Annotated in this window: 47 protein-coding genes (2 of these 47 cut by a window edge); 25 read left to right on the top strand and 22 right to left on the bottom strand. The window is 65.2% G+C overall.

Annotation, left to right across the window (positions count from 1 at the left end; translation table 11 throughout):
- The 3 genes from FHY18_RS18975 to FHY18_RS18965 form a co-directional block, all read left to right on the top strand.
- Positions 1-3,209 carry the end of a glucoamylase family protein gene (locus FHY18_RS18975; protein WP_259159310.1) on the top strand. 5,329 nt of this gene lie to the left of the window's left edge, so 3,209 of the gene's 8,538 nt are visible here — the last part of the coding sequence; its start codon lies beyond the left edge, outside the window; its stop codon occupies positions 3,207-3,209.
- Positions 3,206-3,427, top strand: a complete 222-nt coding sequence (locus tag FHY18_RS18970; RefSeq protein WP_259159070.1) for a hypothetical protein — start codon at positions 3,206-3,208, stop codon at positions 3,425-3,427. Before FHY18_RS18975 ends, FHY18_RS18970 begins: the two co-directional genes overlap by 4 nt.
- A 697-nt stretch (positions 3,428-4,124) precedes the next feature.
- Positions 4,125-5,072, top strand: coding sequence for a LysR family transcriptional regulator (locus FHY18_RS18965; protein WP_259159068.1), 948 nt, complete (start codon positions 4,125-4,127; stop codon positions 5,070-5,072).
- A gap of 252 nt (positions 5,073-5,324) precedes the next feature.
- On the opposite strand, the gene FHY18_RS18960 is transcribed toward FHY18_RS18965, so the two are convergent.
- Positions 5,325-5,939, bottom strand: a complete 615-nt coding sequence (locus tag FHY18_RS18960; RefSeq protein WP_259159066.1) for an NAD(P)H-dependent oxidoreductase — start codon at positions 5,937-5,939, stop codon at positions 5,325-5,327.
- Between the two features lie 233 nt (positions 5,940-6,172).
- Positions 6,173-7,054 carry a pirin family protein gene (locus tag FHY18_RS18955; RefSeq protein ID WP_259159065.1) on the bottom strand — a complete coding sequence of 294 codons (882 nt, stop codon included), beginning with the start codon at positions 7,052-7,054 and terminating at the stop codon, positions 6,173-6,175.
- A 353-nt stretch (positions 7,055-7,407) separates the two neighbouring features.
- On the opposite strand from FHY18_RS18955, the gene FHY18_RS18950 reads away from it, so the two are divergent.
- The 3 genes from FHY18_RS18950 (at position 7,408) to FHY18_RS18940 (ending at position 9,216) form a co-directional block, all read left to right on the top strand.
- Positions 7,408-7,752 (top strand): hypothetical protein, encoded by a 345-nt coding sequence (locus tag FHY18_RS18950; protein ID WP_259159061.1) that lies wholly within the window; start codon positions 7,408-7,410, stop codon positions 7,750-7,752.
- Between the two features lie 186 nt (positions 7,753-7,938).
- Positions 7,939-8,091, top strand: coding sequence for a hypothetical protein (locus FHY18_RS18945; protein WP_259159058.1), 153 nt, complete (start codon positions 7,939-7,941; stop codon positions 8,089-8,091).
- Between the two features lie 561 nt (positions 8,092-8,652).
- Positions 8,653-9,216, top strand: a complete 564-nt coding sequence (locus tag FHY18_RS18940) for a methyltransferase domain-containing protein (RefSeq protein WP_259159057.1) — start codon at positions 8,653-8,655, stop codon at positions 9,214-9,216.
- A 2-nt stretch (positions 9,217-9,218) separates the two neighbouring features.
- Here the strand turns inward: FHY18_RS18940 and FHY18_RS18935 are convergent, their stop codons facing one another.
- Complete coding sequence (locus tag FHY18_RS18935; protein ID WP_259159308.1) at positions 9,219-10,517, bottom strand: DNA topoisomerase IB; 1,299 nt, start codon at positions 10,515-10,517, stop codon at positions 9,219-9,221.
- Between the two features lie 56 nt (positions 10,518-10,573).
- Here FHY18_RS18935 and FHY18_RS18930 point away from each other — a divergent pair, with 56 nt between their 5' ends.
- The 5 genes from FHY18_RS18930 to FHY18_RS18910 all read left to right on the top strand — a co-directional run bounded on the left by FHY18_RS18930 (position 10,574) and on the right by FHY18_RS18910 (position 18,260).
- Positions 10,574-10,954, top strand: a complete 381-nt coding sequence (locus FHY18_RS18930) for an I78 family peptidase inhibitor (protein ID WP_046962772.1) — start codon at positions 10,574-10,576, stop codon at positions 10,952-10,954.
- A 202-nt stretch (positions 10,955-11,156) separates the two neighbouring features.
- Positions 11,157-15,629, top strand: a complete 4,473-nt coding sequence (gene gltB / locus FHY18_RS18925; RefSeq protein WP_259159043.1) for a glutamate synthase large subunit — start codon at positions 11,157-11,159, stop codon at positions 15,627-15,629.
- Positions 15,630-15,759: 130 nt separating this feature from the next.
- Complete coding sequence (locus FHY18_RS18920; protein WP_259159036.1) at positions 15,760-17,241, top strand: FAD-dependent oxidoreductase; 1,482 nt, start codon at positions 15,760-15,762, stop codon at positions 17,239-17,241.
- Positions 17,242-17,253: 12 nt separating this feature from the next.
- On the top strand, positions 17,254-17,607 hold the full coding sequence (locus FHY18_RS18915; protein ID WP_259159028.1) for a hypothetical protein: 354 nt from the start codon (positions 17,254-17,256) through the stop codon (positions 17,605-17,607).
- Positions 17,608-17,687: 80 nt separating this feature from the next.
- Positions 17,688-18,260: a hypothetical protein gene (locus FHY18_RS18910; RefSeq protein ID WP_259159026.1), complete on the top strand. Its 573-nt coding sequence runs from the start codon at positions 17,688-17,690 to the stop codon at positions 18,258-18,260.
- 106 nt (positions 18,261-18,366) lie between these two features.
- Here FHY18_RS18910 and FHY18_RS18905 read toward each other — a convergent pair whose 3' ends face one another.
- Complete coding sequence (locus FHY18_RS18905) at positions 18,367-19,425, bottom strand: NAD(P)-dependent alcohol dehydrogenase (protein WP_259159025.1); 1,059 nt, start codon at positions 19,423-19,425, stop codon at positions 18,367-18,369.
- Between the two features lie 308 nt (positions 19,426-19,733).
- On the opposite strand from FHY18_RS18905, the gene FHY18_RS18900 reads away from it, so the two are divergent.
- The 4 genes from FHY18_RS18900 to FHY18_RS18885 all read left to right on the top strand — a co-directional run bounded on the left by FHY18_RS18900 (position 19,734) and on the right by FHY18_RS18885 (position 24,832).
- A complete protein-coding gene (locus FHY18_RS18900) occupies positions 19,734-20,810 on the top strand; it encodes a glycoside hydrolase family 5 protein (protein WP_259159024.1) in 1,077 nt (358 codons plus the stop codon).
- A 758-nt stretch (positions 20,811-21,568) separates the two neighbouring features.
- Positions 21,569-22,561 carry a glycoside hydrolase family 5 protein gene (locus FHY18_RS18895; RefSeq protein WP_259159307.1) on the top strand — a complete coding sequence of 331 codons (993 nt, stop codon included), beginning with the start codon at positions 21,569-21,571 and terminating at the stop codon, positions 22,559-22,561.
- Between the two features lie 497 nt (positions 22,562-23,058).
- Positions 23,059-24,165 carry a glycoside hydrolase family 5 protein gene (locus tag FHY18_RS18890; protein WP_259159023.1) on the top strand — a complete coding sequence of 369 codons (1,107 nt, stop codon included), beginning with the start codon at positions 23,059-23,061 and terminating at the stop codon, positions 24,163-24,165.
- Between the two features lie 223 nt (positions 24,166-24,388).
- Entirely contained in the window at positions 24,389-24,832 is a 444-nt protein-coding gene (locus FHY18_RS18885; RefSeq protein ID WP_259159018.1) for a PepSY domain-containing protein, read from the top strand.
- 269 nt (positions 24,833-25,101) lie between these two features.
- On the opposite strand, the gene FHY18_RS18880 is transcribed toward FHY18_RS18885, so the two are convergent.
- Together FHY18_RS18880 and FHY18_RS18875 are read right to left on the bottom strand one after the other, a co-directional pair.
- Positions 25,102-26,928, bottom strand: a complete 1,827-nt coding sequence (locus FHY18_RS18880; RefSeq protein ID WP_259159016.1) for a M28 family metallopeptidase — start codon at positions 26,926-26,928, stop codon at positions 25,102-25,104.
- A gap of 55 nt (positions 26,929-26,983) precedes the next feature.
- Entirely contained in the window at positions 26,984-27,640 is a 657-nt protein-coding gene (locus FHY18_RS18875) for a hypothetical protein (RefSeq protein ID WP_259159014.1), read from the bottom strand.
- Between the two features lie 97 nt (positions 27,641-27,737).
- Here FHY18_RS18875 and FHY18_RS18870 point away from each other — a divergent pair, with 97 nt between their 5' ends.
- Together FHY18_RS18870 and FHY18_RS18865 are read left to right on the top strand one after the other, a co-directional pair.
- On the top strand, positions 27,738-29,036 hold the full coding sequence (locus tag FHY18_RS18870) for a peptidoglycan DD-metalloendopeptidase family protein (protein WP_259159011.1): 1,299 nt from the start codon (positions 27,738-27,740) through the stop codon (positions 29,034-29,036).
- A 500-nt stretch (positions 29,037-29,536) separates the two neighbouring features.
- A complete protein-coding gene (locus FHY18_RS18865) occupies positions 29,537-31,066 on the top strand; it encodes a S41 family peptidase (protein ID WP_259159009.1) in 1,530 nt (509 codons plus the stop codon).
- A 551-nt stretch (positions 31,067-31,617) separates the two neighbouring features.
- Here the strand turns inward: FHY18_RS18865 and FHY18_RS18860 are convergent.
- From FHY18_RS18860 to FHY18_RS18850, 3 genes are all read right to left on the bottom strand, one after another.
- On the bottom strand, positions 31,618-32,604 hold the full coding sequence (locus FHY18_RS18860) for a D-2-hydroxyacid dehydrogenase family protein (protein ID WP_259159006.1): 987 nt from the start codon (positions 32,602-32,604) through the stop codon (positions 31,618-31,620).
- On the bottom strand, positions 32,604-32,921 hold the full coding sequence (locus FHY18_RS18855) for a DUF1820 family protein (RefSeq protein ID WP_259159004.1): 318 nt from the start codon (positions 32,919-32,921) through the stop codon (positions 32,604-32,606). Before FHY18_RS18855 ends, FHY18_RS18860 begins: the two co-directional genes overlap by 1 nt.
- Before the next feature lie 86 nt (positions 32,922-33,007).
- Positions 33,008-33,700 carry a rhomboid family intramembrane serine protease gene (locus FHY18_RS18850; RefSeq protein WP_046962787.1) on the bottom strand — a complete coding sequence of 231 codons (693 nt, stop codon included), beginning with the start codon at positions 33,698-33,700 and terminating at the stop codon, positions 33,008-33,010.
- Positions 33,701-33,918: 218 nt separating this feature from the next.
- On the opposite strand from FHY18_RS18850, the gene FHY18_RS18845 reads away from it, so the two are divergent.
- Both FHY18_RS18845 and FHY18_RS18840 read left to right on the top strand, forming a co-directional pair.
- Complete coding sequence (locus FHY18_RS18845) at positions 33,919-35,259, top strand: outer membrane protein transport protein (RefSeq protein ID WP_259159000.1); 1,341 nt, start codon at positions 33,919-33,921, stop codon at positions 35,257-35,259.
- Positions 35,260-35,543: 284 nt separating this feature from the next.
- Entirely contained in the window at positions 35,544-36,245 is a 702-nt protein-coding gene (locus tag FHY18_RS18840) for a 2OG-Fe(II) oxygenase (RefSeq protein WP_259158998.1), read from the top strand.
- Positions 36,246-36,497: 252 nt separating this feature from the next.
- Here the strand turns inward: FHY18_RS18840 and FHY18_RS18835 are convergent, their stop codons facing one another.
- Positions 36,498-37,592 (bottom strand): PA0069 family radical SAM protein, encoded by a 1,095-nt coding sequence (locus FHY18_RS18835; protein WP_259158996.1) that lies wholly within the window; start codon positions 37,590-37,592, stop codon positions 36,498-36,500.
- Between the two features lie 139 nt (positions 37,593-37,731).
- Between FHY18_RS18835 and cls the strand changes: the two genes are divergently transcribed.
- From cls to FHY18_RS18820, 3 genes are all read left to right on the top strand, one after another.
- On the top strand, positions 37,732-39,192 hold the full coding sequence (cls, locus tag FHY18_RS18830) for a cardiolipin synthase (RefSeq protein ID WP_259158995.1): 1,461 nt from the start codon (positions 37,732-37,734) through the stop codon (positions 39,190-39,192).
- A 73-nt stretch (positions 39,193-39,265) separates the two neighbouring features.
- Positions 39,266-39,535, top strand: coding sequence for a hypothetical protein (locus tag FHY18_RS18825; protein WP_046962808.1), 270 nt, complete (start codon positions 39,266-39,268; stop codon positions 39,533-39,535).
- An 11-nt stretch (positions 39,536-39,546) separates the two neighbouring features.
- Positions 39,547-40,314: a pyridoxine 5'-phosphate synthase gene (locus FHY18_RS18820; protein WP_259159305.1), complete on the top strand. Its 768-nt coding sequence runs from the start codon at positions 39,547-39,549 to the stop codon at positions 40,312-40,314.
- A gap of 538 nt (positions 40,315-40,852) precedes the next feature.
- Here FHY18_RS18820 and FHY18_RS18815 read toward each other — a convergent pair.
- The 12 genes from FHY18_RS18815 to dnaA form a co-directional block, all read right to left on the bottom strand.
- Positions 40,853-41,260: a biopolymer transporter ExbD gene (locus FHY18_RS18815; protein ID WP_259158984.1), complete on the bottom strand. Its 408-nt coding sequence runs from the start codon at positions 41,258-41,260 to the stop codon at positions 40,853-40,855.
- Positions 41,261-41,927: 667 nt separating this feature from the next.
- The gene (locus FHY18_RS18810; RefSeq protein ID WP_039411682.1) at positions 41,928-42,341 is read right to left on the bottom strand and encodes a biopolymer transporter ExbD; all 414 of its coding nucleotides are present in this window, start codon (positions 42,339-42,341) and stop codon (positions 41,928-41,930) included.
- Positions 42,342-42,344: 3 nt separating this feature from the next.
- Positions 42,345-42,767 carry a biopolymer transporter ExbD gene (locus FHY18_RS18805; protein WP_005912447.1) on the bottom strand — a complete coding sequence of 141 codons (423 nt, stop codon included), beginning with the start codon at positions 42,765-42,767 and terminating at the stop codon, positions 42,345-42,347.
- A 46-nt stretch (positions 42,768-42,813) separates the two neighbouring features.
- On the bottom strand, positions 42,814-43,575 hold the full coding sequence (exbB, locus tag FHY18_RS18800) for a TonB-system energizer ExbB (RefSeq protein ID WP_029218134.1): 762 nt from the start codon (positions 43,573-43,575) through the stop codon (positions 42,814-42,816).
- A gap of 85 nt (positions 43,576-43,660) precedes the next feature.
- Positions 43,661-44,218 (bottom strand): energy transducer TonB, encoded by a 558-nt coding sequence (locus tag FHY18_RS18795; RefSeq protein WP_029218135.1) that lies wholly within the window; start codon positions 44,216-44,218, stop codon positions 43,661-43,663.
- Between the two features lie 266 nt (positions 44,219-44,484).
- Complete coding sequence (locus FHY18_RS18790) at positions 44,485-45,681, bottom strand: tetratricopeptide repeat protein (protein WP_259158919.1); 1,197 nt, start codon at positions 45,679-45,681, stop codon at positions 44,485-44,487.
- A gap of 279 nt (positions 45,682-45,960) precedes the next feature.
- Positions 45,961-46,767: a M48 family metallopeptidase gene (locus tag FHY18_RS18785; RefSeq protein WP_259158917.1), complete on the bottom strand. Its 807-nt coding sequence runs from the start codon at positions 46,765-46,767 to the stop codon at positions 45,961-45,963.
- A 203-nt stretch (positions 46,768-46,970) separates the two neighbouring features.
- Positions 46,971-47,807 carry a CPBP family intramembrane glutamic endopeptidase gene (locus FHY18_RS18780; protein ID WP_259158915.1) on the bottom strand — a complete coding sequence of 279 codons (837 nt, stop codon included), beginning with the start codon at positions 47,805-47,807 and terminating at the stop codon, positions 46,971-46,973.
- Positions 47,808-47,874: 67 nt separating this feature from the next.
- Positions 47,875-50,319, bottom strand: coding sequence for a DNA topoisomerase (ATP-hydrolyzing) subunit B (gene gyrB, locus FHY18_RS18775; RefSeq protein ID WP_259158914.1), 2,445 nt, complete (start codon positions 50,317-50,319; stop codon positions 47,875-47,877).
- A gap of 256 nt (positions 50,320-50,575) precedes the next feature.
- Positions 50,576-51,682: a DNA replication/repair protein RecF gene (gene recF / locus FHY18_RS18770; RefSeq protein WP_259158909.1), complete on the bottom strand. Its 1,107-nt coding sequence runs from the start codon at positions 51,680-51,682 to the stop codon at positions 50,576-50,578.
- Between the two features lie 1,058 nt (positions 51,683-52,740).
- Complete coding sequence (dnaN, locus tag FHY18_RS18765; RefSeq protein WP_005991691.1) at positions 52,741-53,841, bottom strand: DNA polymerase III subunit beta; 1,101 nt, start codon at positions 53,839-53,841, stop codon at positions 52,741-52,743.
- Positions 53,842-54,118: 277 nt separating this feature from the next.
- Positions 54,119-55,450, bottom strand: a complete 1,332-nt coding sequence (dnaA, locus tag FHY18_RS18760; protein ID WP_259158903.1) for a chromosomal replication initiator protein DnaA — start codon at positions 55,448-55,450, stop codon at positions 54,119-54,121.
- A 242-nt stretch (positions 55,451-55,692) separates the two neighbouring features.
- On the opposite strand from dnaA, the gene rpmH reads away from it, so the two are divergent.
- The 3 genes in view from rpmH to yidC are tightly spaced (at most 38 nt apart) and all read left to right on the top strand, a layout consistent with a single transcriptional unit that may run on beyond the window.
- On the top strand, positions 55,693-55,833 hold the full coding sequence (gene rpmH, locus FHY18_RS18755; RefSeq protein ID WP_002805908.1) for a 50S ribosomal protein L34: 141 nt from the start codon (positions 55,693-55,695) through the stop codon (positions 55,831-55,833).
- A 38-nt stretch (positions 55,834-55,871) separates the two neighbouring features.
- The gene (rnpA, locus tag FHY18_RS18750) at positions 55,872-56,309 is read left to right on the top strand and encodes a ribonuclease P protein component (protein WP_055852557.1); all 438 of its coding nucleotides are present in this window, start codon (positions 55,872-55,874) and stop codon (positions 56,307-56,309) included.
- 25 nt (positions 56,310-56,334) lie between these two features.
- Positions 56,335-57,671, top strand: partial view of a membrane protein insertase YidC gene (gene yidC, locus FHY18_RS18745; protein WP_259158831.1) — the 5' portion only. Its footprint extends 388 nt past the window's final position; 1,337 of the gene's 1,725 nt are visible here — the first part of the coding sequence; the start codon lies at positions 56,335-56,337; its stop codon lies beyond the right edge, outside the window.

The raw sequence follows: 57,671 nt of genomic DNA, 5'->3' as shown, positions 1-57,671 counted from the left end.
CGGTGCTGGACCCGATCGTGGCGATCCGCTGCCGTATTTCGCTGGCGCCCGACCAGCAGGCGCAGGTGGACATGGTCTATGGCGTCGGGACCCAACGCGAGGCCTGCACCGCGCTGATCGACAAATACCGCGACCGCCGTCTGGCCGATCGGGTGTTCGACCTGGCGCTGACCCAGAGCCAGGTCACGCGCCGGCAGATCGACGCCTCGCTGGAAGATGCGATGCTCTACGAGCGGCTGGCCGCGCGCGTGCTGTTCGTCGACCCGCAATTGCGCGCCGATAACGAAGTACTGCTGCACAACCATCGTGGCCAGTCGGCGCTGTGGAGTCATGCCATCTCCGGCGATCTGCCGATCGTGCTGTTGCGCATCACCGACCCGGACAATCTCGACCTGGCGCGCCAGCTGGTGCAGGCACACGCGTACTGGCGCCTGAAGGGCCTGCGCGCGGATCTGGTGATCTGGAACGAAAGCCAGGCCGGCTATCGCCAACAGTTGCAGGACGCCATCCTGGGCCTGATCGCCGCCGATCCCGAAGCCAATGTCCTCGACCGTCCCGGCGGCATCTTCGTGCGCGCCATCGAACACATTTCGCAGGAAGACCGCGTGCTGCTGCAGACCGTGGCGCGCGCGATCCTGTGCGATGCCAACGGCACGCTGGACGCGCAACTGCAGCGCCACCCCAGCGCACGCGCGCAGCCGCCGCTGCTGGAGCCGATCCAGCAGCTGGACAGCGCCGACGCGTTGGCCAGCACCCACGCCGCCTATCTGGACCGCACCCTGCAGGCCGCATCCGACGAAGCGGTGCTGTTCGACAATGGCCTGGGCGCGTTCGCCGCCGACGGCCGCGAGTACCGCATCACCCTGGACGAGGGCATGCCCACGCCGGCACCGTGGTGCAACGTGCTGGCCAACGCCCAGTTCGGCAGCGTGGTCAGCGACAGCAGCGCCGGCTACAGCTGGGCCGAGAACGCGCACGAGTTCCGGCTGACGCCATGGCATAACGATCCGGTCGGCGATACCTCCGGCGAAGCGTTCTATCTGCGCGACGAAGACACCGGGCAAGTGTGGTCGCCCATGGCGCTGCCGTGCCGCGGCAGCGGCCGCTACACGGTGCGCCATGGCTTCGGCTACAGCGTCTACAGCCATACCGAACACGGCATCGGCAGCGAGTTGTGGGTGTTCGTGGATGCGCAACGGCCGATCAAGTTCAGCCATCTGCGGTTGAAGAACCTGTCCGGGCGCCCACGCCGTCTCAGCGTGACCGGCTATGTGGAATGGGTGCTAGGTGACATCCGCACGCGCTCGCAGCTGCATGTGGTCAGCGAGGTCGACCTGGGCAGCAGCGTGCTGACCGCACGCAACCCGTACAACACCGAGTTCGACGGGCGCGTGGCGTTCTTCGATGCCGATGCGCCCAGCCGCAGCATCACCGCCGACCGCAGCGAGTTCATCGGCCGCAACGGCAGCCTGGCCGCACCGGCCGCGCTCGCCCGGCAGCGGTTGTCCGGGCGCGTGGGTGCCGGCCTGGACCCATGCGCGGCGATCCAGATCCCGCTGACGCTGGCGGCCGAACAGAGCTTTGAGACGGTGTTCCGGCTGGGTGCGGCCAGCAACCGCGACGCTGCGCTGGAACTGGCGCGCAGCAGCCGCGGCGTGGCCACCGCGCAGGCCGCATTGCTGGACGTGCGCAGGCACTGGGAACAGGTGCTCGGCAGCGTGCAGGTGCGCACGCCCGACCCTGCCGTGGATCTGCTGGCCAATGGCTGGCTGCTCTACCAGACCATCGCCTGCCGCTTCCTGGCGCGCAGCGGCTATTACCAGTCCGGTGGCGCGTTCGGCTTCCGCGATCAATTGCAGGACAGCATGGCGATGGTGCACGCGCAACCGGCGCTCAGCCGCGCCCATCTGTTGCGCAGCGCCGCGCATCAATTCGTGCAGGGCGATGTGCAGCATTGGTGGCACCCGCCACAAGATCGCGGCGTACGCACGCAGTGCTCGGACGACTTCCTGTGGTTGCCGCAGGCGCTATGCCGCTATCTGGACACCACCGCCGACGCCAGCGTGCTCGACGAGCCTGTCGGCTTCATCGACGGGCGCGCGCTCAAGCCCGACGAGGAATCGTATTACGACCTGCCGCAGCTCACCGGCAACGTGCAGTCGCTGTACGCACATGGTGTGCTCGCCCTGCAGCGCGGCATGACGCGACTGGGCGAGCGCGGCCTGCCGCTGATCGGCAGCGGCGACTGGAACGACGGCATGAACCGGGTCGGCAAGGACGGCAAGGGCGAAAGCGTCTGGCTGGGCTTCTTCCTCTACGACACCCTGCTGCGCTTTTCGGCCGTGGCCACGCAACGCGACGATGCGGTCTTCGCCGCCAGCTGCCACACCCATGCGCAGGCCTTGCGCGTAGCGCTGGAACAACACGCCTGGGATGGGCAGTGGTACCGGCGCGCCTGGTTCGACGACGGCACCGTGCTGGGCTCGCACAGTTCCGACGAATGCCGCATCGATTCGTTGTCGCAGAGCTGGTCGGTGCTGTCCGGAGCGATGGATCCGGCGCGCAGCGCGCAGGCGATGCAGGCCATGTACCAGCACCTGGTCGATGCCGATGCGGGCATCGTCAAACTGCTGATGCCGCCGTTCGATCGTACCGGCCACGACCCGGGCTATATCCGGGGCTACGTGCCCGGCGTGCGCGAGAACGGCGGCCAGTACACGCATGCGGCGGTGTGGGCGGCGATGGCCTTCGCCCATCTCGGCGACAGCGCGCGCGCCTGGCAACTGGCCGGGATGATCAACCCGATCCACCACGCCCTGGATGCCGACGCCGCGCAGCGTTACAAGGCCGAACCCTATGTGCTGGCGGCCGATGTCTACGCAGTGGCGCCGCACGCCGGCCGCGGCGGCTGGAGTTGGTACACCGGCGCGGCCGGCTGGATGTACCGGCTGCTGACCGAATCGCTGCTTGGTCTGCAACGGCATGGCACCCGCATGCATATCGTGCCGTGCATCCCGGCCGGCTGGCCGGGCTATCAGCTGCGTTATCGCTTCGGCAGCAGCACCTACGTCGTCGACGTCACCCAGCGCCCGGGGGTCCAGCCACGGCTGGAAATCGACGGAGTGACGCAAGCCGAGCTTGCTTTCACCCTGGTCGACGACGGCGAGGTCCACGCTGTCGCCCTGGACTGGCCGGGAGAGGCGACATGAGCATGCGCACACGCACCCACACCAATCACCAGCTTTCCGACCTGGGCAGGATGTTGTCGGTGTGGCCGCAACGGGTACGTGACCCCAGCCAGTTCTGGCCGCAATTCGATGCCTTGGCCAAAGGCATCCTGGATGAGGCGGCCGAAGCCGATCTGCAACGCGTGCAGCGTCGCTTGCGGCAGTTGCTGCACCACCATGGGCTGACGCGTGCGCAGTGAGCGTGCAGGCCGTCTCCACCGTCTCGTCGTCTGGTAAACAGGCTTCGGAGCGGGCAAGGCGCTGTCGCCAAGCCGTAGCTTCGCTCAGCTGCAACCAACCCATCGCAGCGGTCATCACCGCTGAGCCGGCGAGAGGTGCGGCTTGGTGTCGTTTTGGTGCAGCGTCAACTGCTCAGTCGGTCGAGCGCGCGGTGCCCTCGCCGCTCGCGGGACACGCCGCAAGTACGTCCCTGTAGGTTCGGTGGCGGCATCCATGCCGCCACACGGTCCCGCAAGCGGCGAGGACACCGCACCAGAGAGGTATTCGGTTGCTCTCTTAAAAAGCTTGTCCGTTGCTCGGCTTGCATTGGCACACTGATCGGATGCGTCGTCATTCAGTGGGGCACGTCATGCATTGCTTGCACCCTGCATACCGACCCTCTCCACCGGTCCTTGCCCGCCCACCGTCGCGGGACCTTACGCGGCATGGATGCCGCGTAAGAGCCTCCATGGACGGATTCACGGCGTGTCCCGCGATGGTGGGCGGGCAAGGGCCCTGCAGCCAAACCGCAGCGTCCATGCTCTGCGCCTGACCCCTCCGCGCTGTTTCGCCACTTCTGAGTGGCCGAGTTACCGCATACAGCCCTCCACAGCACAATGATCGACGACGCGCAGGCGCCACGCTTAGACTCCGCGTTTACACGCGCCAAGGCCGCTGGTGATCGATCTCAATGACATCGCGCTATACGTGCAGGTGGTGCGCAGCGGCAGCTTTGCCGAGGCCGCACGCCGGCTAGGCACCGCGCCCAACAGCGTGAGCCGGCGCGTGCAGCAGCTGGAAGCGCAGCTGGACACACGCCTGATGCAACGCTCCACTCGCAAGCTCACCCTCACCGACGCCGGCCAAGCCTTTTACGAGCGTTGCGCCGATGCGGTGGACGGGCTGACCTCGGCCGGGCAGAGCCTGGTGGCCGGTGGCGATGAAGCCGCCGGTCTGGTGCGGGTGGCGGCGCCTGCGGATTTCCTGGATTTTTTCCGCGTCGAATGGGTGGGCGAGTTTCTCGCCGCGCATCCGCGCGTGCGCCTGGAATTCGTGCTCAGCGATGGCAAGGCCGACCTGATCGCCGAGCGCATCGATGTGGCCTTCCGCGGCGGTGTGGTGACGGACCTGGGCTATGTCGGCCGCCAGATCCTGGCCGACACCAACGATGTGCTGGTGGCCAGCCCCGGCTACCTGCAGGCACGCGGCAGGCCGCTGCGGCTGGACGAATTGCCGCAGCACGACTGCCTCAGTTTCCCGCATCCGAGCGGGTACGCCACCTGGACGCTGGTCGGCCCGTCCGGGCTTGCCGAAGACGTCCAGGTGCAGGCGCGCATGGCCGCCACTACTGCGCGCGCGCTGCGGCTTGCGGCGGTGGCCGGGCTCGGCATCGCATTGTTGCCGCAGGCGCTCACCTGGCCCGATATCCACGAAGGTCGCCTGGCCGTGGTGTTGCCGGATTTTCAACGCAAGGGCCAGAGCCTGTACGCGCTGTATCCGAGCCGGCACCATCTGCCGCGTGCGGTGTCGGCGTTTATCCAGGCCGTGGCGACGCGATTGAATGCGGCTGAATGCAAAAAGGTGGCTGGCTTGGCCAACAGCGCCGCCATGCCGGGCGTGCGGTGATCGTGGCGCTGCGGAGTGCGGCGGTTTCAACGCCTTGATTCGATCCAGTCTGCGCACCTGGCGCGCACAACATCGCGCCGACCTTGCTTGAAAGCGGTTGACGCCCTGCCGCGCGGGCAACGCGTTGCATCGAGCGGCACGTTGTCCGCTCGATGCAGGGTCGGCACGTTTGAACCATCGGCACCGTGCAAACGGATGACATGATCGCCAGCGCACGCGATGCCCCTGGACGGGCATCGCGTGCTGCATCACTCAGGCTGCAAGCCCTTCGATCTGCTGCTGGGCGCTGGCAATCCCCGCCTGGCGGGCGTCTGCGCCAGTGGCCAGGCCTTCGGCCACGATGACCTCGGGGGCGTGCACGCCGACAAAGCCCAGCGCGGTGCGCATGTAGGTCTCTGCATGTTCAAGCGATGCCATCGGCGAGCCGGCGCCATAGAAGCCGCCACGCGCCACCAGCAGAATCACCCGCTTGTTGCCGGCCAGCCCTTCGGGCAGGCCTTGCGCGTTGTAGCGGAAGGTCCTGCCGGCCACCAGCACACGATCGATCCATGCCTTGAGCTGAGTCGGGATGGTGAAGTTGTAAAGCGCCACACCGATCACCACAGTGTCGGCCTCCAGAAATTCCTGCAGCACGGCTGCACTGGTGGCCAGTTCGGCTGCCAGTTCCGGGCTCTGGTCGCCGGTGGGATTCTGCTGGGCCGCCAGGTGCGCGCCGGAGAGGTGCGCCAGCGGCGTGGCGGCCAGATCGCGGTAGGTCACTGCGATATCGCGGTTGCCGGACTGCAACCTGGCAACCGTGGCCGCCGACAGCTGACGGCTGACCGAGTAAGCGCCGAGGATGCTGGAATCGAGATGGAGCAGTTTCATTGGAATGCCTTTGGAAACGTAGGGGGTGTGAGGGTTCGACGATGCGTGGCGGTAGCGCCCACGCATCGACACGGTGGTGATGGACGTGGTTGAAGCTCTGACGCGCGCAGGGCGCGCTTTTCTAAAAGCGCACGGCTCTCAGCAACATCGGCAGTGCGCTGGTTTGCTGGGCAACGCATGTACCGTGAGCCGGCCACGCCGCCGCCCTGCATCCGCTGCCCGCGGCGGTTGCATCAGGCCAGGCGGCCCCTGGCGCGCAACTGCTCGCCGATGCGGCGGATCTCCGCCTCGCCCTGGGCCAGTGCCGCCGCGCTGGTGTGCACCGAGTAGTGGCCCATCACCAGCTCGTGGGGATGCTTGACCGCCGAGCCGAGCACGAACGATGTCGCGCCCACCGACACCACCTCGATGGCCTGCTCGGCATCCTTGAACACCGCCATCTGGCCGGCGCCGATGCTTTCAGCCGCTTCCAGCTGGCCGCCGTGCACCGCGATCCAGGCCACGCTGTGGCCGGCCGGCGGCACGTAGCGCCAGGTCTCGCCGTCGCGCAACTGCACGCTCAGGTAGGTCATGTCGGCCGGTGCCGGGATCCTGCTTTCCAGCGTGCCGTAGCGACCCAGCAGCACGCGCACCGGGCCGGCCACCGGCACATCCTCCGGCGACAGGTACAGGCTCTGCGCCGGCGCATTTTCCTCGGCCGCCGGCAGTGCGACCCACAGCTGGAAGCCCTTGGCCGACGCCTGGCCCACCGGCACGCCGTCGTGCCAGACGCCATTGCCGGCACGCATCCATTCCACCCCGCCGGTGGGCAGCGTGCCCTGCTGGCCGGTGCTGTCCTCATAGCCGACCTCGCCCTCCATCAGGTAGGTGAGCGTGGCAATGCCCGAATGCGGATGCATGCCCATCGGTGCCGCTCCCGCGGACGGTTTGACGGTGAACAGGTCCAGGAACACGAACGGCTTGACCAGCTGGCCCAGATCGCCCGGGCTCATCAGCCGGGTGATCGGTCCGCGGGTGGTGCCGCGGGTGCGAAACACCACTGGGCGCGGTGGGACCTGCACGCTTGGCGCGCGCTGCAGCTGATCGGCATAGACGGGGGCCAGTTGTGCGTTCATGACAGATCTCTTTGCGGTGGTGGAGCAAGCTGCTCCGGTGATGCAAAGCGTAGAGACGCGCCGATTGATCGACTAGCCGGGACATTTGGAGTGCAGTCGTCCAGAAATTGAGATAATCGATGCCGCATGATCTCGGCACGCGCCACTGAAACAGTGGCCGCGCACCGCTACGCGCGCGCTCGGGACGGGAGCGCTGCCGGGGACGTTCGCCCGGTGATCCAGATGCTGGTCGCTCCCGGCCACCAATCCAGCGCGAACAGCTCGGCGTTGCCGTGCGCCCCGGCGGGCAGCCTTCATGCCGCGCCAACAACGGATTCTTCACGCTTGCGCCATTCTTCCGCTGGAGATCTCCGATGATCCGTACCCTCGCCCCGCTCGCTGCCGTCCTGTTGCTCTCGGCCTGTGCCTCCAACCAGGTGGCACAGGTACAGCCCATCGATGGCGCGATCACCGGCCAGTGCCATATCGAAAAGGTCCGCGGCATCGTGGGTCTGGCCGCAGCGGCGCAGACGGTGGAGCGTGCACGCGTCGATAGCGACAGCCTGCAGGTCAGCGTGCGGCGCGGCGAACGCGCCACCGGCGGCACCACCGCCAGCGGCCTGGCCGACCCGGCCCAGGGCGCCAGCGAGAGCGGTGGCGATCACCTGAGCATCGAAACCGGCCCGCACAACAACATCACTGCGGTGTATTGCGGCTGAGAGTCGCTGTCGGTATCGGCGTCGCCGTACCTCGGGCGGCGACGTAGTGCGCAGGTGTCACGTTGCCTGCGACCGCGGAACCATGCCCAGACCGCACGCTGGCAGACCGACCAGCCCCATCGCTGAGCGCTTTCCCAAGGCCTGACGACGCTGGCGTTGATCCCAGCGGCCGATGCAGGCGGCAGCATGTTGCTCATCGTTGCCACAGTGCTGATGACGCTTGAGTGGATCAGCGACACGTTCGACGACAGCGGCTGGATGCAGGCAACCGCCTTGGTCAGCGCCATGGCACGCCCTCAGGAATCAGCGCTCAGCGCGACATCGCGCTGCCGGTCGTAGCGGCTGATGTCGCCCGGCCTGTTTCCCATCGTCAACACCACACGCCGGATGACGACGCCAGACCATCGTGCAATGGCACGCGTCAATTGGGCAGTGCGTGCAGATCGCCTGGCTGCGCTCGTGCCTGCACACACCAAGCACGATCTGCCGGTTTTCCGGCGTGCGCAGTGCATGCGACGGTGCGCCACTGCCGCCGCTATCGGTGCGCAGCGCCTGCAAGATTGACGCGCTGCGCCCAATGCGAACTTTGCCTGTCGCCGCCTGTGCGATGCAGGCGTTCGTGCAAGCGCGGCGCGCTTTATTGGGCCATCGCCTGCAGCGACGATCGCCCAGACACCTTGTCTTCAATGGCGCCATCAGTGCAGTACCAACGTGGTCATGCCAAGGCGCCAATGCTGATAAGAACCTGAACTCTCGTGGCTGATTCGTAGTCAGGACAGACTGCGGACATCGTCTTGCTTTAGCCTTGTTTTTCGCACGATCGCGCATTTGCATCGATGTGCGCAGATACAGCTTGAACGAACTCTTTCAATGTTGTGAGGATAGATGGCTCGTTCGTATATGACGTCGTTTTTTCGCGAATGGCTCACCGCACCCTGCTCCGTTGCCGCGATACTTCCCTCCGGACGCGCACTCGCCGCCATCATCACTTCCGAGCTGTCCGAACGTACTGGCCGTGTTCTCGAACTCGGGCCGGGTACCGGTGTGTTCACCCAGGCGATGATCGACAAGGGCGTGCGGGAAAAGAACCTCATTCTGCTCGAGTACAACGCCACCTTCTCCGCGTTGCTCAGGCAGCGCTTTCCACACGCACGCTTGCTGCAGATGGATGTTGCCGATCTCGAGTCGGTACCCCACATCGATGGCGCCTGCGTCGATGCCGTGGTTTGCGGCCTTGGCTTGTTGAACATGCCGGCGCATCAGGTGGCTGCGATCCTGCGTGGCGCCTTCCTGCAGTTGAAGCCCGGCGGCCGGCTGTATTTGTTTACCTACGGATTCAAGTGCTCGGTTCCGGCACAGATCCTCGACGCGCTCGATCTGGAGGCCGTCAGGATCGGGCGCACCTACCGTAACGTGCCGCCTGCGACGACCTACCGCATCCAGCATCGCGCCTGTCGGCGATAGCCTCAGGCCGATGTCGCACGGCGCAGGCGCGGCCCGGCCGCCTTGCGGGCTGTGCTGCTGGCCTTGCGTTGCTTGCTGCGCGAGTCGGTCAAAAAGCGCAGCGTGGCCGCCTCCCACTGCCGCTCGCCACGCACCCCGGTGGCCATCGCCTGCAAGTGGCCGGCGCGCCAGCCTTCGAATACGCAGGGGTCGATGTAGGCCTTGCGGCACACCGATGGCGTGTTGCCCAGCGCATCGGCCACTTCGCGGATGACATCGTTCTGCACCTGCGTCAACGCACGTTCGCTCATGCGTTCGGGCAGCGGCAGCCGTGCCAGGCGTTGCAGCGCCGCCAGCGTGCCGCCCCAGGTGCGGAAGTCCTTGGCGGTGAAGTCCTCGCCCATCGCCTCGCGCAGGTAATCGTTGACCTCGCCCGAATCCACCGGTTGCAGCTGGCCATCGTCGTCGCGGTACTGAAACAGCGATTGCCCCGGCAATTGCTGACATTGCCGGATCAGTTTGACCAGCTGCTTGTCGTCCACTTCGATGTCGTGATCCTGGCCGCTCTTGCCGCGGAATTTGAGCCGCGCGCGTCCACCTTTCAAGAACTCCATATGCCGGTTGCGCAAGGTGGTCAGCCCATAGGAGCGGTTGCTGCGCGCATATTCGGCATTGCCCACGCGCACCAGCGTGTCGGCCAACAACGCCACCACGATCGCCAGGACCTTCTCGCGCGGAAATCCCGGCAACACCAGATCGCGGCGCAGTCGGCGGCGCAACTTGGGCAGCGCCTGGCCGAAGGCGATCACCCGTTCGAACTTGCCTTCGCCACGCACCTGCGCCCAATCGGCGTGGTAGCGGTACTGCTTGCGCCGCCGCGCGTCGCGCCCGGTGGCCTGCAGATGGCCATTGGGTTTGGCGCAGATCCATACCTCGGTATAGGCCGGTGGAATGGCCAGCGAGCGGATACGCTGCAAGGTGTCCGCATCGGCGACACGCTGCCCGTCCGCACTGCGGTAGCTGAAGCTCTTGCCGGCCTTGCGGCGGCTGATGCCGGGCTGCTGATCGTTGACGTAGGTGAGCCCGGCCGCGCGCGCAGTGGCCTTGGCCTGAGCGACGGCGGCCACGGTGGCGGCGGCCGTGGCGACCACCGCACCGGTGGCGGCGGCGGCAAGCTTGCCGGCGGTGCTGGCCGTGGTTGCGGCATTGCGAAGAACACGTTTGGCTTTCATTGCGCACGGATCGAAGGACTGGCGCCGATTGTTGGGCCGCGCAGCGCTAGGCCGCGTCAACGCAACGACAACGCCGTGTGGGCAAGCGATGCCCGCAGCGCAACTTTGTGCTTATGCTTGGGCATCCCCCTTTGCTGGAGTCATCGATGCGCGCTGTCCTGCCTATTGCCCGCCTGGCTTGCACCTTGGTCGTGCTGACTGCATTGACTGCCTGCAACAAACCGCAACCCGATGAACAGGAAGCCGTTGCGGCCAACGCACAACAGGCGGCCGAGCAAGCGTCCGCGCCGGTGCCGGATGCAGCCCCGGAAGCGCCGCCAATCGGCAGCTGCGATGCCACCCAGGTGCAGTCGCTGGTTGGCCAGCCCATCACCGATGCAGTCGGCGAGCAGGCTCGCAGCGATGCCGGCGCCAAGTCGGTACGCGTGCTCAAGCCCGGCCAGATGGTGACGATGGAATTCAACGGCGAACGGCTCAATCTGGAAGTGGATGCCAAGAACGTCATCACCGCGGTGCGCTGCGGCTGATCCTGCGCTGGCGCCTGTCGTTGGACAGGCGCCAAGCCTGCTGGCACAAGGGATTGCAGCGGGTCTCGTTGCAGCTGTAACGGTGTATTGCGGCACCGCATCAACTGTGGTCTAGTCGATCATCCGGTGACCTCTTCGAAACGCTCCACGGATCGAGCGCTGCAACGTCGTCGCCGCTCTCCCAGATCGCAAAGAGGCAGACATGGCCCCCCGCACTCGCCAAGGGCTCAACGACTACGGTCTCTACGACAGCGCGCGCGACGAACGCGATGCCTGTGGTTTTGGCATGGTCGCCCAGTTGGACGACCAACCTTCCCGCTCGCTGGTGGACACCGCGATTGCGGCGCTCTCGCGCATGACCCACCGCGGCGGCGTGGCGGCCGACGGCCTCACCGGCGATGGCTGCGGCCTGCTGATCCGCAAACCCGATGCATTCCTGCGCGGGCTGGCGCGCGATGCCGGCATCACCGTGGGCACGCGCTATGCGGCCGGCGTGGTGTTCCTGCCGCTGGACGAAGCCGATGCCGCCCGATGTCGTGCCGAACTGGAAACCCAGCTGCACAGCGCCGGCGTGCAGTTCCGCGGCTGGCGCGTGGTGCCTACCGACGACAGCGTCTGCGGCCAGCTGGCGCGCGACACCTTGCCGCGCATCGAACAGGTGTTTGTCGATGCCGGTGCCGAGCAGAGCGAGGACGGCTTCACCCTGGCGCTGTTCCTGGCGCGCCGCCGCGCCGAGCAGCAGCTGCGCGAGGTGGCGGACTTCTACGTCACCACGCTCTCGCCCAACGGCATCAGCTACAAGGGCATGGTGCTGCCGGACAAGCTGAGCACGTTCTACCCGGACCTGCAGCGCAGCGATCTGTCTTCCAGCGCGATTGTCTTTCACCAGCGTTTTTCCACCAATACGCTGCCGCGCTGGCCGCTGGCGCATCCGTTCCGCCTGCTCGCCCACAACGGCGAGATCAACACCATCGAAGGCAACCGCCGCTGGGCGCAGGCGCGCAGCAAGGTGTGGCAGACCCCGCGCTTCGACATCGCCGAGTTTGACCCGGTGATCTCCATGCACGGCTCCGATTCGCAGAGCCTGGACAACATGCTCGAGCTGCTGATCGCCGGTGGCATGGACCTGCTGCAGGCGCTGCGCATCCTGGTGCCGCCGGCGACCCAGTCGCTGGAGTTCAAGGACGCCGACCTGGCCGCGTTCTACGAGTTCTACGGCCTCAACACCGAGCCGTGGGACGGCCCGGCCGGCATCGTCGCCTGCGACGGCCGCTATGCCGCCTGCATGCTCGACCGCAACGGCCTGCGCCCGGCGCGCTGGATGCTGACCTCCGACCGCCATTTCCTGGTGGCCTCCGAGGCCGGCGTGTGGGAACTGCCGGCCGAGCGCATCACCCGCAAGGGCAAGCTGGGCCCGGGCGAGATGATGGCGATCGATCTCAAGCGCGGCGACCTGCTGGACTCGGACGCCATCGACCGCATCAACCGCGCGCGCGCGCCGTACAAGCAATGGCTGCAGCAGGGCGTGACCTATCTGCAGACCGAACTGATCGACCCCTCGCTGGTGGAAGAACCCTTCAGCGAGCAGACCCTGCGCAGCTACCACAAGCTGTTCCAGCTCAGCACCGAGGAAGTGGAGCAGATCCTGCGCCCGCTGGCCGAGACCGAGCAGGAAGCCACCGGCTCGATGGGCGACGACACCCCGATGGCGGTGCTCAGCCGCCAGACCCGGCCGCTGTACGACTACTTCCGCCAGGCCTTCGCGCAGGTCACCAATCCGCCGATCGACCCACTGCGCGAAGGCATCGCGATGTCGCTCACCACCCAGCTCGGCAAGGAGACCAACATCTTCCATGCCGGGGCGGAGACGGTGAACCACGTCATCCTCAACTCGCCGGTGCTCAGCCAGCGCAAGCTGCGCCAGCTGCTGAAGATGGAGCAGTACGTCGAGCGCAACCGCCTGATCGACCTGTCCTACAGTGTGGAGGAAGGCCTCGAGGCCGGCCTGGAACGCATCTGCCAGGAAGTGGAAGCGGCCGCGCGCGCCGGTGCGGTGATGCTGCTGCTGTCGGATCGCTACCCGGTGCCGGACCGGCCGATGGCGCATGCGCTGCTGGCCACCGGCGCGGTGCACCACCACCTGTGCAAGGTGGGCCTGCGCTGCGATGTCAACCTGATCATCGAAACCGGCACCGCGCGCGATGCGCACCACATGGCCTGCCTGCTCGGCTTCGGCGCCACCGCGGTGTATCCGTACCTGGCCTACCAGACGCTGTTCGACCTGGGCCGGCGCGGCATCCTGCAGCTGAGCAAGGGCGGCGAGCAGTCGCAGATCGGCCGCCGCTACCGCAAGGGCATCTACAAGGGCCTGTCCAAGATCATCTCCAAGATGGGCATCTGCACCATTGCCAGCTACCGCGGCGCGCAGTTGTTCGAGATCGTCGGGCTGGACCCGGACGTGGTGGAGCTGTGCTTTGCCGAAACGCCCGCCCGCATTGGCGGCGTGGGCCTGGCGCGGCTGGATACCGAGGCGCGCGAGCTCACCGCACGCGCCTGGAACGACCAGCTCAAGCCGGAAGTGGGCGGCCTGCTCAAGTACGTGCACGGCGGCGAGTACCACATGTACAACCCCGACGTGGTTATGACGCTGCAGCGCGCCACCCGCACCGGCGATGCCGGCGACTGGCAGAAGTACGTCGACGCGGTGCATGCGCGCCCGGCCTCCACGCTGCGCGATCTGGTGCAGCTCAAGCGTGCCGATATCCCGACCCCGCTGGACGAGGTCGCCCCGGCCAGCGATGTGCTGCGCCGTTTCGATACCGCCGCAATCAGCCTGGGCGCGTTGTCGCCCGAGGCGCACGAGGCGCTGGCCATTGCGATGAACCGCCTGGGCGGGCGCAGCAATTCCGGCGAAGGCGGCGAAGACCCGGCCCGCTACGGCACCGAGAAGCGCTCCAAGATCAAGCAGGTGGCCTCGGGCCGTTTCGGCGTGACCCCGGAATACCTGGTCAATGCCGAGGTGCTGCAGATCAAGGTCGCCCAGGGCGCCAAGCCCGGCGAAGGCGGCCAGCTGCCCGGCCACAAGGTCAACGAACTGATCGCGCGGCTGCGCTACGCCAAGCCCGGCATCGGCCTGATCAGCCCGCCGCCGCACCACGACATCTATTCCATCGAAGACCTGGCCCAGCTGATCTACGACCTCAAGCAGGTCAACCCCACCGCACTGGTGTCGGTGAAGCTGGTCGCGCATGCCGGCGTCGGCACGATTGCCGCCGGCGTGGTCAAGGCCGGCGCCGACCTGATCACCGTGTCCGGCCACGACGGCGGCACCGGCGCCAGCCCGGTCAGCTCGATCCGTTATGCCGGCGTGCCGTGGGAACTGGGCGTGGCCGAGTCGCACCAGGCGCTGGTGGCCAACGACCTGCGGGCACGCACCATCCTGCAGACCGACGGCGGCCTGAAGACCGGCCTGGACGTGGTCAAGGCCGCGCTGCTGGGCGCCGACAGCTTCGGCTTCGGCACCGCGCCGATGATCGTGCTGGGCTGCAAGTACCTGCGCATCTGCCACCTCAACAACTGCGCCACCGGCGTGGCCACCCAGGACGAGCGCCTGCGCGCGAACTACTTCACCGGCCTGCCCGAGCGCGTGGAGCATTTCTTCCGCCTGCTGGCCGAGGAAGTGCGCCAGTGGTTGTCCTACCTGGGCGTGCGCTCGCTGGACGAGATCGTGGGCCGCACCGACCTGCTGGAGCAGCTGGACGTCGCTCCGCGCGCCGGGGTCAAGGTCGACCTGTCGCGCCTGTTGACGCATGCCCGCTACGACGGCAGCCACTGCGCCGCCCAGCGCCTGTACGAATCGCCCGACAGCCTGGCCACGCAGATGGACGGCCTGCTCGCCGACGCCATCGCCAACAAGACCGGCGGTGACCATCGCTTTTTGATCCACAACACCGACCGCTCGATCGGCGCGCGCCTGTCCGGCGCCATCGCGCGCGTCCACGGCAACCACGGCATGAGCGATGCGCCGTTGAACCTGCGCTTCCGCGGCACCGCCGGGCAGAGCTTTGGCGCGTTCAACGCCGGTGGCCTGCAGCTGGAGCTGGAAGGCGAGGCCAACGACTACGTCGGCAAGGGCATGGCCGGCGGGCGGCTGGTGGTGCGTCCGCCGCGCGGTGCGCGCTTCGAGGCGCGCAGCACGCCGATCGTGGGCAACACCTGCCTGTACGGCGCGACCGGCGGCGAGCTGTTCGCCGCCGGTCGCGCTGGCGAGCGCTTTGCGGTGCGCAACTCCGGCGCGCTGGCGGTGGTGGAAGGCGCAGGCGACCACTGCTGCGAATACATGACCGACGGCGTGGTGCTGGTGCTTGGCAAGGTCGGTCTGAACTTCGGCGCCGGCTTCACCGGCGGGCTGGCCTACGTGCTGGATATCGAGCGTGACTTCGTGGACCGCTACAACCACGAACTGATCGACATCCACCGCGTCTCCGCCGAGGGCTTCGAGAACCATCGCCAGCATCTGCACACCCTGATCAGCCGCCACCGCGAGCTGACCGGCAGCATCTGGGCGCAGCAGATCCTGGACGAGTTCCGCGACTACATCGGCAAGTTCTGGCTGGTCAAACCCAAGGCCGCCAGCATCGAGTCGCTGACCGAGTCACTGCGCCGCGCCGCCTGAGTTGTGCTCCCCTCTCCCGCTGGCGGGAGAGGGGTCGGGGGTGAGGGCACAGGCCCCGCCGCCCCTTTTCCGCCCCTTCGGGGCACCTTTTTCCGCACGCGGGAGAAGGGAATCAGCCACGGATTTCTCTATGAGCCGCAAGCAAGCCTTCCAATTCCTCGACCTGCCCCGGACCATGCCCACGCGCATTCCGGTGGAGCTGCGTACCTCCGGCGACTGGGGCGAGCTGTACGGCAAGTTCGACAAGGCCGACGCGCAGTACCAGTCCGGCCGTTGCCTGGATTGCGGCAATCCGTATTGCAGCTGGAAATGCCCGGTGCACAACGCGATCCCGCAATGGCTGCAGCTGGTGCAGGAAAACCGCATCGAGGAAGCCGCCGCGCTATGCCATTCCACCAATCCGCTGCCGGAAGTGTGCGGGCGGGTGTGTCCGCAGGACCGCCTGTGCGAAGGCAGCTGCACGCTGGAGGAATTCGGCGCGGTCACCATCGGCGCGGTGGAAAAATACATCGTCGATACCGCCTTCAAGATGGGCTGGCGGCCGGACCTGGGCAACGTGCAGCCGAGCGGCTGGCGGGTGGCGGTGATCGGCGCCGGCCCGGCCGGCCTGTCCTGCGCAGACCGCCTGGTGCGTGCCGGGATCGAAGCAGTGGTCTACGACCGCTACGAGCAGATCGGCGGGCTGCTGCAGTTCGGCATCCCCAGCTTCAAGCTGGACAAGTCGGTGATCGGCAAGCGCCGCGAGATCCTCGAAGGCATGGGCGTGCAGTTCCGCCTGGGCGTGGAAGTGGGCCGCGACATCAGCATCGAGCAGTTGCTGGGCGAGTACGACGCGGTGTTCCTGGGCACCGGTGCCTACCGCTATACCGATGGCGGGCTGCCCGGGCAGGACCTGAAGAACGTGCTGCCGGCGCTGCCGTTCCTGGTGCAGAACAGCCGCATCGTCAGCGGCAACGACCCGCATGGCCGGCCGATCGCCGGCTGGGAAGACCAGATGGCGCTGCCCGACCTCAACGGCAAGCGCGTAGTGGTGCTGGGCGGCGGCGACACCGGCATGGACTGCGTGCGCAGCGCGATCCGCCTGGGTGCGGCCAAGGTCACCTGTGCGTACCGCCGCGACGAGGCCAGCATGCCGGGCTCGGCGCGCGAGGTGGCCAACGCGCGCGAGGAAGGCGTACGCTTTTTGTTCAACCGTCAGCCGCTGTCGATCGAATCCGGCGCCGACGACGAAGCCATCGGCGTCACCGTGGTGGAAACCAGGCTCGGCGAACCCGATGCCAGCGGCCGCCGCAACGCGGTGCCGGTGGAAGGCAGCGAATCGCTGCTGGAAGCGGACGTGGTGATCATCGCCTTCGGCTTCTCGCCGACCCTGCCGGACTGGCTGGCCTCGCAAGGCGTGGAAGCCGGCAGCAACGGCCGCATCGTCGCACCGTCCGACGACAACGGCCGCCTGCCCTACCAGACCAGCAACCCGCGCCTGTTCGCCGGTGGCGACTGCGTGCGCGGCGCCGACCTGGTGGTCACTGCCGTGGCCGAAGGCCGCGATGCGGCGGGCAGCATCGTGCAGCTGCTTGGGGTCAAAGCGCAGGTCAAGGAGCCGGCTGCTGCTTAAGGGATGCTAGGCATGCTCAGGTCACTCGTTACCGGTCTGCTGATCTTTACTGCCGGTAGCGTGGCTGCGGCGCAGACCACAACATGCCAGGAGTCGGACAATCTGCGTCTTGATGGCCTGCCTCTTTCCATCGTGCAGATGGAAGAGATTGGTCTCAAGTACGCGGCAACAAGTACGAAGGCGCCTCAGGTGCCGTTTGCTTATGGCAACAAAGATTGGCTGTGGCTCAAGAAGCAGTACCGCTCCGGCGATTACTTCGTGGCTTATGAGCAGCTTTGGCCTGCAAGTGGGAAGCCATTCGCCTGGGGTTATGCGCTTGTTCGAGGAAAATGTGTCCTTGGCGTGCTGAGCATTCGAACTTCGTAGGCTAAGTCAGTAACGCTATTCAATAGGCTTGCACAGCTCGAATGCTGCAGGTGCCAATGCCCCCATGAAAGGCTCATGACATGACCAATGCTGTTTACATCGACAGCTGCGCGTGGAACTACCTTCATGAGAAAGCGATAGATCTCCTACGTGAGCTCCCCCCTGACACGTATGCGCCATACCTAACCCGAGAGGTGGCAATCGAACTTGAGGCAATCCCAGACGGCGAAAAAAAGCAAACGCTCAAGGCTTACATCAAATCTAGTATCGATAGGTCGTCCATAAAGACAACTTCGGTATTCGGCTTTCAAACCCATGGAATTGATGGCGTACCTTCAACGGTCCAGGTTTATGGGGGATTTGGCCAGGGAACGTTTCAGTCTGCTACAGATCGCGCATTTTATGCGTCACCTGAGATCAAATCCCAGTTGGTTGGCAAAAAACCACGTAAGAGCGGACTGTGTGCCAATCAAGCTGATGCATCTCTGGCCGCCCGCTCATTTGGAGCCTTCGTACTGACCACTGATAAAAATAAGAGGCCCTTAAAAACGGCTTCAGAACTTGATGGAACGATTGTCTATCTCACTGCCGAAGTAGAAAAAAGTGGGCTCACGCTAGGCCAATACTTGGCATCGCTGCAGCAGGCCATATGAGTAGATTTAACGTGTAGCCCATCCTTAAAGCGGCGCTATGTTCATATGCCACCGCCTGCGTCCGACGGACGCAAGCAGTGGCATCACACCCTGCTGCTATCGCGACTTAGGCCGCCTTATCCAGCGTCGCCATGTCGATCACGAAGCGGTACTTCACGTCGCTCTTGAGCATGCGCTCGTAGGCGGCGTTGATTTCGTCGGCGCGGATGGTTTCGATGTCCGAGACAATGTTGTGCTTGGCGCAGAAGTCCAGCATTTCCTGGGTCTGGCGGATGCCGCCGATCAGCGAGCCGGCCAGGGTGCGGCGCTTCATCACCAGGTTGAACACTGCCGGCGACGGGTGCGACTCCTCGGGCACGCCCACCAGCACCATCGCGCCGTCGCGCTTGAGCGCGTTGAGGAACGGGTCCAGGTTGTGCGGGGCGGCCACGGTGTTGAGGATGAAATCCAGGGTGTTGTACTGCGCCGCCATCTGCGCCTCGTCCTTGGAGATCACCACCTCGCTGGCGCCCAGGCGCATTGCATCGGCGCGCTTGCTCTCGGAGGTGGTGAACAGCACCACGGTGGCGCCCATCGCCTTGGCGATCTTCACGCCCATATGGCCCAGGCCGCCCAGGCCGACCACGCCCACCTTCTGCCCCGGGCCCACCTTCCAGTGCGCCAGCGGCGAGTAGGTGGTGATGCCGGCGCACAGCAGCGGCGCCACGGCGGCCAGATTGTCGGTGTGGGAGATGCGTAGCACGTACTTCTGGTCGACCACGATATGGTCGGAGTAACCGCCGTAGGTGTTCTCGCCGCCGCCGAACATCGGCCCGTTATAGGTGCCGGTGAAGCCGGCTTCGCAGTACTGCTCCTCGCCTTCCTGACAGGAGGCGCAGCTGCGGCAGCTGTCGACCATGCAGCCGACGCCGGCCAGGTCGCCAACCTTGAAGCCGGTGACGGCGTCACCGACGGCAGTCACACGGCCGACGATCTCGTGGCCCGGCACGGACGGATACCGTGTGTTATGCCATTCGTTGCGGGCGGTATGCAGGTCCGAGTGACACACGCCGCAGTAGGCGATTTCGATCTGGACATCGTCGGGACCGGGCGCGCGGCGTTCGAACACGAACGGGGCAAGCGGCTGGTCGGCGGCTTGGGCGGCAAAGGCATGGGCTTGGCTCATGGGAGACTCCGGGGGGCATTGGGCCGTGCGCACGAGGTGCGAACGACGGGAAAACAGGCCTGGTAGCTTAAGACAGCGACGCGTCGCGCTCGTGCGACAGTGCGTCTTACCTGTCCTCTTGCGAACGCTACCGTTGGCACAGCATGCGCCGTGCAGGTGTTTTTGCGCGATCAAATCGGTGTTGCACGCGTGAATGGCACGCTAACGCGCGAGCTTCTAGTCTCGTCGGGTCACCTGTCGCCCTGCACCATCCCACCTGGCCGTGCCCTCCCCCTGCGGCCACCACGTCGATGCCGAAGGAGGCTTCCATGTTCCGCGCTCCCCCGAAATTCCCGAGTCTGCGTCGCGTCGCACTCGCACTGACCTTGCTGGCTGCGATGCCGTTGGCGCACGCCAAAGAGCCCGATGGTCCGAAGAAGCAGTCCGCCGGCCTGAAATATGTCGGCGTCAATCTATCCGGCGCCGAGTTCAACTCGCGCAAGAAGCCCGGCACCTTGTTCAAGGACTACACCTATCCGGCCGCGTCGGATTTCGCCTATTTCGCCGGCAAGGGCATGAATACGATCCGCCTGCCGTTCCTGTGGGAGCGCCTGCAACCCGAACTCAACGGCGAGCTGGATACCGCGCAGCTCGGGCTGATCAAGAAGTCGCTCGAAGCGGCCAAGGCGAACAAGCAGTTCCTGATCCTGGATCTGCACAACTATGCCAAATACAACGGCAAGCGCCTTGGCACCGACGAGGTGTCCGCTGCCGCATTGGCCGACCTGTGGCGCCGGCTCGCGCTGGAATTCAAGGACGACAAGGCCGTGATCTTCGGGCTGATGAACGAGCCCAACGGCATCTCCGCAACCGAGTGGGCCGGAGCCGCGCAAGGCGCGATCAACGCGATCCGCAAGACCGGCGCCCGCAATCTGATCCTGGTGCCGGGCACGGCGTACACCGGCGCGCACAGTTGGCGCAGCAATAGTTATGGCGGCTCCAACGCCAAGGCGCTGGCCATCCTCAAGGACCCCGGCAACAACCTGGCCTTCGAAGCGCACCAGTACCTGGACAACGACTACAGCGGCACCAAGCCGCAGTGCACCAGCGACAGCGTCGGCGAAGAAAAGCTGCGCGGCTTTACCGACTGGCTGCGCGAAAACAAGCAGAAAGGCTTTCTGGGCGAGTTCGGCACCGCCAACAACCCGGTCTGCGACAAGGCGCTGGAAGGCATGCTGACCTACATGGAAAACAACAGCGACGTGTGGCTGGGCTGGACCTGGTGGGCTGCGGGCGCCTGGTGGAAGCCGGATTACTTCTTCACCGTACAACCGGGCAAGGACGGCAGCGACAAGCCGCAGATCAGGATTCTGAGCAAGTACGCACGCCGCGCCGGCAAGCACTGAGGGCAGCGGTCCAAGCGGCAGGACGCGGGCGATGCTGTGCAGGTCGCCCGCTTTTTTTTGCGCCGCGTTGGAGTGTCCACGGCTGGCACTGGTTGTTGGGCGGCGCAGCAGCAGATCGATGGCATCCAGGCGGTGGACGAAGGTCGGCGCGATGGGGGTCTCGGTGCATCGATGATGCACGTCTGGCTTCGGTGGGGGTCTCGGTGCATCGATGCTGCACGTCTGGCTTCGGTGGATGCAGCTGTCGTTGTCACCGGGGGCGCTGACTCTTGAAGATGGACGCACCGCGATCGAACACGATCATTGCAGTGCATCGCGCGCTACACCCGCAACGCACGCTCACCCCACTGCGTGCGCCGTGGTTGCAGTGCTAGGCGCATCCGTGCAGGAACGTGTCATGCGTGTAGCTGCATGCGGTCGTTGGCGCAGCTCCTGTCATCGCATCAACGCCGATGCATTGATGCGACCAATACCATTGCGAAGTTGCAGCAGCGCTGCGGATTCAAGGCATTCTCGCGACGCGCGCGATGCATCGAGAAAACAGCTCGCAACTGCGAAGCACTGCACAGCTTGATGCAGTGATACCTCGCATCCGTAGTTGCGCGCCGCAGATGCGCATAGGCTGGTGATCGATGCGTTGTGCTTGCGAGCAACTGCGATGCAACGCATCTCCCCCCCGTAGATGCTTCAGGAGTTCCCCCATGTCCCTCTCCCCCACCTGGCCGCGCCAGCTGCTGTGCTGTGCGCTGGCCGCGCTATTGCTGGCCGCGCTTCCACGCGCGCAGGCGCAAAGCGGTGCACTGCGTTATGCAGGCATCAATCTCTCCGGTGCCGAAATCGCCTCGGCAAGACGTCCCGGCATCGTCAATGTCGACTATCGCTATCCAACTCCGGGCGAATACCAGCACTTCGCCGACACCGGCATGAATGTGGTGCGCCTGCCCGTGTTGTGGGAGCGACTACAACCCAAGAACCAGGGCGCGCTGGACCCCGCACAGCTCGCGCTGATTCGACAGGCCGTGGCCAATGCCAAGGCAGCGCACATGGTATTGATCGTGGATATCCACAATTACGCCAAGTATTACGGGCAGAAGATCGGTGCCCAGCGCGTGCCGATCGCCACCTTCACCGACCTGTGGCGGCGGTTGGCCGTGGCGTTCAAGAACGATGACGCGGTGATCTTCGGGCTGATGAACGAGCCCTACGACATTGCGCCGCAGAACTGGGCTGCCGCCGCACAGGCAGCGATCGACGGCATCCGCGCCACCGGCGCCAACAACCTGATCCTGGTGCCTGGCGCGCTGTGGTCCGGAGCGCACAGTTGGTATTCCACCATCGCCGGGCAATCCAACGCAGTTGCGCTGGCCAGTATTCGCGACCCGCTCAACCGTTACGCCATCGAGGTACACCAGTATCTGGATACCGATTCCAGCGGCACCAGCGCCAGTTGCGTGAGCGCTACCATCGGTGCGGAGCGCCTGCGCAGTTTCACCGGTTGGCTGCGCAGCCAGCGCAAGCGCGGATTCTTGGGCGAGTTTGGGTCATCCAGCAATCGCACCTGCATGCTCGCGCTGGACGGCATGCTGCGTTATCTGGAAACCAACCGCGATGTCTGGTTGGGCTCCAGCGTCTGGGCCGCTGGCGCATGGTGGCGCGCCGATTACCCGTTCACGCTGCAGCCGGATGGCAACGGACGCGACAAACCGCAGCTTCCCATCCTGAGCGCGCATGCGCGTCGCATCGCGCGCTGATTCACCCAAGCTCGCCTGGAGCGATCAGGAAAACCTGGTGAGAGGCTGCCAGGCCGTTGCCGGCACTCGGGAACCGGCGTGTAGAGGTGCTACACGCCGGTTCCGGCCGCAGGCCGCAGCGTCTTGCAGGCGCATCGCCACTAGGTGAATTGCCCTGTTCAGCGGTGCCCTCCCAGCGACGGCACCGCATTGATTGCGATGCGTCATGGCTGCGCCACTGCGATGGCGCCACGCAAATGACGCATCGCTCAATAACGCCGGTATCTCGGCACATACCGGTACGTATCCGGTAAACCCAACAGTTTATTGATAACCGGTATGCACGCATAAACGCGCGCTTCCTTATTAAGTGCGCATTGGTTCGCACTTTTCGGCTAAATCGCTGGGATACCGCGCTTTGGCACACGTGATGCATTGCAACACACAGATGCAGCGCAACTTGCGCCGATCGCACGCCATCGGGGCGGCGACGCATCTTCCCCGTCAGGAGTTGCTTCATGTCACGTCCGTCCTTCTCACTACGCCATCTTTCCCTGTGCGCCCTGTGTTTCATGTTGCTGGCCGGATTGTCGTCGGCGCATGCGCAAACACGCGCGCTGACTTACGCCGGCGTCAATTTATCCGGTGCAGAATTCGCATCCTCCAAAAAACCCGGCGTGCTCAACAAGGATTACATGTACGCCTCGGCCAGCGATTACACGTATTTCGCCGGGGTCGGAATGAATACGATCCGCTTGCCCATTTTGTGGGAACGTCTGCAGCCCAGCGCGCGCGGCGAGCTGGATCCGGCGCAGCTGGCGCTGGTGCAGCAGGCAGTGGCGCGTGCCAAGGCTGCAGGCATGTATCTGGTGATCGATATCCACAATTACGCCAAGTACTACGGTTACAAGATTGGCGGGCCGGAAGTGCCGGTGGCCACCTTTAGCGACCTGTGGCGCCGTCTCGCATTGGCATTCAATGGCGATAATGCGGTGATCTTCGGGTTGATGAACGAACCCAATAATATTTCCTCCAGCCAATGGGCTGGTGCCGCGCAAGCCGCCATCGATGCAATTCGCAGAACCGGTGCCAATAATCTGATCCTGGTACCGGGCGCCTCGTGGACCGGGGCGCACAGCTGGTACTCGCCCACCAGCGATGGCTATTCCAACGCCGTTGCGCTGGCGTCCATCTACGACCCGCTCAACCGTTACGCGTTCGAAGTGCATCAATACCTGGACGCCGATTCCAGCGGCACCAGCAGCGTCTGCGTCAGTTCCACTGTTGGCGCCGAGCGTTTGCGCAATTTCACCGAATGGCTGCGCACCAATGGCAAGCGCGGTTTTCTGGCCGAGTTCGGTACCGCCAATAATCAGGTCTGCAACGAAGCGCTGCAGGGCATGCTCGGCTACATGGAGAGCAATGCAGACGTGTGGTTGGGTTGGACGTGGTGGGCGGCCGGTTCGTGGTGGAACCTGTCCTACGCCTACAACGTGCATCCGAACAAGGACGGCACCGACAAACCGCAGATGACCATCCTCTCGCCGCAGGCCGCACGCGCAACCCATGCACCCGGCACCACCGCCGCACGTCTACCTGCCTCCACGGCACGCACCAAGCGCTGAACATGCGCCACGAGATGACAAGCCGCCGCAAGGCGGCTTTTTCGTTGGGCTGCGGGCAGTGCCGACTTGCTGGAATTGAAATGTAAATCCGCAGTGCAGAAGCGATGAAGGGCGACACCACGTTTCAGTTAACTGAATTTCCCTGACCGAATCGTCCCTGTTTTCACCCGGCTACGATCCCGAGGCAGCCAGCATGGCGGCACTTCACAGCAGGAGCCTACCCATGGCACGTCGCATGATGACCACCGCGCTGATCGGCGCATTGACGCTTGTTTCGCAGGGCGCGTTCGCGCAGGACGCCGCCAAGCCGGCCAAGGCCCTCACCTCCAATGAGGTGACCAGCATGTTGACCGCCAAGGGCTACACCAAGGTGCACGACGTCAAGTTCGAGCACGGCGTGTGGACCGCCGATGCCCGCAGCGGCGATGGCAAGGATGTGGATGTCCACATCGATCCGGTGACTGGCCGCGTCTATGGCGACCAGACCACCTCGCGGCTGAGCGAAGCCGACGTCCGTGCGGCATTGTCCACCGGCGGTTACGCGGACGTGCACGATCTCAAGTTCAAGGATGGCCTGTGGAAGGCCGATGCAAAGCGCAACGGGCAAAAGGTCGAGCTGCACGTGGATCCCGACGATGGGCACGTGGTCAGTGTCGACAACGATTGAGTGCCTGAGGGCGCGCGTCTTCGGGCGGCTAGGGCAACGCGCTGGTTGAGCGGCGCGCCGAACAGCGGTTGCGGCCCGTACCGACCCTGATCTGGATCCCGGCGATGCCGCGAGTGTTTCAGCCAGCCCGCTACCGTTCCGCCTGAAGCATGGATGAAAAGCAAAGGGCCTCCAATCGGAGGCCCTTTGTCATGCAGGCAGTCGCCTAGGCTGCGACCGCTCGCACAGCGGCGCGATCTGCATTGCCCGCCGCCGCAGCGGCAAGCGCCTCACCGCGCAGGCGCGGCGTTGTTTGCGTCCGCATCCTTGGCCTTGTTCGGCTTGGCATTGTTCGGAGCGTTCTCGGCTGCGCCCGGCTGCGCTGCCGCCGCGCCGGTGCCCGGCTTGCCGGCCAGCATACGGTCGCGTGCAGCCTTGAACGGGTTGCCGGGGTACCAGTTCGGCCAGCGGTCGCCGGCGGCGACTTCCTTGCCCACGCCGTACACCGCCTGCAGGTCTTCGATGGTGCCGTCGAGTTTCCATGTGGCCGCATCGTACTCATCGCCGGGGGCGTGGTAGCGATGGCGCCCGTAGTCCTCGGCTGCCGCACGCCCGGCAGCAGTACCGCCCTCGCGCAGGTCTTCGCCGCCATCGGCATACAGCGCCGGCACACCGGCCTTGGCGAAGTTGAAATGATCCGAGCGGAAATACGAGCCGCTCTGCGGCGTGGCTTCGGCATGCAGGGTACGGCCCTGCATCGCGGCGATCGGCTTGAGGATGTCTTCCAGCTCCGAACTGCCCATGCCCACCACGGTCACATCGCGTGCGCGCCCGGCCACCGACATCGCATCCAGGTTGATCACCGCCGCGATCTTGTCCAGCGGAAAGCTCGGGTTGGCCACGTAATACTTGGAGCCGAGCAGGCCGGATTCTTCCAGCGTCACCGCCACGAACACCACCGAGCGGGCCGGCTTGGGGTCCTGATGCGCGAACGCATCGGCGATTTCGAGGATGCCGGCCACGCCGGTGGCGTTGTCCACCGCGCCGTTGTAGATGTTGTCGCCACTCTCGCCCGGATGCTTGCCCAGGTGATCCCAGTGCGCCATGTACAGCACCGCCTCGTCGGCATGGCTGCTGCCTGGCAGCACGCCGACCACGTTGCGCGAGGTCTTCTCGGCAATGCTGCTCTTCAGGTCCACCGACCAGCTGGCCTTCAACGGCACCGGCTTGAAGCCGCGCTTGCTGGCGTCCTTGTAGGCCTGGGCCAGATCCAGCCCGGCATTGGCGAACAGCTGCTTGGCGGTGTCGGCGCTGATCCAGCCCTGCACCGGCAGGCGCGGATCGGGGTCGTCCTTGGCCGGCAGATCGTATTGCGGGCCGGACCAGGAGTTCTTGACCACATCCCAGCCGTAGCTGGCGCCGAGTGTGTCGTGCACGATCAATGCTGCCGCTGCGCCCTTGCGCGCGGCCTCTTCGAACTTGTAGGTCCAGCGCCCGTAGTAGGTCATGCGCTTGCCGTCGAACAACTTGGCATCGTTGGTATGGAAGCCGGGGTCGTTGACGAACATCACCACCGTCTTGCCTTTCCAGTCCTGGCCGGCGTAATCGTTCCACTGCTGCTCGGGCGCATCCACGCCATAGCCCACGAAGACCAGCTCGCTGTTGTCCAGCTTGACCTCGGCCTGGCCGGTGCGCGTGCCCACCACGATGTCGGTGCCGAAGGCGAGGGTGCGGGTCTGCTCGCCGCTGCGCAGGCTGGGCGCGGTGGCCGCATCGGCGGTGGTTTCCACCATCGGCACGTCCTGGAACCAGCTGTCGCCATTGCCCGGCTGCAGCCCGATGCGCTGCATCTGGTCGCGGATATAGGTCACGGTCTTTTCTTCGCCAGGCGTGCCCGGTCCGCGTCCTTCGAAGTCGTCCGAGGCCAGCGTCTTGACCAGTTCGGCAAAGTCGCCGCCGGTCAGCTCGGGCGAGAACGCGTGCCGGCTGACCGGTGCGCTGGGCGTGGCATCGGCCGGCGTCTGCTCGGCCGGTGCGGACGGCGTGTCGGCCGATTCGCGTTTGCAACCGGCCAGGGCCAGGGTCGCGGCCAGGCACAACAGGATCTTGCGGGGCATCGGAACTCCTCGTGCGACGGAGTTCCGATCTTAGAACGTGCGTGTGGTGAGCGCGTCAGTCCTTGGGTGCCACGTCCGAATCGAAGCTACGTGCGGTGGCACCGGTGACCGCGCCGACCTTGGCGGTGCGATGCACATACAGATCCACCTCACGCTCGAAGTGGAGCGGGCCATCGACCACTGCCTTGGGGCCGATCACCACGCGGGGTTTGCGCGAGGGCTTGAAGGAAAAGCCGAAGTTCGGCTTGGTCACCTCGATGCCGCCGCGCACATGCGAGCCCACCCCAACGGTGATGTCGCCATTGACCGTCTCGATGCCCTTGCCGAGGTCGGTTCCGACCAGCCCGATACTGCCGTTGACCGTTTCCACGCCGCCGCTGACCTGGCTGCCGCGCTCCACCAGCACGCTGCCGTTGACCGTTTCCAGCCCACCGGACACGATGACCTTCTGGCCCAGGGAAATCGCGCCGTTGACCGTGGACACATCGCCGGTGCGGGCGCCATCGCCGATCTTGATGCCACCGTTGACCGTTTCCACATCCTTGGTCTGCGCACCGGCGCCGATCTCGATGGAGCCGTTGACCGTTTCCAGGCCGCCGTAGGTCTTGCCGGCCTCGGCGCTGATGCGGCCGTTGACCTTGCTGATGTCATCATCGGCCCAGGCGGTCGAGCAGGCCAGGGACAATGCCAGGAGGAGAGACTGGGGCTTCATGCTGAACCTCGCGCGGTGGCGGCTGTCTTGGGCGTGGCGGCGATCACACCATGCTTGGCTACAATCGCGCACCTGCCTGAAGTCACTGGATCGTTCGTTGGCCCCTTCGCCCGCACCGCTGTCGCGTCCGCCGCTCGTCTCCGCCACCGGCGTGGGACGCAGGTGGCTGGCTGCGAGCGTGCTGGCCTGCATGCTGCTCGGCAGCGTCGGCGCGGGCGCGCAGAACCAGCGCGAGACCGAGCGCAAGCTGCAGCAGCTGCGCGATGAGCTCAAGACCATCAGCGCCGACCGGCGCGAGCTGGAAGGCAAGCGCGGCACCGCGGCCCAGCAACTGCGCCAGGCCGACGAAAAGGTCGCCAAGACCGCGCGTGCCCTGAGCGAAACCGAAGCGGCGATGCGCGCACAGGAACACCATCTGTCCACGCTCCAGCAGGACCGTGCGCAATTGCAGCGCGGCCTGCAGAACCAGCGCACGCAGCTGGCCGCATTGCTGCGCGCCGCCGACCAGGTGGGCCGCAACGCACCGTTGAAGGTGTTGCTGTCGCAGGACACGGTCGGCGATGCCAACCGCATGCTCGCCGATCACCGCTATGTGCAGAACGCACGCGCGCAGCGGATCCATGCGCTGACCACGCAACTGGATGCCCTGGCCAAGGTGGAACAGGACATCGCCACCCGGCGCCAGGCGCTGGATGCCGCGCGCGCGCAGCAGAAGGCGCAGGCCGCCACCTTGCAGAAGGACCGTTCGCAGCAGGCGGCCACCGTGGCGCAGCTGGACGATCGCTACAAACAACGCGCCGAGCGCGAAAAGGCGCTGGGCCAGGATGCCAAGTCGCTGGAGCAACTGCTCGCCAATCTGCGTGCGGCCGCGGCCAAGGCCGAAGCCGAACGCCGCGCGGCCGCAAAGCGCGCCGCCGCCGAGGCCGCGGCGCAGGCCAAACGCGGCAAGACCGATCGCCCGGAGCGCCCCGGCAAAACCCCGCCCAAGGTCATCGCCAGCGCACCTGCACCCAAGGTCGGTGGGCTCAGCTGGCCGGTGTCGGGCAATCTGCTGGCACGCTTCAATGCCACCTTGCCCGATGGCCACACCAGCAAGGGCGTCTTGATCGGCGCGCCCAAGGGCAGCACGGTCACTGCGGTGGCCGACGGCACGGTGGTGTTCTCCGACTGGATGACCGGCTACGGCATGATCCTGATCGTGGACCACGGCAACGGCTACATGAGCCTGTACGCGCACAACGACACCTTGCTGCGCGATGCCGGCGCGGCGATCAAACGCGGCGAGGCAGTGGCCAAGGTCGGCAGCTCGGGCGGGCAGGGCGTGCCGGCGCTGTACTTCGAGTTGCGGCGCAATGGGCAGCCCGTCGACCCATCGAGCTGGTTGCAGCGGCGTTGACGGTGGCGTGTGGTGCGCACGTGCAGACGCTGCGCATCGCACCGAGCGCAAACGTGCTGCAGAGCGTTGCCGAAGTGGTTGATCAGCGTGGATTGGTTCTGGCCCAGCGCCTGGTCATTGCATCGACCAGGCTTTGCCGGCCAGTGCGTGGCAGCGGTATTGCGCGGATGCGGCCTGTCTGGCCGCTGCGACAGGCCGACCGATCCCGGTGATCCGGCAGCGCCATGGTGTTCGCAGACATCGCGGAGCGTGCGTACACCGCGGTCGGTCGCTGACGCGCGGATGCGGAGTCAGACGCCATGGCGCTGGCCACACGCCAATGGCAGATGCCTGCCGGCGCCAGGGCGCCGCATGTTCACCTTTCAAGTCGGCTGCCAGCTGGCCGCCACCGACCTGCCTCTGCAGCCGGCGTGCAATTCAACGCGGATTTACCGCTGCTTCGCGCATAATCCGGTCAGCTCCGTCGTGCGGGGCGTCTTGTCTCTTTGCCGGAGTGCTTCATGCGCGTAGCCGTTCTGTCCGTTGCCCTGTCGCTGGCGTTGTTCGCCTCACCCGGTTGGGCGCAGAAAGCCAGTCCCGCCGCCGCCCAGGCCACTGCGGACGATCCGGAAGCCAACGAAGCCGCCGTCTCCAAGGTACCGCTGGACGAAATCCGCCGCTTCGTGGCGGTGTACAACGCAGTCAAGCAGGCCTACGTCGACCCGGTCGAAGACAAGAAACTGATGCACGCGGCCGTGCGCGGCCTGCTCTCGGACCTGGACCCGCACAGCACCTATTTCGACAAGGAAGATGCCGAAGCCTTCGACGAACAGGCCACCGGCGCCTACGACGGCATCGGCGTGGAGCTGCTGCAGCAACAGGACAACACGCTCAAGGTGATCGCGCCGATCGACGACACGCCGGCGGCGCGCGCCGGCATTCGCGCAGGCGATGTGATCGTGGCCATCGACGGCAAGCCGATCGATGCCAGCAAGGCGATGGAACCGCTGCGCGGGGAATCCGGCAGCAAGGTCACCTTGACCATCGTGCGCGACAAGGCGCCCAAGCCCTTCGATGTGACCCTGCAGCGCCAGACCATCCGGGTGGCCAGCGTGCGCAGCAAGTTGCTGGAGCCGGGCTATGGCTACATCCGCATCAGCACCTTCCAGGCCGACACCGGCGCCGACTTCCAGAAGAACCTCAAGCAGCTGCAGGCCGGCGGCAAGTTGCGCGGCCTGGTGCTGGACCTGCGCAGCAACCCGGGCGGGCTGCTGACGTCGGCGGTGCAGGTGGCCGACGACCTGCTGGACAAGGGCAACATCGTCAGCACCCGCGGGCGCATCTCGATCAGCGACGCCAAGTTCGATGCCACCCCGGGCGACCTGCTCGGCGGCGCACCGGTGGTGGTGCTGGTGGACGCCGGCTCGGCCAGCGCTTCGGAAGTACTGGCCGGCGCGCTGCGCGACAACCAGCGCGCGCGCATCATCGGCAGCCGCACCTTCGGCAAGGGCTCGGTGCAGACCGTGTTGCCGCTGGATAACGGCGACTCGGTCAAGCTCACCACCGCGCGCTATTACACGCCCAGCGGCAAGTCGATCCAGGCCAGCGGCATCGTGCCTGAGGTGCAACTCGCGCCCGAACCGCAGCCGGGCGACGCCGACGTGCCGGCCAGCCTGACCGACTACAGCGAAGCCACCTTGCCGGGCCACCTGCGTGGCGACGACGAAGGCGAGGAGGGCTACAGCGCCGGCGACGTGCTGCCGGGCGATGGCCCGATCGCCGCAGCCCTGTCCGAACTCAAGCAGCCCGGCTCAGCCGCCAAGGCGCAAACCGCGCTCAAGGCAAAAGCCCAGGCCGCACAGAAGGCCAAGGCGGCCACCAAGGCAGCCGCCGAGCCCAAGCCGACAGCAGCGCGCCCGGCGGCGACCGACAAGGCCAAGCCAACGGACCCAGCCAAGCCGGCCGCGCCTGCGGACAAGCAGACCCCTGCCGAACCGGCCAAGCCAGCCGCGCCTGCAGACAAATCGGCACCGGTCGAACCGAGCAGGTAAGCGCCGCCCGCAGATGCGCGTGCGATCGGCCGGATGCGGATCGCCCGCGTGCCATCCGCAGCGTGTGCGCCCATGTGCGCAGCGTGTCCGCGCAGACTCTGCCGATGCGTCGCAAGACAGGCAATGCGTGCTGCGGTCATCGCGTTTGACGCTGCCTGCGCTGGCGACTGCACGCCTATTACGCGTGGTGTGGGGGAAGTCCGTCGTCGTATACGTGAGGGAGAGCACCAGCGGTGTGCATGATGCGGTTGTCAGAGGCGTCATCGCCATTGCGGATGGAATGCCTTCGCACGCTACGCCGGATGCGTATGCGTGAGCAGGCGCGCGTTTGCAGCGTTCAATCGCTTGCTCAGACATGCGTTGATCGCGCCATCATCGCTGCTTGAGGATTGGCCGATTGCGTGCGTTGTCTTGGGCATGCAGCGTTCGGCAGACGCCCTGAAACTCCGGCGCGCTTGCAAACCCGTCCACGCATTCCCGTGCGCGTCGCTGACGGCATCCGTGTGTCTGGTTCTTCGCGCATGCATGCTGGGACTCACCGCGCAAACGCGCTAGCGCGTCATCGCCAGCACTTCCGGATTGACCAGATTGCGCGGCGTGCCGGCGGCGAACGCCAGCACGTTGTCGAAGGCGGCTTCGAAATACAGCGCGTAGCTGTCGCGCTCCACATAACCCAGGTGCGGTGTGGCCAGCAGGCGCGGGTGCTGCAGCAGCGGGTCGCGCGGGTCCAGCACCGGCTCGCGCTCGAATACATCCACCGCCGCCTGCCCGGGCCGGCCGGCATCCAGCGCGGCCAGCAATGCGCCGGGTGCGAGTAATTCGGCGCGACTGGTGTTGACCAGCAAGGCGTCGGTGCGCATGCGGCCCAGATCCTGCGCAGTCACCTGGTGGCGCGTCTGCGCAGTCAGCCGGCGATGCAGCGACAGCACATCGCTGCGCTCGAACAGCTCCTGGCGACTGCCCGCAATTGCGTACCCATCGCGCGCGGCCTGCGCGCACGACGCTTCGCCGCCCCACACCAGCACCTGCATGCCGAACGCGCACCCGTACCCGGCCACGCGTTGGCCGATGCGCCCATAACTCCAGACACCCAGCGTGCGGCCATGCAGCGATCGGCCCAGGTCGGGGTCGCCGGTCGCCTGCCAGCGGCCCTGGTGCAGGGCGCGCTGATACTCGCTCAGGCGGCGACTGGCCGACAGGATCAGCGCCCAGGTCAGCTCGGCCGGCGCCACCGGCGAGCCAACGCCCTCGGCCACCGCCACGCCGAACTCGGTGCAGGCGGCCACATCCACATGCGTGCCCACGCGTCCGGTCTGGCTGATCAGCTTCAGCCGCGGCAACCGCCGCAACAGCGTCGCATCCACGCGGGTGCGCTCGCGGATCAGCACCAGCGCCTCGGCTTCGACCAGGCGCTCGGCCCATTCGTTGGGATCGGTGGCCAACGCGCCGAGCACCTGCACATCGTGCCCCTCCAGTCGCTGCAGACAGGGCAGGTGGCGCACCGCGCCCTGGTAATCGTCGGGCACCAGGATACGCATCAACGCGGCTTGGTCGGCACCGGAAAGGTCACCACCTTGTCGCCGGTGGTCGCATCGCGGATCACCGACTGGCCCTTCTTTTCCACTTCTTCGATACGCACGATGCTTTGCATCGGCAGATGCAGGGTCCTGGTATTGCCGAACTCCTCGCGCAGGCGTTCTTCGGTGGGGTCCACCACCAGGCCGTCGTGCACGTCGAACACCAACTCGCCGATCTGGTTGAAGCCCCACAGATGGCTGCCGGTCACTTCGTGCGCGTAGAGCTCGTACACCTTGCCGTGATTGAGAAAGGTGACTTTGTACAGGGGCTTGGACATGCGCCGATTATAGGCGCGCCATTGCCATGGACGCAGCGCAGCGCGCCGGCAGGTGCATGCCTCCGCGCTGTGGCGCTTGCCACGCGCTAAAACCCGTGGCGCTTGCGCAAGCGTCGCGCGATGGCCGCGCGCACATACAACCCGTAGACGATGCCGAACAGGAACCCGGCGATGTGCGCCGACCACGCCACCATGCCGAAGGCCGGGCCGATGTAGGCGAACACCACCTGCAGCAGGGCCCAGGCACCGATCAGCAGCGGCGCCGGCACGCGGATGAATTCCAGGAACAGCCCCAGCGGCAGCACCACCCCCAGCTTGGCGCCGGGAAACAATGCCAGGTAGGTACCGATCAAGGCCGATACCGCGCCGGAGGCGCCGATGATCACCCGGTCCGGCGTGCCGATCGCAAAGATCGCCGCCAGGTTGGAGGCCGCGCCGCCGACCAGGAACAGCAACAGCAAGCGCCACGGCCCCAGGATGCGCTCGGCCGGCAACCCGAAGATCAGCAGGAACACCAGGTTGCCGAGCAGGTGCGACCAATCGGCATGCAGGAACAGCGCCGTGAACAACCGCAGCACGCTGCCGTCGCGCAACGTCGCCCACCAGTCGCCCAGGTTGGACACGCCGCTGGACAGCGCGCCCCAGTCCAGCCACAGCGTATTGCGCGCTTCGCCCGGTCGGCTGATCGACCACAGATAGGCCAGCCACACCGTGGCGAACAACAGCGGCACCGCCCAGCGCGGGGTGGGTTTCTTGCGGGAGGGGAGGGAGACGAACATCGGAGTCGCACAATAGCCGGTCCACGGGCCTGAACCCAGACCCAACCCAGCCGCGTGTTCAGGACCAAGGTCGTTATTGTTCGGTTAATCGTGGTGGGTATACTGCGTACGGCGTCGTATGTCGGGGGGGGGTCTCCGGCGCGCTCCAGGCACTGGATTGGTGCTGGGCGCGGGCGCTGAACCGACCATTGCAGTCTTTATCCGGAGAGCTACAACTCATGTCTACCGCTTCCACTCTCAGCCGCGCCACCCTGCTGGCCGTTGGTATCGCTGGCGTTCTGGCCGTTGGCCAGGCACACGGCGCCGCATTCCAGCTGAAGGAAAACAGCGCCAAGGGCCTCGGCCGCGCATTCGCAGGTTCGGGCAGCGCCCCGGACGACGCCTCGATCATCGCCAACAACCCGGCCGGCATGCGCCAGCTGGACGGCCGCCTGTTCCAGGCCGACGTCAGCGCCATCAGCTTCTCGGCCAAGTTCGATCCCGACACCGCCAACTATGCCAACGGCGCCCCGGTCTCCGGCGGCAACGGCGGCGATGCCGGCATGATCGCGCCGGTCCCGGCGATGTATTTCCATGTGCCGTTCGGCGAGAACAACAACATGCACCTGGGCACCTCGCTCACCGTGCCGTTCGGCTTCAAGACCGAATACGACCGTGACTGGGCCGGCCGCTACCACGGCACCAAGACCGAGCTGCAGGCGATCGACTTCAACGTTGCCTTCTCCTACGACGTGAACCCGTACGTGTCCTTCGGCGCCTCGGTGTTCGCCGAGCGTCTGGACATCGACCTGGCCAACGCGGTGGACTTCGGCAGCATCCTGGCCGCACGCCGCGTGCCGGGCTTTGCACCGGGCAGCGCCGACGGCTACTCGCGCATCAAGGGCGACAGCACCGAAGTGGGCTTCACCCTCGGTGGCTTGTTCAGCATCGACGAGAACACCCATATCGGCTTCAGCTACCGCTCGGAAGTGGAGCACAAGATCACCGACGGCACCGCCGACTTCACCACCCCGCCTAACGCCGCTGCCGTGCTGGCCTCTGCCGCACCGGGCACCTTCGTCAACACCAAGGGCCGCGCCACCGTCAAGCTGCCTGCCAGCGCCACCGCCAGCTTCACCCACAACGTGAACGAGCAGTGGTCGATCATGGCCGACGTCACCCGCACCGCCTGGAGCAAGTTCGACCAGGTGACCGTGGACTTCGCGTCCAATCAGCCCGACAGCGTGCTGGACTTCTCCTACCGCGACACCACCTTCGCCTCGATCGGTGCCGACTACCGCATGAGCGACACGCTGACCCTGCGTGGCGGCCTGGCGTACGACCAGACCCCGACCACCGCCGAGCACCGCGACGTGCGCGTGCCCGATGCCAGCCGCAAGTGGGTCTCGCTGGGTCTGAGCTGGCGTCCGTCGCAGCAGGCCGAATACAACTTCGGTTACACCCACCTGTTCACCAGCGACCCGACCAGCGATACCCGCAGCGCCACCGGCGACCGCCTGGCAGGTAGCTACAAGGTGAAGGGCGACGTGCTGGCCGCTTCGATCAACTACAAGTTCTGATCGTCGCAATCGGCGTTGTACGATGAAAAACCCCGCTTCGGCGGGGTTTTTCTTTAGGGGCTGTTGCCAGGCCACTGGCGCTGCGATCCAATCACGGCATCCATCACCGCCATGCCGACGCGATCGAGCAAACACGCACTGCATAACGGCGAGCGCGTCGAGGACGCACGCCTTGCGGTCGAAACCGCGCCTCTAGCACGCGCATCGATTGCCTGCACCGTGCGTTGCTGCGCCCTGCACGGCAGGCTGTGCAGGCCGCGCTGCAGATTGCTATGGTCGTGCGCATGAGCCAACCCGACTTCATCCAGATCACCGACAACGCCGTCTCGGCCGCCGATTGCGCGGCAATCGTGCAGCGCATGCGCGACAGTCGGCAGCTGCATCCGGGCCGCATCGGTGGCGGCGTGTTTCCCGAACTCAAACACAGCCGCGATCTGCGCATCAGCGGTATGGCCGAGTGGGCCGAGGTGGAAAGCCGCCTGCAACAAGCGGTGTTCGAAGGCGTGCTGACCTATCTGCGGCAGTATCCGCAGGCGTTGATCTCGCCGTTGATGCTGCAGGTCACCACCGCCGACGGCACACCGCATCGGCTGGTGGCGGAGGATATCGCGCAGATGAGCGACCAGGCGCTGGGCGATCTGGCGCGCACCTGCCTGCGTCCGGGCGCGATCAACCTGCAGTGGTACACCGCCGACCAGGGCGGCTACCCGTATTGGCATTGCGAGCTGTATCCACGCGATGCCAGCGCCGACACGCTGCATCGGCACCTGCTGTGGACGCTGTATCTCAACGACGAGTTCCAACAGGGCGAAACCGAGTTCCTGTTCCAGCAACGCAAGGCCCGCCCGCGCACCGGCAGCCTGCTGATCGCACCGACCGCGTTCACCCACACCCACCGCGGCAACCGTCCGGTCGGCGGCGACAAGTTCATCGCCACCAGCTGGATCCTGTTCCAATCGGCGCAGGCGTTGTACGGCGGGGAATAGGGAATCGGGATTGGGGAATCGCAAGGGCAACGGCGGCGCTGCGTTGCTGTGTTCTGGCGGCTTTCATGTTTACAGCTGATTGCCACTGCCGGAACAGCCGTCTGGAGTGACACGCATTACCGTGAGGAGCGACAGCAACGTTTGGCAATCCGCTGGATCGGTCCCGGCACCATCGGCAGCGCATGGCGGGAATCGGACTGATCGGTCGCAACGCCATTGCCGTTACCAATCCCGACTCCCCAATCCCCGCAACTAAAACAACTGCCCCTGCGGCGAGTCGGGCACCGGTCTGGCCGGGGCGGCCGGGCGGCGGAAGGCGCTGCAGTCCAGTGCCGGCATCGTGCGCGTTTCGAACCCTGCGCGGCGATGCGCCAGCGCGAAGCGGCGCGCCAGCAGGTCGGCATAGACGCCTTGCCCACGCAGGCGGGTGCCGAAGGTGCTGTCGTAGTCCTTGCCGCCGCGCAGCTGCTGGATGGTGCTCATCACATGCGCAGCGCGCTGCGGGTGATGGGTCTGCAGCCAGTCGCGGAACAACGGCGCCACTTCGTGCGGCAGTCGCAACAGCACGTAGCCGGCGCTGCTCGCGCCCGCGTCGGCGGCAGCCTGCAGAATCGCTTCCAGTTCGTGGTCGTTGATCCACGGGATCACCGGCGCGGCCATCACGCCTACCGGCACGCCGGCCTCGTGCAGGGTGCGCATCGCACGCAGACGCGCATGCGGTGCGGCAGCACGCGGCTCCAGCTTGGCCGACACCTGCGAGTCCAGCGTGGTCACCGAAAAATACACGTTGACCAGGTTCTCACGCGCCAGCGGTGCAAGCAGATCCAGATCGCGCGTCACCAACGCATTCTTGGTGATCAGCGTGAACGGGTGCCGCGTTTCCCACAGCACCTCGATCAACTGCCGCGTCAGTGCGTGCTTGCGCTCGATCGGCTGATACGCATCGGTGTTGATGCCCAGCGCGATCGGGCTGGGCACATAGCTCGGCCGCGCCAATTCGCGCCGCAGCAGTTGCGGTGCATTGGTCTTGGCGAACAGCTTGGTCTCGAAATCCAGACCGGGCGACAGATTGAGATAGGCATGCGAGGGTCGCGCAAAGCAGTAACTACAGCCATGCTCGCAGCCGCGATAAGGGTTGACCGACTGCGAGAAGCCGATATCCGGCGACTGGTTGCGGCTGATGATGCTGCGCGCGGTCTCCTCGGTGACCTGCGTGCGCAGCACGCCCGCAGCGAACTCCTCGCTGTCGTCCACGTGCCAGCCATCGTCCACCGCATGCTCGGTGGTGACCTCGAACCGTCCGGGCAAATAACCGGTCGCACCCCGGCCCTTGATTGCGCTTGCCATCGGCGCATCGTACGGCCGGCAGGTCTCATCCGCCGCGACGGGGCGTTCGACCGGATGAAGCTTTCAGGCCGCTACCCAGGTACCACGGCATTGGCGCCACGGTCATCGCAGCACGGCGTGGGCGCCGTAGAATCCGCCCATGCTCGCACTTGCTCAGGGCGCGTGGGATTGGCTGGCCGACATTCCCCATCTCGAAGCGCTCCTTCTTGCCGCCTACGTGCTCTACCTGCTGTGGATCGCCAGCTGGATCGTGCTGCAAAAGCGCGAGCCGGTGGCCACGCTGAGCTGGGTGCTGTCGCTGGCCGCGCTGCCGTACCTGGGCCTGCTGATCTACTACTGGCTCGGCCCGCAGAAAGTGAAACGGCAACGGCTGCGACGCGGGCGCTCGCGTTCGGGCATGGAGAGCTACAGCAGCGTCTGCCCGCCGGATGCCGATTGCACCGAGCTGGCCAAGATCGCCCAGTCCACTACCGGCCTGGCGCCGAGCAGCGCCACCGAAGTGCACTGGCTGGTGGATGGCGCGGCGACGTATGCCGCCATCATCGAGGCGATCCGCAGCGCGCGTGACCACATCCATGTGGAGTACTACATCTTCCAGCCCGACCACAGCGGCACCGCGATCTGCGATGCGCTGATGGAACGCGCCCGTGCCGGGGTGAAGGTGCGTTTGTTGATGGATGCGATCGGCTCGTCGGCAATGACCCGGCGCGCCCTGCGCACGCTGCGCGAGGCGGGCGTGGAGACCGCCTGGTTCCATCCGTCGCAGTTCCTCAAGCCGTTCAAGCGACCGTGGCTGAACCTGCGTACCCACCGCAAGGTGGTCGTGGTCGACGGCAGGATCGGCTTCACCGGCGGTATCAACGTCACCGACGAAGAGAACGAGCGGGTGCGCAGCGATGCGTATCGCGACCTGCATGTGCGCCTGCAAGGCCACGTGGTGCGCAGCCTGCAGCTGGTCTTCCTGGAAGACTGGCTGTATGCCACCCGGCAGGAACGCGCCGCCTTCCACGGCCAGAAGCTCTGGCCGGAGGACGTGCCCACGCGTGCACAGGGCACGGTGGACGCACAGGTACTGGTGTCCGGCCCGGACTCCTCCTGGGAAGCCATCCACCGCCTGATGGTGGCCGCCATCCACGAGGCCAAGCACCGGGTCTGGCTGGTCACCCCGTACTTCGTTCCGGGCGAGGCCGCGCGCATGGCGTTGACCTCGGCTGCGCTGGGCGGCCTGGACGTGCGCCTGTTGGTTCCGCGCGTCAGTGACTCGCGCCTGGTGACCTATGCCGCGCGCTCGTACTTCGATGAACTGCTCGAAGCCGGCGTGCGCATCTACGAATACGGCCCGCGCATGCTGCATACCAAGGCGCTGCTGGCCGACGACGAGGTCTGCATTGTCGGTAGCGCCAATTTCGACAGCCGCAGCTTCCGGCTGAACTTCGAGCTATCGATGCTGTTCCGCGACCAGGCGGTGGCCGCCGAGCTGGCCGGGATGATCGACACCGACATGCAGCAGGCGCAGGAAGTGCGCTTCGTGCGTCACCGTCCGCTCTGGCGCTCGCGCCTGCCCGAGGCCTTCGCACGGCTGCTGTCGCCGTTGCTCTGAGCCGCCCCCGGTCCCACGTGGAACCGGAGCGGGCGCGGCGCTACACTGCCGCCACTCATTGGGGGAGCTCGTCATGCACTGGCTGTTTCTGCTCATGGCACTGGGTGCGCTGGTGCTGGCCTTCAGCACGCCGCACGTGTGGTTGCTGGTGGTGTCGCTGTTGGTGGCGTTGGTGCTGCTGCTGTTGTGGACCCGTGGCTGGTTCGCCGCGCGTATGGACGATACCCAGCGCGATACCAGCAGCATGATCGACCCGGCCGAACTGCGCCGGCTGCGCGAGATTGCCGAGGCCCGCAAGGCCGCCGCGCTGGCAGCGACCCGCGACGGCGAGCCGCAAGCCTAGTGAACGATGTCGTGACCACCCAGCTCAGCGTCAACGTCAACAAGATCGCGGTTGTGCGCAATTCGCGCGGTGGACACGACCCGGACGTGGTGCAGGCGGCACGCACCTGCATCGCCGCCGGCGCGCACGGCATCACCGTGCACCCGCGGCCGGACCAGCGGCATATCCGCGCCGACGACGTGCTGGCGCTGAGCGCGCTCACGCGCGACCACGGTGTCGAGTTCAATATCGAAGGCAATCCATTCGCACCGCCGCGCACCGGCTATCCGGGGCTGCTGGAGCTCTGCCGCGCCACACGCCCGGAGCAGGTCACCCTGGTACCCGACACCGATGGGCAACTGACCTCCGACCACGGCTTCGATTTTGCGCAGGACACCACCCAGCTGGACGAATTGATCGCTGCGTTCAAGGCACTGGGCAGCCGGGTCAGCCTGTTTGTGGATGCCGGCAATCCACGTCTTGCCCACGCCGCTGCGCTGGGTGCGGACCGTATCGAGTTGTACACCGGCCCGTATGCGCACGCCTACGCACGCGGGCAGCCTCAGGCCGAACTGCCCCTGTTTGCCGACGCCGCGCGGCGTGCCACCGCTGCCGGGCTGGGAATCAATGCGGGACACGATCTGTCGCAAGCCAACCTTGGCGATTTTCTCGCCACAGTGCCCGGCGTGCTGGAGGTGTCGATCGGCCACGCGCTGATCAGCGAGGCCTTGTACGCGGGCCTGGACGCAACCGTGCGCGCCTATGTGCAGCTGCTACGTGGCGTTGAGACGTCGACGTAGGCAACTGCGCGGTTTTTCGTCGTCGGTAGCTGGTTTGCCAACGTGGCGCGGCGCGCTCAGTGGTGGCGGTAGACAATGCGCGGCAGCGCGCGCGCCTTCCAAGGCGTCCAGAGCGCAGCAAGCAGTCGTCAGATGCGTGCGGATGGCGAGCTCAGAACCGGAATGCACTGAAGGGTCCATGATGCATCGGGTAGCAGCGCCGGCCTGGCGGCTGCTCACCAGATCTGTGACCGCTCCCGAACTGCGGGCTTCGCTCGCCACGTCGCATTGACGATTGGCCACAGACGGGCCAGTGCATCGAAGAACGCCGGCTGGCATCACGCCAGGTGATGGACGCATCCCGGCGGCGAGCGGGGACCAACCCACACCGCGTGCGGCCGATATCTCGTAACCCTCTCAACGATGCGCCAAGCAGGCGTGCAGAGAGACGAGCGGTGGGTAGGTGCTTGCGCATCCATCGCAAAGCGGCTCGCGCAGCGCATCGAGCTACGCTGCGTGAGCCAGTTGGGCGCCTGCGCCAAGCGCTATCTTGCGCCGGCTATTGCACGAAGGCTATGTGCTCTACCTGCGCGTTCTTGGCTGCTGCCAGCACCTTGGCCAGGACGGCATATTCGGCTTCCTGGCTGGCGGAGATGCGCAACTCGGGCTGATTGCCTGAGCTCTGGCGCATCTGTTCGATCAAACGCGGCTGCAGGTCCTGCAAGCTCACCGGGCTGGCATTCCAGAACACCTGGCCGTCGGCATCCAGCCGCAAGGCGATCGGTTCGGGCGGCTCCAGCTGCACGGACGGCTGGTTGGTGGGGTGCGGCAGATCCAGCGTCATCGTGCGCGTCACCATCGGTGCAGTAACGATAAAGATGATCAACAACACCAACATGACATCCACCAACGGCGTGACATTGATCTCCGCCAGTGGTCCCCGATTCCCTGCCGTACTGAAAGCCATGACTGCCTCCGGTGCTGTTGTGATCGTGGGTACTGCATGGCCGAGCATACACCTGGCGGAACGCGGTGGAAGAGGCAATGAAGTAGGCGCCGGGGCTTGAGTACCTTGAACCTGGCGACGGCGCATCTGTGCAATGAATCGGGTGCCAACCTAAACGCGTGACCGACGGAACAGACGTGCTGGCCGGTGACGCCGACGCATGCAACGTCGGTGTAGTGCGAACTGATGTCTAGTCAATCGCCCAAGCGTATTGCTCTGTGATCCGAACCCATTCGACGTCGCTGTCGAGCCGGCGGTCGTCCGGCTATGCGCAACGCCAGACCTGTGTCCGCAGATGTATCGCCTTTCCCGCAGTAGCGGTAGGCGCCGTGTATCCAAACCAGTCGAAAAATGGCGTGGATTAAGCAAGGATTATCTCGGCAAGAGAAAGTGGCCTCGATATTCTATTCTCTGCAAGCACCCATCTTCCGTAACGAGGCACGGCTGCAGATTCTGGTTACCGCGCGTTTCCAAGGCGAATAATCCATCTGCTTTGGCATGCAATCGCGTGGGTGAGATTGCAGCTCCTGGCGGCGAGCACGCGGCTCGCGGACATAAAAAAACGCCACCGTTTCCGGTGGCGTTGCAGTCGCGTCATGACTGTTGTGTTGCGGTATTGCAGATGCGTTTACTGCTGCATGAAGCCGATTTTCTTCATCTGCGAGTTCTTCGCAGCGGCCAGCACCTTCGCCATCACTTCGTACTCCGCATCCTGGTTTGCATCGATGCGCAGTTCCGGCTGATTGGTCGGATCGGCCTGGACCACTTCTTCCATCTTCTGCTGCAACTGATCAACCGGTGTCGGGCTGTTGTTCCAGAACACCTGGTTGCTGGCGTCGATCCGCAATTCGATCGGCGGCGGCGGCTCAGTCGTCTGCGGTGGCGGGTTGAGCACCCGCTGCGGCAGATCCACGGCGATCGGGTAGGTCATGATCGGCGCGGTCACGATGAAGATGATCAGCAGCACCAGCATCACGTCCACGAGGGGCGTGACGTTGATGTCGGCCATCGGCCCACGGCTTCCACCAGTACTAAATGCCATGGCTTACTGCCCCTTCACTTTGGTTGCAACGAAACCGACGTCCAGCATGCCCTGACCCTGCGCGATCTTGGTGATCTCGTTGATCGTACGCATCTTGGTCGTGCGGTCGCCGCGCAGATTGAGCGGCGGCTGCGGGGTCTGCTGTGCAGCGGTGGACAGGCGCGACTCCAGGGCTTCCTTGGAAATCGGCTCGTCGTTCCAGTACAGCGACCCATCTTCCTTGACGGCCAGGGTGATCGGCGCGGCGCGTTTCTCCGCATCTTCCTTCTGGATCAAGTTGGCCTCTGGCAGCTCCACCTTGACCTTATGGGACATCAGCGGTGCCGTAATGATGAAGATGATCAGCAGCACCAGCATGACGTCCACCAGGGGCGTCACATTGATGTCGGCCATCGGGCCACCGCTGTTTCCACTACTGAAGGCCATAACGGGCTCCGTCTAAATCGTTGCGAAGGCGTTCTTTACAACCGGATTAGCGAACGCGCGAACCGGTGGCGAAGAAGTCGTGCAGGTCGTGGGCAAAGGTGTCGAACTTGGCGATCACCGAGCTGTTGACCTTGGAGAAGAAGTTGAACGCGAACACGGCCGGGATAGCGACGAACAGACCGATCGCGGTCATGATCAGCGCTTCACCCACCGGGCCGGCAACGGCGTCGATGGAGGCCGAACCGGTTGCACCGATCTTGATCAGCGCGCCGTAGATGCCCCACACGGTACCGAGCAGACCGACGAACGGCGCGGTCGCACCCACGGTGGCCAGCAGGGTCATGCCCGACTGCAGCTTGGTGCTTTCGCGGGTCACGGCCTGACGCAGGGCGCGGTCGACGAACTCCGAACGGCTCAGGCTCTCGCCCAGACCACCGGTGTTGCCTTCGGCACGCTGGTGGTGAGCGGCAGCCTGGGCTGCGTCCAGCGCGATCTTGGAGAACGGCTCGGAAGCCGGCTGCTCTTCCATGGCGCGGATGGCGTCCTGTGCATTCGGGGCATCCCAGAACGCGGTGGTAACGCGGTCAGCCGCGCTCTTCAGACGGGTGGCGCGGAAGATGTTGATGACAGTCCAGTACCAGGAGGCGGCGGACATGGCGATCAGGGTGATCAGGACGACCCAGGACACGGCGAAGTCGCCGGGGCTGGAGGTCATTTCGGTGATCAAGTGCTCGAAGCCCATCTGCGACAGAGCGGCCGACGGATTGGAGCCCCCTGCAGCGGCGGCGATAAAGAATTCCTGCAGCATGACGCTTACCTTTGTTGTGTGTGGTGATGAAGGGTGGAGCGAAAGGAAGACAGGATCCTGGGCCGGCCGTGGCCGGCCCGTGGGATCAGTTCAGAGCAAAGTTGACCGGGACGCGGACGCGTCCGGCGGCTTTCTGCCCGTTGACGGTGGAGGCGTTGAACTTCCACTTGCGTGCTGCGTCCATCGCGGCACGGTCAAGGTCGCGGTTGCGGCTGGACTTTTCGACCGACACGTTGGTCACGTTGCCGCTGGCATCCACATCCACGATCAGGATGACCTCGCCCTGGACGCCGGCACGGAATGCTGCTGGCGGGTACTTCGGCGGGTTCATGTTCTTGGACGAGATATCGACACTGGCGCCGATGTCACTCGGCGGTTGCGGCGGAGACGGAGGGCTCGGCGGCGTGACGATATCGCTCGGACGCGGTTCGGGAACATCGACGACCGGTGCTTCCGGCGGCGGCGGAACCGGTGACGGCTTCGGCGGCGACAGATTCTTGACCGGCGGTGGCGGCTTGTCTTCCGGCGGCGGCGGCGGCGGCGGCGGCGGGGGAGGAGGCGGTGCATCCACCAGGGTAACCATGGTGGTGCGCTCCTTCTCTGCCGGAGCCTTCGGCGCCACTGCAGGGATCAGCAACATCATCAGTGCAGTGAGGTGCAGGGCAATTACAAAAGCAATACCGATAATGCGGGCCCAGCTCAGACCCTGGTTCCCGGCATCATAGTCATGCCTGTGGATAACGAGTTGTTCCGTCATGCGCCAATGGCTCTTTCAGTGGGGGCCCGGATCACTGTGATGATCCCCAGGTTTTCGGACGGCTTTGACACCGCAGGAACTCCCAAGCTTATACCAATCCCGAGTCCTGTAACCACTAAAAACACAGGGATTTCGGGGGTTTATTTTCTTTTTTACTTCAGGTTGATGATCTTCTTGGCGTCTTCGGGTTTTTTGACGCCCTTGGCGATCGCCTGCTGCGCGGCCTGCTTGGCCTCCGGGATGCGACCTTCCGAATGCAGCACCTTGGCCAGATTCAGATAGGTCTCGCCGTCCTTGGAAAGCGGTGCGGCTTTCTGCCAGTTCTCGATCGCCTTGGGCACGTCCTCGCTGTAGTAGTAGGACTGGGCCAGCGCAAGGTATGTCTGATAATCAGGCTTGAGGATGCCTTTTTGCATACCTTCATTGATGACCGCGATGACGTCCTTTTCCTTGTTCTCGGTGTTGGCGTAGATGGAATACAACTGCTTGTATTCCTTTTCTTCGGTCAACTGCCCGGCAGCGCGCAGCTTGTCCATCACGCCAGCGGCCTTGTCCATCTGATCGGCCTGCATGTACATGCTGGCCAGATTGAGTTGGGCCTTCTTGTCGTTGGGCGTCTTGGCGGCCAGCGCCTCTGCAGCGGCCACGGCTTCACCGGTCTGGCCGGCTTCGGCGTAGGACGCCATCAGCAACTGGTTCCAGGTGTCCTTCGGCTCGGGCGAAGCGGCGATGGCCTGCTTCAGGACCGGGATCGCTTCCTTGTAGCGCTCGGCCTGGTATAGCGCCTGGCCCTTGAGGATCAGGTCTTCCGGACGCTGCGACTTGCTCTCGTCCAGATACTTGTCCAGCGTGGCCAGGCCTTCTGCCTGCTGGTCGTCCTGCATCTGCAGCTGGGCCAGCATCAGCATCGACTGGAACTGGCCGTTGTTGTCCAGCGCATTCAGGCCAATGGCCTGCTGCAGGTACTTCTTGGCGCTGGCGGTGTCGTCCAGGTTGTAGGCGGCCTGCGCGGCCAACTGGGCGGCGAGCGCCTTGTCGGCTTCGTTGGCGGCACTGTTGGCCAGGATTTCGTCGGCCTGGCTGCGCACGGCGGCGTAGTCTTCGCCCTTGTTGAAAGTTTCGATCAGCTTCTGCAGTTTGCTGCTCAACTTGGACGACGGCTTGATCGTCGGTGCCTGCCGGGTCGACTGCGGGTACAGCTCTTCGGCCTTGCCGCTGCCCTTGGACTTACGCGCGGCACGCTCGGAGGAACGGTCCGACTGCGCGACCGCATCGGTGACCACCGCCCCGCCCAGGGACGCTGCGATGAACAGGGACAACAGGGCTTGCTTGCGGTTGAGCAGTTTCATGTTTCACCTCGGACGAGCCGCCGTTGGGCGGTACGAAAAGCGGAATGGACGCTGTACGAAAAATCTGAGCCGGCAAACTTAGCAGAAAGTCTCAGTTCCCGAAAACGGTTTCCATGTTGTGGTGCGGCAATCGGGACGTGGGGCGGTTGCTTAGGGCGGCTAACGGTAAGGCATCAGAAGTGAGCGGGCGGTGCGGGCTGCATGTCACTGTGCGCCTGCCGTAGCAGGCAACCGGACGGGCGCGCGCCGGCACCGGTTGCAGCGTCACGTCTATCAGGTCTAACCGCACTTTGGGGCGCGTCCAGCCTGGCGAGCCTGCTGGTACACCGGTTCGAGCTGGTTGACGTCGGCCTGCAGCTCGCGGATCCGGTTGGTCGGGTCGGGGTGGGTGGAAAGCCATTGCGGCTGGCGATTGCCGCTGGCAGCCATCATGTTCTGCCATAGCGTGACTGCCTGGGCCGGGTCGAAACCGGCCTGGGCCATCAGGCGCTGCCCCACCACGTCGGCTTCGCTCTCCTGGGTGCGCGAGCCGGGCAGCAGGAACACGGTCTGCGCAGTCATGCCGCCGACCTGATTCACCGCGCTGGCTGCGCCATCGCCGTAGGCCGCGCCAGCGAGGGCGCCGATGATGCCAAGGCCGGTCTGGGCGCCGAGCTGGCGGGTGATGCGTTCTTCGTGGTGGCGCGAAATGACGTGCCCGATTTCGTGCCCCAGCACGGCGGCCAGCTGGTCCTGCGTCTTGGCCACGGTGAAGATGCCGGTGTTGACCCCGACCTTGCCGCCGGGCAGGGCGAACGCATTGGCTTCGTCATCGACGAACAACGCGGTTTCCCATTGGGTCTGGCGCCACTGCGGCGGCAATTGCGCCACCAATGCATTGACCACGCACTGTACGTAGGCGTTCTGCCTGCCGTCGGTGCTGACTTTTTCCTTGGCCTTGGTCTGCGCGAACGACTGCGCGCCCAACTGGTCGAGCTGCTCCTGCGACACTCCACCCACCACCTGACGGCGGCCGGTCGGCGAGGTGGTGGTGGCACATGCCGTCAACGCGAGGACGGCAACGACGATCAACAGCCTGGCTTTCATTCGATCCCCCTGAATCAGGCGACCATTTTGGCAGGCTCGTCTTAACTTTTCGTCAAGCGGCCTGGATCGGCCAGCAAAACGCGGCGATCGGCGCTCAGGTAAACCCCATGGTGCGCCCTGCATCGCCGTATGCGCTGGGTACGCATGGATCAAAAACACCGACCGCGATGGCCTGGCGGGATACCCCGTGGCGCTGAGCCGGCTTATCCGATCCCGAAAAAGTACAGTGCGGCCAGGGCAGTGGCGTTGTTGATACCGTGCGCGGCGATCGGCGCCCACAGCGTGCCGGTGCGCCAGTACAGCCAGGCAAAGGCCGCGCCCATGCTGCCGTAGACCAGCCAGAGCTGGGCGATGGCGGCCGGGCCATTGCCGCTGATGCCGGGCACTTCATGCACCAATGCAAACAGCGCGCCGCTCAGGACGATTCCCAGCCACGGGCGGCCGGCAGCCAGCAGGCGACCGAACAACACGCGCCGGAACAACAGTTCCTCGTAGGCCGGGGCGATCACCACCGCGAACAGCGTCAGGGCCAACGGCCACTGCTGGATGGCTTCTTCCATCAACGGCAGGTTGGTCGGCACCGGTTTGATACCCAGTGCCGAGGCCGCCACGCTGACCAGGTTGCTGAGCACAAAGACCGCCGCGGCGATCAGGGCAGTCCATCCCCAGGTGGACGCACGGCGCGTGGCGGCGCGCGAGTCTGCCTGCTCGGCGGACGTGGCGCGGCGACGCCAGAAATACAGAACCACTGCTGGTGTGGCAGTGCTGACCAGGGCAGTGAGCAATTGCACCATCACCCCGGGTTGGCCGATCGCGGCCATCACCTCGGCAGCGGAGGGCGTCAGGCCCTGCGCCTTGGCGGTCTGCGCATATCCGATACCCCGTATCGCCCCCCAGATCGCAAAACCGGCCACGCTCAGGCTCAGCAACAGGCCGACGGCGATCAGGACGTCGATGGAAAAACCGAGCAACACGGGCGGCAGCGGGGGGCGGCCGGCAGCACCACGCGGTGCCGGGGAGGGCGGAAGGTCTGTGCTCATCGTCGTCCTGCGAACACCGGGTCGCCGGCACAACGCCGTTGCGTTGCGCCGGTGCGACACAGGCGGCTCAGATATCCAGGTTGGACACCTTCAGCGCATTGTCCTCGATGAAATCGCGACGGGGCTCCACCACATCGCCCATCAAGGTGCTGAAGATCTGGTCGGCGGCCACGGCGTCCTCGATACGGACCTGCAGCAGCCGGCGCGTGTCCGGGTTGACCGTGGTCTCCCACAGCTGCTCGGCGTTCATTTCGCCCAGGCCCTTGAAGCGCTGCACCTGACGGCCGCGCTTGGCCTCTTCCAGCAACCAGGCGTGCGCCTGCGCGAAGCTGGTGATCGGGTTGGTCTTGTTGCCACGTACGATCTGCGCGCCTTCGCGGATCAGGTCGTTCAGTGCCAGCGAGACCTCGCGCAGCGGACGCAGCTCGCCGCTTTCGAACGCGCCCATCGGCAACACCTGGGTGAATTCCTCGCCCATGTGCCGGCGGATGGCAACCAGCGTCGCAGCCGAGTTTTCGGTCGCCGGATCGAAACGCAACTGGTAGCGCGCAGTACCCAGGGTGCCGCGGTTGAGTACCGCCTGCAGCGCGTCCAGCGTGGGGTGCTGGTCGCCTTCGGCCTGCAGCTTGTCCACATCCAGCGGCGGCAGGTCGATCAACGCGGTGAGCAGGGCCGGGTCGTAACGGTGCGCATTGCGCGCGATCGCCTCGTTGGCGCTGGTGAACAGCATCAACAGCTTTTCCAGCGCCTCGCCGGTGATCGGCGGCTCGTCGGTGGCCGGGATCAGCGCCGCGCCTTCGACCGCGTTGCTGGCAAGATACGCATTGAGCGCTGCGTCGTCCTTCAGATACAGCTCGCTCTTGCCCTGCTTGAGCTTGTACAGCGGCGGCAGGCCGATGTAGATGTAGCCGCGCTCGATCAGCTCCGGCATCTGCCGGTAGAAGAAGGTCAGCAACAGGGTGCGGATGTGCGAGCCGTCGACGTCGGCGTCGGTCATCAGGATGATGCGGTGGTAGCGCAGCTTGTCCGGGTTGTATTCGTCGCGGCCGATGCCGGTGCCCAGCGCGGTGATCAGCGTGCCCACCTGGTCGGAGGCCAGCATGCGGTCGAAACGCGCACGCTCGACGTTGAGGATCTTGCCGCGCAACGGCAGCACCGCCTGGTTCTTGCGGTTGCGGCCCTGCTTGGCCGAACCACCTGCCGAGTCACCCTCGACGATGAACAGTTCCGACAGCGCCGGATCCTTTTCCTGGCAGTCGGCCAGCTTGCCCGGCAGGCCGGCGATGTCCAGCGCGCCCTTGCGGCGGGTCAGATCGCGCGCCTTGCGCGCGGCTTCGCGTGCACGTGCGGCGTCGACGATCTTGCCGGTGATGGCCTTGGCTTCGTTCGGATTCTCCTGCAGGAACTCCTGCAGGCGCGCACCGAAGGCGTTTTCCACCGCCGGGCGCACATCCGAGCTGACCAGCTTTTCCTTGGTCTGCGAGGAGAAGCTGGGGTCGGGTACCTTGACCGACAGCACCGCGATCATGCCTTCGCGCATGTCGTCGCCGGTCAACGCGACCTTGGCCTGCTTGGCGATGCCGTTCTGCTCGATGTAGCTGCTGAGCACACGCGTCAACGCCGCACGGAAGCCGGCCAGATGGGTGCCGCCGTCTTTTTGCGGGATGTTGTTGGTGAAGCAGTACATGGTTTCCTGGTAGGCGTCGGTCCATTGCAGGGCCACGTCCACCACGATGCCGTTGTGTTCGCCAGTCACCGAGATCACATTCGGGTGCAGCGGCGACTTCAGCTGGGCCAGATGCTCAACGAAGCTGCGGATGCCGCCTTCGTAATGGAAATCGTCGCGACGGCCTTCGCCGCGCTCGTCGATCAGCGCGATCTTGACCCCGGAATTGAGGAACGACAGCTCGCGCAGGCGACGCGCCAGGATGTCGTAATGGAATTCGACATCGCTGAAGATCGCCACGGCCGGCTTGAACCGCAAGGTGGTGCCGCGCTTGGTCGAGGCTTCGAGCTGCTTGAGCGGGTACTGCGGCTCGCCTAGCGCGTATTCCTGCTGGTAGTGGAAGCCGTCGCGCCAGATGTCCAGCCACAGGTGCTCGGAGAGCGCGTTGACCACCGACACGCCCACGCCGTGCAGGCCGCCAGAGACCTTGTAGCTGTTGTCGTCGAACTTGCCGCCGGCATGCAGCACGGTGAGGATCACTTCGGCAGCCGAGACGCCTTCTTCCTTGTGGATGTCGACCGGCACACCGCGTCCGTTATCGGACACCGCGACCGACCCATCGACCAGAATTTTCACCACGATGTCGTCGGCGTGGCCAGCCAGGGCTTCGTCGACGGAGTTGTCGACCACTTCGAACACCATGTGATGCAGGCCGGTGCCGTCATGGACGTCGCCGATGTACATGCCGGGGCGCTTGCGGACGGCTTCCAGGCCGCGCAGCACGGTGATCTTGCTGGAGTCGTAAGTGCCGTTGGGTGTCGTCGGGGTGTTCTGTTCGTCGGTCATGCGCGTGCCGTTAACTCCACAACACGGGCGCCAACGGCAACACGCCGCTTCGCACCGTGGGAAAAGGGGGATAGCCCGCGAATTATACCAGTCGGCCCGCTCTGGCCGTGGGGCTTGGGGCGGCAATCAACACCGCCGTCCTCATCGCCAGGTGAGAGCGGCCAGGACTCGGCGCGGCAGACCTCGTGTGTACCTTCGGTCCCATCGCGCCTTCTGCAGCCGCCTGATGGCTGCTGGCAACGGTCACCAAGCGCCCTCAGCCTGCTGCGACCTCGCCAGTGACGTTGCCGTGTTCCACGTGGAACCGATACAGCAGCTTGCCGGCGTCCGCGAGGCCTGGAGGGGTTTCCGTCGCGGTGATCAGCACTTGCGCTGGTGCTGCAGCAAGACGCTGCAAGACACCGGCCTGGTGGTGACGATCCAGTTCCGAGCCGAGGTCGTCCAGTGCGATCACCGGCCACTCGCCGCGCTCGTGGGCAAAATCCTCGGCCTGGGCAAGCAGGCAGGCCAGGGCAGTCAACTTGGCCTGTCCGCGCGACAGCGCATCCTTGCCCGGAAGCGCGTCGAAGCGGGGCGCCCAGTCGGCTCGGTGCGGGCCTTGCGAGGTATAGCCGTTCTGGCGGTCACGTTCGCGTGCCAGCAGGAGCGCATCCGCCAGCGACACCTCGTGGCGCTTCCAACCCGGCGCAAACTCCAGCGCAGATAGCCCAAGCGAGGGCGCAATCGCAGTGGCGACCGGTATCAGGCGTTCCTGCAGGCGATCAAGGTAGCGCATGCGTCTGGAGGTCAGCGTCTCCCCTGATTCCGCGAGTTCATGGTCCCAGGCATCGAGCATACGCGGCTGTGCCCCCTGCTTGAGCAGCGCATTGCGCTGCTTGAGTGCCCGCGCATACCGGCGCCAGAGGGCCAGGAAGTCGGGTTCCACGTGGAACAAACCCCAATCCAGGAACCGGCGCCGCGGCTCGCCGCCTCCGCTGATGAGGACATGGCTCCCCGGTTCGAACGTGACGACCGCCAACGCAGCGCAGAGCGAGCCAAGCTGCGCGACGTCTTCACCATCAAGCCGCCCCGTCCATTCCTGCCCGCTGTGACGTAGGCCTGCGCGCCGTGTGCGTTCCCCGGCTTCTCCGGTGCGTTCGCGCCATTCGACAAAGACTTCGAGGTCGCTGGCGCCTTGCTGGATCAGCCCATCGCGTACCCGCCCACGGAAGCTACGGCCATAGGCCATCAGGTGCAGCGCTTCGAGCACGCTGGTCTTGCCCGCACCGTTGTCGCCGGTCAGCAAGTTCAGGGCGCTATTAGGGTAGAGCTCGACCGTCTGAAAGCGGCGAAGCCGATGAATGGACAACCGCACTACGTGCATCGATCAATCTGCTCCGGGCTGTGGTCCGGGTTCCCGGGCGGTGCGCAGGATACGTGATTGGCCCGACACACGTGCGAAGACCCAGCCCAAGCATCAGCGGGCAGCCTGGGGATAACTTGGGGACAAAAGTGCGGGTTGAACAGGCTCATCACCTTATCCACAGGTTGCCGGATCGAAAACAGGGGGTAAAACACAGGGTTTCGCACCGTAAAAACACTGCAGAAACAATAACTTGACCTACTTTTGCGTGAAATCTGGCCCTACCATCACCACCAAGCTCTTAAGTTATTTCTATTTTCAAAAGCAAAGCTAGATGTGCATAACTCAAAAAGCACGTCGGGGCAGAGGGAATGGATCGAGAGGAGAGATCCCAGATGTCGGCTTTTGCTGAACATGTTCATCATTTGGCAGGGCGGTCGCACCGTGCAGGTGTCACGGCGGGTACGTCTTCGATCTCATTCTTCGCTGAGACAGTTGCAATTGGTTGCCTCCAGTTGGCCGTGGTTTTCTGCAATTCCAACGCCATTGTGTCGTGTACTGCCTGGGCAGACATGGGACTTGGGAAATTCCATGCATGCACTGTCGAACATGACCATGAGGGTGCGCTTACTTCGAGAAACGCAGAGCGCAGTCTCGACGCGCCTGTCCGGACGAAGGCAGTGCGAGAGCCATTAGTCGTGCCTTCGCACTGCAGCCTTCTCCCGCGCCGCTCTGCAGCACCGCCAACGTGCCTGGATGCGCTTGCAACGCTCTTCCTGCAGAGCGGCTTCCGATACCGCAATTGCGGCTTGATGCAACTGAAGCGGTCAGTGACAAGGCAGCGACCCCCAACCCACATGCCGCACACGTATGGATAGCGGACCCGCGCCCGGACTCCGATCGTTCTTCAGCGGATCTGGCTAGAAGACCCATTGGCCGAGTCTTCGCCTAACGCGACAGATCCCGTTGGCAGATCCCTGCCAGTCGCGTTTCAATCCAGCGTGGATCAACCCACCAAACTCCAGATACAAAAAAGCCCGGCTTTCGCCGGGCTCTCATGTTCCACGTGGAACGCAGCGTCAGAGACGCAGCGGCATCACCACATGGCGCGACTTCTCGCTGCTCGCCTCACGCACCAGCGCGGACGAATTCGCATCCCGCAGCTGGATCACTACATGTTCGTCGCGCAGTGCCGACAGCGCATCCAGCAGGTAGTTCACGTTGAAGCCGATCGCCAGGTCGTCGACCTTGGTATCGGCTTCGATTTCTTCCTGCGCCTCTTCCTGCTCAGGATTGTGCGCGCTGATCTTTAGCTGGCCAGGCGACACTTCGACGCGAACCCCGCGGTACTTTTCGTTCGACAGAATGGCCGCACGCTGCAACGAGGCGCGCAGCGCCTCGCGATCAACCTTGACCTCGCGATCGGCCCCGATCGGGATCACCGCTTCGTAATCCGGGAAACGGCCGTCGATCAACTTGGAGGTAAACGTCACATCGCCGCGTTTGACACGGATATGGCTGCGACCGACTTCCAGCTCGACCTCGCGGTCGGCTGCTTCCAGCAGACGCAGCAGCTCGGTCACGCCCTTTCGCGGCACGATGATCTGGCGCTTGGCACCACCGGCTTTTTCAAGCTCCGTTTCGCACAGCGCCAGACGGTGACCATCGGTGGCCACGCAACGCAGCAAGCCGTCGCGCAGGTCGAACAGCAAGCCGTTGAGGTAATAACGCACGTCCTGCTGCGCCATGGCGAACGCGGTGCGTTCGATCAGCTCCTTCAACGCCGCTTCCGGCACCGCGACGCGTTCGGTCGCTTCGACCTCGTCCACGGACGGGAAGTCATTGGCCGGCAACGTCGCCAGGGTGAAGCGACTGCGCCCGGCCTGCACGGTGACCTTGTCGCCGGTCTGCGAGATGGTGACGCGGCTGCCATCGGGCAGGGCGCGCAGGATGTCGAACAGTTTGCGCGCCGGGATGGTGGTTTCGCCGTCCTGCGCGTCTTCCACCATCGTGCGCGAGATCATTTCCACTTCCAGGTCGGTACCGGTCAACGAGACCTGTCCGTCCTTTACTTGCACCAGCAGGTTGGCCAGAACGGGCAGTGTTTGACGGCGTTCGACCACATTGACCACCTGGGCCAATGGTTTGAGGAAGGCTTCGCGCTGCAGTGTAAAACGCATGTGGTTCCGTGCCCCTATGCTTTAAAAGATAATGGAATAAATCAAAAGCTTGGTGGTGATGGTAGGGCCGTTTTCAGCGGATAACCACCATAACTGTTTGTTTCCAAAGAAAATTTAGCGCCTGAAAGTCGTTGGACTAGTGCCCCTGGTCTGGCGGTAAAACCTGTGGATAGTTTTCCGTTCGACCTGCAGGGCAACGTTATCCACAGATTCTCCCGCATTTGACCCCAACGTTTCCACGCTTTTCTCCAAGCGGGCCGTCAGGGCCGTCCACGGCCTACTCGCTGAGCTTGCGAATCAGCTTTTCCCAATCCTCGCGCAGCTTGCCGTCGGCCTCCATCAGCGTGCGGATCTGCCGGCAGGCATGCAGCACGGTGGTGTGGTCGCGGCCGGCAAACGCGTCGCCGATCTCGGGCAGGCTGTGTTCGGTCAGCTCCTTGGCCAGCGCCATCGCGACCTGGCGCGGGCGTGCCAGCGAACGGGTGCGCCGCTTGGAGAGCAGATCCTTCATCTGCAGGCCGTAGTAGTCCGCCACGGTCTTCTGGATGTTGGGGATGCCGATCGCCTGCTGCTGGGCGCGCAGCAGATCGCGCAGCGTCTCCTGGGCGAAGTCCACGGTGATCGAGCGCCCGGTGAAGTTGGCGCGCGCCACAAGGGTGTTGAGCGCGCCTTCCAGGTCGCGCACGTTGGAGCGCATCTTCTTGGCGATCAAAAACGCCACATCGTCGGGAATGTCGGCACCGCGCTCGCGCGCCTTGGCCAGCACGATGGCCGCGCGGGTTTCGAAGTCCGGCGGGTCGATCGCCACCGACAGACCCCAGGCCAGGCGCGACTTGAGCCGCGGCTCAAGGCCTTCGACTTCGCGCGGGTAACGATCGCAGGTGAGGATGATCTGCTGACGGCCGTCGAACAACGCGTTGAAGGTGTGGAAGAACTCTTCCTGCGTGCGGTCCTTGCCGGCGAAGAACTGGATGTCGTCGATCAGCAGCGCATCGATCTGCTGGAACTGGCGCTTGAACTGGTCCATCGCCTTGTCCTGCAGCGCCCGGATCATCGCGCTGAAAAACTGTTCCGAGCGCAGGTACATCACCTTGGCGGCCGGATTGGCCTGACGCAGCGCATTGCCCGCGGCGAACATCAGGTGGGTCTTGCCCAGGCCGGTGCTGCCGTACAGCAGCAGCGGGTTGTGCGCACGATCGCCCGGCTTCTGTGCGGCCTGGATGGCCGCTGCCAGACCAAGCTGGTTGCTACGGCCTTCCACGAAATTGGCGAAGGTGTAATGCGAATCCAGGTTGCCTGCAAACGGCACGATCGGCGCGGCCACTGGCGCGCTGGTGGGGGCGATCATCGGTGCCGGCAGTGGCTCCGGCGCACGCGGGCGCGACCCCACCGCCAGTGCCACCTCGCCGTTGCCGGCGAAGTACGCCAGCAGTTCGCGGATCCGCGGCAGGTAACGTTCGCGCACCTGGTCGACGATGAAGGCATTCGGGGCATACAGCACGATGCTGTCGCCGCGGTCTTCGGCTTGCAGGGGTTTCAACCAGGTGTGAACGTCTTCGGGCGGGAATTCGGCTTCGAGACGTTCCAGACAGCGGGGCCAAGCATCCATCAAAGTGTGATCATCTGTTGCTGGCTGCGGCGCGCAGCAAGGCGCCGTGCACGCAGCCCGGAAGTGAAAAGAGGATGGACCAGACTAGCACCGTGGGCAGGCTTTTCCCAGACTTATTCACAGGTCCATCCACAGGGGGCGCGCGGTGGCATGGTGGCTAAGGCGTCCGGGGAGTTGACCCGCCCTGCAGCGGTCCTATAGAATTTCCGGTTCTATTCGTCTCCATCCATGCAGAGGGCCCCATGGCCACCAAGCGTACTTTCCAACCCAGCAACCTGAAGCGAGCACGCGACCATGGTTTCCGCGCACGTATGGCAACCGCCGACGGCCGCAAGATCCTGGCTCGCCGCCGCGCCAAGGGCCGCAAGCGCCTGAGCGCTTGATTGCCGCGCCGCTCTCCGCGGCCGAGGCAAGTCCTACAGTGAACGCATCGAACCCGTGCAGGCGATTTCCTCGCTCTGCGCGGGTTCGTACGCGTGCGCAATATACGGTCGTCTTCGACACAGCCCGTCGCACCTCCGATCCGCTGCTCAGCCTGCACTGGCGCACCGGCGACACGCCGCCGCGTCTGGGCATGGCGGTGTCGCGCAAGGTGGACACGCGTGCGGTGGGCCGTAACCGCATCAAACGCGTCCTGCGCGACGCCATGCGGCATCTGCTGCCCGAGCTTGCCGGCGGCGATTACGTGATTGTGGCCCGGTCCGCAGCTGCGAAAGCGACCAATCCACAGATTCGCGACGCCTTTGTGCGCCTGCTACGCCGTGCCGGCGCATTGCCCCCACCTGCTGCGCCCGGCACAATGCCGCCCGCCAGGACGATGCACCCATCCTCCCTTTCCCCGACAGAGCCGGAACTGTAGTTCCGACTGAGCGAGTTGCTGCCCGATGAACCAGACCCGTGTTTTCCTGATTTTTGCCTGGCTGATGGTCGCGGCGCTGCTGTGGATGGAGTGGGGCAAGGACAAGGCGGCTGCCAACGCACCTGCTGCAGTCGCCACGCAATCGGTACCGGCTGCGCGCGATCTGGATGCCACGGCGCCGGCGGCCAATGTGCCCGCCGCCCAGGCCATCCCGCAGGCGGGCGTACCGGGTGCCGCACCGGCGGCCACCAGCACCACCACGGCTACGCCGGCGGCTGCCGGCGCCGCGCCGGTGATCACGCTGACCTCCGACGTGCTGCGCCTGAAGCTGGATGGCCGCAGCGTGCTGGATGCCGAGCTGCTGCAGTTTCCGCAGACCAAGGACGGCACCGCGCCGGTCAGTCTGCTGACCGAAGACGCCGTGCATCCCTACAACGCCACCAGCGGTTGGGCCAGCGAGCATTCGCCGGTGCCGGGCGTGGGCGGTTTCCGCGCCGAGCAGCCGGGCACCGCGTTCGAACTGGCCAAGGGTCAGAACACCCTGGTGGTGCCGTTCGTGTGGAATGGCCCCGACGGCGTGTCGATCCGCCGCACCTTCACCCTGGAACGCGGCCGCTATGCGATCTCGATCAAGGATGAGGTGATCAACAAGAGCGGCGCGCCGTGGAACGGTTATGTGTTCCGCAAGCTGAGCCGGGTGCCGACCATCCTCAGCCGTGGCATGACCAATCCGGATTCCTTCAGCTTCAACGGGGCGACCTGGTACAGCCCGCAGGAAGGCTACGAGCGTCGCGCGTTCAAGGACTACATGGACGACGGCGGCCTGAATCGCCAGATCACCGGCGGCTGGGTGGCGCTGCTGCAGCACCACTTCTTCACCGCGTGGATCCCGCAGAAGGACCAGGCCTCGCTGTATGTGCTGAACCAGGACGGCCCGCGCGACGTGGCCGAGCTGCGTGGCCCGGCCTTCACCGTGGCCCCGGGTCAGACCGCCAGCACCGAAGCGCGCCTGTGGGTGGGCCCGAAGCTGGTCAGCCTGATCGCCAAGGAAGACGTGAAGGGCCTGGATCGCGTGGTCGATTACAGCCGCTTCTCGATCATGGCCATCATCGGCCAGGGCCTGTTCTGGGTGCTGAGCCATCTGCACAGCTTCCTGCACAACTGGGGCTGGGCCATCATCGGCCTGGTGGTGCTGCTGCGCCTGGCGCTGTATCCGCTGTCGGCGGCGCAGTACAAGTCCGGTGCCAAGATGCGCCGCTTCCAGCCGCGCCTGGCGCAGCTGAAGGAGCGTTACGGCGACGATCGCGTCAAGTATCAGCAGGCGACGATGGAGCTGTTCAAGAAGGAAAAGATCAACCCGAT

The organism is Xanthomonas sp. 3793 (genome assembly GCF_024806835.1).
Taxonomy (GTDB): Bacteria; Pseudomonadota; Gammaproteobacteria; order Xanthomonadales; family Xanthomonadaceae; genus Xanthomonas; species Xanthomonas arboricola_F.
The sequence above is the reverse complement of the archived record's forward strand: the minus strand, read 5'-3'. Positions and strand labels throughout refer to the sequence as shown.

Excerpts from the sequence above, each read along its gene's own strand:
- FHY18_RS18970 (WP_259159070.1), top strand. The coding sequence starts at position 3,206 with ATGAGCATGCGCACACGCACCCACACCAATCACCAGCTTTCCGACCTG.
- FHY18_RS18960 (WP_259159066.1), bottom strand. The coding sequence starts at position 5,939 with ATGAAACTGCTCCATCTCGATTCCAGCATCCTCGGCGCTTACTCGGTC.
- FHY18_RS18955 (WP_259159065.1), bottom strand. The coding sequence starts at position 7,054 with ATGAACGCACAACTGGCCCCCGTCTATGCCGATCAGCTGCAGCGCGCG.
- FHY18_RS18950 (WP_259159061.1), top strand. The coding sequence starts at position 7,408 with ATGATCCGTACCCTCGCCCCGCTCGCTGCCGTCCTGTTGCTCTCGGCC.
- FHY18_RS18945 (WP_259159058.1), top strand. The coding sequence starts at position 7,939 with ATGTTGCTCATCGTTGCCACAGTGCTGATGACGCTTGAGTGGATCAGC.
- FHY18_RS18940 (WP_259159057.1), top strand. The coding sequence starts at position 8,653 with ATGACGTCGTTTTTTCGCGAATGGCTCACCGCACCCTGCTCCGTTGCC.
- FHY18_RS18930 (WP_046962772.1), top strand. The coding sequence starts at position 10,574 with ATGCGCGCTGTCCTGCCTATTGCCCGCCTGGCTTGCACCTTGGTCGTG.
- gltB (WP_259159043.1), top strand. The coding sequence starts at position 11,157 with ATGGCCCCCCGCACTCGCCAAGGGCTCAACGACTACGGTCTCTACGAC.
- FHY18_RS18920 (WP_259159036.1), top strand. The coding sequence starts at position 15,760 with ATGAGCCGCAAGCAAGCCTTCCAATTCCTCGACCTGCCCCGGACCATG.
- FHY18_RS18915 (WP_259159028.1), top strand. The coding sequence starts at position 17,254 with ATGCTCAGGTCACTCGTTACCGGTCTGCTGATCTTTACTGCCGGTAGC.
- FHY18_RS18910 (WP_259159026.1), top strand. The coding sequence starts at position 17,688 with ATGACCAATGCTGTTTACATCGACAGCTGCGCGTGGAACTACCTTCAT.
- FHY18_RS18905 (WP_259159025.1), bottom strand. The coding sequence starts at position 19,425 with ATGAGCCAAGCCCATGCCTTTGCCGCCCAAGCCGCCGACCAGCCGCTT.
- FHY18_RS18900 (WP_259159024.1), top strand. The coding sequence starts at position 19,734 with ATGTTCCGCGCTCCCCCGAAATTCCCGAGTCTGCGTCGCGTCGCACTC.
- FHY18_RS18890 (WP_259159023.1), top strand. The coding sequence starts at position 23,059 with ATGTCACGTCCGTCCTTCTCACTACGCCATCTTTCCCTGTGCGCCCTG.
- FHY18_RS18885 (WP_259159018.1), top strand. The coding sequence starts at position 24,389 with ATGGCACGTCGCATGATGACCACCGCGCTGATCGGCGCATTGACGCTT.
- FHY18_RS18880 (WP_259159016.1), bottom strand. The coding sequence starts at position 26,928 with ATGCCCCGCAAGATCCTGTTGTGCCTGGCCGCGACCCTGGCCCTGGCC.
- FHY18_RS18875 (WP_259159014.1), bottom strand. The coding sequence starts at position 27,640 with ATGAAGCCCCAGTCTCTCCTCCTGGCATTGTCCCTGGCCTGCTCGACC.
- FHY18_RS18865 (WP_259159009.1), top strand. The coding sequence starts at position 29,537 with ATGCGCGTAGCCGTTCTGTCCGTTGCCCTGTCGCTGGCGTTGTTCGCC.
- FHY18_RS18860 (WP_259159006.1), bottom strand. The coding sequence starts at position 32,604 with ATGCGTATCCTGGTGCCCGACGATTACCAGGGCGCGGTGCGCCACCTG.
- FHY18_RS18855 (WP_259159004.1), bottom strand. The coding sequence starts at position 32,921 with ATGTCCAAGCCCCTGTACAAAGTCACCTTTCTCAATCACGGCAAGGTG.
- FHY18_RS18850 (WP_046962787.1), bottom strand. The coding sequence starts at position 33,700 with ATGTTCGTCTCCCTCCCCTCCCGCAAGAAACCCACCCCGCGCTGGGCG.
- FHY18_RS18845 (WP_259159000.1), top strand. The coding sequence starts at position 33,919 with ATGTCTACCGCTTCCACTCTCAGCCGCGCCACCCTGCTGGCCGTTGGT.
- FHY18_RS18840 (WP_259158998.1), top strand. The coding sequence starts at position 35,544 with ATGAGCCAACCCGACTTCATCCAGATCACCGACAACGCCGTCTCGGCC.
- FHY18_RS18835 (WP_259158996.1), bottom strand. The coding sequence starts at position 37,592 with ATGGCAAGCGCAATCAAGGGCCGGGGTGCGACCGGTTATTTGCCCGGA.
- cls (WP_259158995.1), top strand. The coding sequence starts at position 37,732 with ATGCTCGCACTTGCTCAGGGCGCGTGGGATTGGCTGGCCGACATTCCC.
- FHY18_RS18825 (WP_046962808.1), top strand. The coding sequence starts at position 39,266 with ATGCACTGGCTGTTTCTGCTCATGGCACTGGGTGCGCTGGTGCTGGCC.
- FHY18_RS18815 (WP_259158984.1), bottom strand. The coding sequence starts at position 41,260 with ATGGCTTTCAGTACGGCAGGGAATCGGGGACCACTGGCGGAGATCAAT.
- FHY18_RS18810 (WP_039411682.1), bottom strand. The coding sequence starts at position 42,341 with ATGGCATTTAGTACTGGTGGAAGCCGTGGGCCGATGGCCGACATCAAC.
- FHY18_RS18805 (WP_005912447.1), bottom strand. The coding sequence starts at position 42,767 with ATGGCCTTCAGTAGTGGAAACAGCGGTGGCCCGATGGCCGACATCAAT.
- exbB (WP_029218134.1), bottom strand. The coding sequence starts at position 43,575 with ATGCTGCAGGAATTCTTTATCGCCGCCGCTGCAGGGGGCTCCAATCCG.
- FHY18_RS18795 (WP_029218135.1), bottom strand. The coding sequence starts at position 44,218 with ATGATGTTGCTGATCCCTGCAGTGGCGCCGAAGGCTCCGGCAGAGAAG.
- FHY18_RS18790 (WP_259158919.1), bottom strand. The coding sequence starts at position 45,681 with ATGAAACTGCTCAACCGCAAGCAAGCCCTGTTGTCCCTGTTCATCGCA.
- FHY18_RS18785 (WP_259158917.1), bottom strand. The coding sequence starts at position 46,767 with ATGAAAGCCAGGCTGTTGATCGTCGTTGCCGTCCTCGCGTTGACGGCA.
- FHY18_RS18780 (WP_259158915.1), bottom strand. The coding sequence starts at position 47,807 with ATGAGCACAGACCTTCCGCCCTCCCCGGCACCGCGTGGTGCTGCCGGC.
- gyrB (WP_259158914.1), bottom strand. The coding sequence starts at position 50,319 with ATGACCGACGAACAGAACACCCCGACGACACCCAACGGCACTTACGAC.
- recF (WP_259158909.1), bottom strand. The coding sequence starts at position 51,682 with ATGCACGTAGTGCGGTTGTCCATTCATCGGCTTCGCCGCTTTCAGACG.
- dnaN (WP_005991691.1), bottom strand. The coding sequence starts at position 53,841 with ATGCGTTTTACACTGCAGCGCGAAGCCTTCCTCAAACCATTGGCCCAG.
- dnaA (WP_259158903.1), bottom strand. The coding sequence starts at position 55,450 with ATGGATGCTTGGCCCCGCTGTCTGGAACGTCTCGAAGCCGAATTCCCG.
- rpmH (WP_002805908.1), top strand. The coding sequence starts at position 55,693 with ATGGCCACCAAGCGTACTTTCCAACCCAGCAACCTGAAGCGAGCACGC.